General features: G+C 73.8%; 48 protein-coding genes and 1 pseudogene (2 of these 49 running past the window's edge). 12 read left to right on the forward strand and 37 right to left on the reverse strand.

Features of this window, described 5'->3' with window-relative positions:
* The 4 genes in view from CRYAR_RS25500 to CRYAR_RS25515 are tightly spaced (each overlapping or abutting the next) and all read right to left on the reverse strand, a layout consistent with a single transcriptional unit that may run on beyond the window.
* Positions 1–214, reverse strand: the 5' end (the start) of a protein-coding gene (locus CRYAR_RS25500) for an enoyl-CoA hydratase/isomerase family protein (RefSeq protein ID WP_035855670.1). The gene continues 581 nt to the left of window position 1, outside the view; the window shows 214 of its 795 coding nt (coding positions 1–214); the start codon lies at positions 212–214; the stop codon falls past the left edge of the window.
* The gene (locus CRYAR_RS25505; protein ID WP_035855672.1) at positions 211–1,452 is read right to left on the reverse strand and encodes a hotdog family protein; all 1,242 of its coding nucleotides are present in this window, start codon (positions 1,450–1,452) and stop codon (positions 211–213) included. The genes CRYAR_RS25500 and CRYAR_RS25505 overlap by 4 nt, the downstream gene beginning before the upstream one ends.
* Positions 1,449–2,897, reverse strand: coding sequence for a hypothetical protein (locus CRYAR_RS25510; protein WP_035855674.1), 1,449 nt, complete (start codon positions 2,895–2,897; stop codon positions 1,449–1,451). Before CRYAR_RS25510 ends, CRYAR_RS25505 begins: the two co-directional genes overlap by 4 nt.
* Positions 2,890–4,158 (reverse strand): acyl-CoA dehydrogenase family protein, encoded by a 1,269-nt coding sequence (locus CRYAR_RS25515; protein WP_035855676.1) that lies wholly within the window; start codon positions 4,156–4,158, stop codon positions 2,890–2,892. Before CRYAR_RS25515 ends, CRYAR_RS25510 begins: the two co-directional genes overlap by 8 nt.
* 59 nt (positions 4,159–4,217) lie before the next feature.
* Between CRYAR_RS25515 and CRYAR_RS25520 the strand changes: the two genes are divergently transcribed.
* From CRYAR_RS25520 to CRYAR_RS25530, 3 genes are read left to right on the forward strand one after another with little or no spacing between them, the layout of a single operon-like run.
* Positions 4,218–5,249 carry an acyl-CoA dehydrogenase family protein gene (locus tag CRYAR_RS25520; RefSeq protein WP_051570943.1) on the forward strand — a complete coding sequence of 344 codons (1,032 nt, stop codon included), beginning with the start codon at positions 4,218–4,220 and terminating at the stop codon, positions 5,247–5,249.
* Positions 5,239–6,435 (forward strand): CaiB/BaiF CoA transferase family protein, encoded by a 1,197-nt coding sequence (locus CRYAR_RS25525; RefSeq protein WP_211247629.1) that lies wholly within the window; start codon positions 5,239–5,241, stop codon positions 6,433–6,435. Before CRYAR_RS25520 ends, CRYAR_RS25525 begins: the two co-directional genes overlap by 11 nt.
* Complete coding sequence (locus CRYAR_RS25530) at positions 6,435–7,592, forward strand: acyl-CoA dehydrogenase family protein (protein WP_035855679.1); 1,158 nt, start codon at positions 6,435–6,437, stop codon at positions 7,590–7,592. Before CRYAR_RS25525 ends, CRYAR_RS25530 begins: the two co-directional genes overlap by 1 nt.
* Positions 7,593–7,644: 52 nt before the next feature.
* On the opposite strand, the gene CRYAR_RS25535 is transcribed toward CRYAR_RS25530, so the two are convergent.
* The 14 genes from CRYAR_RS25535 to CRYAR_RS25600 are packed head-to-tail and all read right to left on the reverse strand — an operon-like array spanning position 7,645 to position 23,468.
* The gene (locus tag CRYAR_RS25535) at positions 7,645–9,021 is read right to left on the reverse strand and encodes a class I adenylate-forming enzyme family protein (protein WP_035855681.1); all 1,377 of its coding nucleotides are present in this window, start codon (positions 9,019–9,021) and stop codon (positions 7,645–7,647) included.
* Positions 9,021–9,803: a TauD/TfdA dioxygenase family protein gene (locus CRYAR_RS25540; protein WP_035855683.1), complete on the reverse strand. Its 783-nt coding sequence runs from the start codon at positions 9,801–9,803 to the stop codon at positions 9,021–9,023. Before CRYAR_RS25540 ends, CRYAR_RS25535 begins: the two co-directional genes overlap by 1 nt.
* The gene (locus CRYAR_RS25545) at positions 9,800–11,002 is read right to left on the reverse strand and encodes a thiolase family protein (protein WP_035855685.1); all 1,203 of its coding nucleotides are present in this window, start codon (positions 11,000–11,002) and stop codon (positions 9,800–9,802) included. Before CRYAR_RS25545 ends, CRYAR_RS25540 begins: the two co-directional genes overlap by 4 nt.
* Entirely contained in the window at positions 10,999–11,409 is a 411-nt protein-coding gene (locus tag CRYAR_RS25550; protein ID WP_035855686.1) for a Zn-ribbon domain-containing OB-fold protein, read from the reverse strand. Before CRYAR_RS25550 ends, CRYAR_RS25545 begins: the two co-directional genes overlap by 4 nt.
* On the reverse strand, positions 11,406–12,389 hold the full coding sequence (locus CRYAR_RS25555; RefSeq protein ID WP_051570944.1) for an acyl-CoA dehydrogenase family protein: 984 nt from the start codon (positions 12,387–12,389) through the stop codon (positions 11,406–11,408). The genes CRYAR_RS25550 and CRYAR_RS25555 overlap by 4 nt, the downstream gene beginning before the upstream one ends.
* The gene (locus CRYAR_RS25560; protein ID WP_035855687.1) at positions 12,386–13,525 is read right to left on the reverse strand and encodes an acyl-CoA dehydrogenase family protein; all 1,140 of its coding nucleotides are present in this window, start codon (positions 13,523–13,525) and stop codon (positions 12,386–12,388) included. Before CRYAR_RS25560 ends, CRYAR_RS25555 begins: the two co-directional genes overlap by 4 nt.
* The gene (locus CRYAR_RS25565; RefSeq protein WP_051570945.1) at positions 13,525–15,150 is read right to left on the reverse strand and encodes an AMP-binding protein; all 1,626 of its coding nucleotides are present in this window, start codon (positions 15,148–15,150) and stop codon (positions 13,525–13,527) included. Before CRYAR_RS25565 ends, CRYAR_RS25560 begins: the two co-directional genes overlap by 1 nt.
* 8 nt (positions 15,151–15,158) lie before the next feature.
* A complete protein-coding gene (locus CRYAR_RS25570) occupies positions 15,159–16,304 on the reverse strand; it encodes an acyl-CoA dehydrogenase family protein (RefSeq protein WP_035855688.1) in 1,146 nt (381 codons plus the stop codon).
* Complete coding sequence (locus CRYAR_RS25575; RefSeq protein WP_035855689.1) at positions 16,304–17,287, reverse strand: acyl-CoA dehydrogenase family protein; 984 nt, start codon at positions 17,285–17,287, stop codon at positions 16,304–16,306. The genes CRYAR_RS25570 and CRYAR_RS25575 overlap by 1 nt, the downstream gene beginning before the upstream one ends.
* Positions 17,288–17,291: 4 nt before the next feature.
* Entirely contained in the window at positions 17,292–18,101 is an 810-nt protein-coding gene (locus CRYAR_RS25580) for an enoyl-CoA hydratase/isomerase family protein (protein ID WP_035855690.1), read from the reverse strand.
* A 9-nt stretch (positions 18,102–18,110) separates the two neighbouring features.
* On the reverse strand, positions 18,111–19,160 hold the full coding sequence (locus tag CRYAR_RS25585; protein WP_051570946.1) for an Ldh family oxidoreductase: 1,050 nt from the start codon (positions 19,158–19,160) through the stop codon (positions 18,111–18,113).
* Complete coding sequence (locus tag CRYAR_RS25590) at positions 19,157–20,626, reverse strand: aldehyde dehydrogenase family protein (RefSeq protein ID WP_051570947.1); 1,470 nt, start codon at positions 20,624–20,626, stop codon at positions 19,157–19,159. The genes CRYAR_RS25585 and CRYAR_RS25590 overlap by 4 nt, the downstream gene beginning before the upstream one ends.
* Before the next feature lie 22 nt (positions 20,627–20,648).
* Positions 20,649–22,229 carry a thiamine pyrophosphate-binding protein gene (locus tag CRYAR_RS25595; RefSeq protein ID WP_035855692.1) on the reverse strand — a complete coding sequence of 527 codons (1,581 nt, stop codon included), beginning with the start codon at positions 22,227–22,229 and terminating at the stop codon, positions 20,649–20,651.
* A 15-nt stretch (positions 22,230–22,244) separates the two neighbouring features.
* Positions 22,245–23,468 (reverse strand): LLM class flavin-dependent oxidoreductase, encoded by a 1,224-nt coding sequence (locus CRYAR_RS25600; RefSeq protein WP_051570948.1) that lies wholly within the window; start codon positions 23,466–23,468, stop codon positions 22,245–22,247.
* A 3,256-nt stretch (positions 23,469–26,724) separates the two neighbouring features.
* Between CRYAR_RS25600 and CRYAR_RS25605 the strand changes: the two genes are divergently transcribed.
* The 3 genes from CRYAR_RS25605 to CRYAR_RS25615 are packed head-to-tail and all read left to right on the forward strand — an operon-like array spanning position 26,725 to position 29,109.
* Positions 26,725–27,786, forward strand: a complete 1,062-nt coding sequence (locus CRYAR_RS25605) for a WD40 repeat domain-containing protein (RefSeq protein ID WP_157018048.1) — start codon at positions 26,725–26,727, stop codon at positions 27,784–27,786.
* A 17-nt stretch (positions 27,787–27,803) separates the two neighbouring features.
* Positions 27,804–28,853 (forward strand): LD-carboxypeptidase, encoded by a 1,050-nt coding sequence (locus CRYAR_RS25610; RefSeq protein ID WP_084700944.1) that lies wholly within the window; start codon positions 27,804–27,806, stop codon positions 28,851–28,853.
* Positions 28,854–28,875: 22 nt separating this feature from the next.
* Positions 28,876–29,109 carry a hypothetical protein gene (locus tag CRYAR_RS25615; RefSeq protein WP_035855696.1) on the forward strand — a complete coding sequence of 78 codons (234 nt, stop codon included), beginning with the start codon at positions 28,876–28,878 and terminating at the stop codon, positions 29,107–29,109.
* Here the strand turns inward: CRYAR_RS25615 and CRYAR_RS25620 are convergent.
* The 3 genes and pseudogenes from CRYAR_RS25620 to CRYAR_RS25630 all read right to left on the reverse strand — a co-directional run bounded on the left by CRYAR_RS25620 (position 29,089) and on the right by CRYAR_RS25630 (position 33,430).
* Positions 29,089–30,783: an ABC transporter ATP-binding protein gene (locus CRYAR_RS25620; RefSeq protein ID WP_035855699.1), complete on the reverse strand. Its 1,695-nt coding sequence runs from the start codon at positions 30,781–30,783 to the stop codon at positions 29,089–29,091. The genes CRYAR_RS25615 and CRYAR_RS25620 overlap by 21 nt on opposite strands.
* Positions 30,779–32,435, reverse strand: a pseudogene (locus CRYAR_RS25625) (ABC transporter ATP-binding protein); the annotation flags it as partial. The pseudogene CRYAR_RS25625 and the gene CRYAR_RS25620, both read right to left, overlap by 5 nt.
* A complete protein-coding gene (locus tag CRYAR_RS25630; RefSeq protein ID WP_035855702.1) occupies positions 32,432–33,430 on the reverse strand; it encodes an alpha/beta hydrolase in 999 nt (332 codons plus the stop codon). The pseudogene CRYAR_RS25625 and the gene CRYAR_RS25630, both read right to left, overlap by 4 nt.
* A 64-nt stretch (positions 33,431–33,494) precedes the next feature.
* Here CRYAR_RS25630 and CRYAR_RS25635 point away from each other — a divergent pair, with 64 nt between their 5' ends.
* The gene (locus CRYAR_RS25635; protein ID WP_035855705.1) at positions 33,495–34,142 is read left to right on the forward strand and encodes a TetR/AcrR family transcriptional regulator; all 648 of its coding nucleotides are present in this window, start codon (positions 33,495–33,497) and stop codon (positions 34,140–34,142) included.
* Positions 34,143–34,311: 169 nt separating this feature from the next.
* Here CRYAR_RS25635 and CRYAR_RS25640 read toward each other — a convergent pair whose 3' ends face one another.
* Complete coding sequence (locus tag CRYAR_RS25640; RefSeq protein WP_051570949.1) at positions 34,312–34,986, reverse strand: SDR family NAD(P)-dependent oxidoreductase; 675 nt, start codon at positions 34,984–34,986, stop codon at positions 34,312–34,314.
* 99 nt (positions 34,987–35,085) lie between these two features.
* On the opposite strand from CRYAR_RS25640, the gene CRYAR_RS25645 reads away from it, so the two are divergent.
* The 3 genes from CRYAR_RS25645 to CRYAR_RS25655 are packed head-to-tail and all read left to right on the forward strand — an operon-like array spanning position 35,086 to position 36,860.
* Positions 35,086–35,397, forward strand: coding sequence for a winged helix-turn-helix transcriptional regulator (locus CRYAR_RS25645; RefSeq protein WP_051570950.1), 312 nt, complete (start codon positions 35,086–35,088; stop codon positions 35,395–35,397).
* A 25-nt stretch (positions 35,398–35,422) separates the two neighbouring features.
* Positions 35,423–35,986: a winged helix-turn-helix domain-containing protein gene (locus CRYAR_RS25650; protein ID WP_035855707.1), complete on the forward strand. Its 564-nt coding sequence runs from the start codon at positions 35,423–35,425 to the stop codon at positions 35,984–35,986.
* Positions 35,973–36,860 (forward strand): SRPBCC family protein, encoded by an 888-nt coding sequence (locus tag CRYAR_RS25655; RefSeq protein ID WP_035855709.1) that lies wholly within the window; start codon positions 35,973–35,975, stop codon positions 36,858–36,860. The genes CRYAR_RS25650 and CRYAR_RS25655 overlap by 14 nt, the downstream gene beginning before the upstream one ends.
* On the opposite strand, the gene CRYAR_RS25660 is transcribed toward CRYAR_RS25655, so the two are convergent.
* From CRYAR_RS25660 to CRYAR_RS25710, 11 genes are read right to left on the reverse strand one after another with little or no spacing between them, the layout of a single operon-like run.
* Positions 36,847–37,290 carry a cupin domain-containing protein gene (locus CRYAR_RS25660; protein ID WP_035855712.1) on the reverse strand — a complete coding sequence of 148 codons (444 nt, stop codon included), beginning with the start codon at positions 37,288–37,290 and terminating at the stop codon, positions 36,847–36,849. The genes CRYAR_RS25655 and CRYAR_RS25660 overlap by 14 nt on opposite strands.
* A gap of 9 nt (positions 37,291–37,299) precedes the next feature.
* The gene (locus tag CRYAR_RS25665) at positions 37,300–38,088 is read right to left on the reverse strand and encodes an SDR family NAD(P)-dependent oxidoreductase (protein ID WP_035855715.1); all 789 of its coding nucleotides are present in this window, start codon (positions 38,086–38,088) and stop codon (positions 37,300–37,302) included.
* Positions 38,085–38,873 (reverse strand): alpha/beta hydrolase, encoded by a 789-nt coding sequence (locus CRYAR_RS25670; protein WP_035866363.1) that lies wholly within the window; start codon positions 38,871–38,873, stop codon positions 38,085–38,087. The genes CRYAR_RS25665 and CRYAR_RS25670 overlap by 4 nt, the downstream gene beginning before the upstream one ends.
* 56 nt (positions 38,874–38,929) lie before the next feature.
* Positions 38,930–41,629, reverse strand: coding sequence for a helix-turn-helix transcriptional regulator (locus tag CRYAR_RS25675; protein WP_035855718.1), 2,700 nt, complete (start codon positions 41,627–41,629; stop codon positions 38,930–38,932).
* A gap of 40 nt (positions 41,630–41,669) precedes the next feature.
* Positions 41,670–44,522: a helix-turn-helix transcriptional regulator gene (locus CRYAR_RS25680; RefSeq protein WP_035855721.1), complete on the reverse strand. Its 2,853-nt coding sequence runs from the start codon at positions 44,520–44,522 to the stop codon at positions 41,670–41,672.
* Between the two features lie 23 nt (positions 44,523–44,545).
* The gene (locus CRYAR_RS43635) at positions 44,546–45,124 is read right to left on the reverse strand and encodes a TetR/AcrR family transcriptional regulator (RefSeq protein WP_051570951.1); all 579 of its coding nucleotides are present in this window, start codon (positions 45,122–45,124) and stop codon (positions 44,546–44,548) included.
* Positions 45,121–45,708: a TetR/AcrR family transcriptional regulator gene (locus CRYAR_RS43640; RefSeq protein ID WP_084700946.1), complete on the reverse strand. Its 588-nt coding sequence runs from the start codon at positions 45,706–45,708 to the stop codon at positions 45,121–45,123. Before CRYAR_RS43640 ends, CRYAR_RS43635 begins: the two co-directional genes overlap by 4 nt.
* 4 nt (positions 45,709–45,712) lie before the next feature.
* A complete protein-coding gene (locus CRYAR_RS25695; protein ID WP_035855723.1) occupies positions 45,713–45,904 on the reverse strand; it encodes a ferredoxin in 192 nt (63 codons plus the stop codon).
* Entirely contained in the window at positions 45,904–46,764 is an 861-nt protein-coding gene (locus CRYAR_RS25700) for a mycofactocin-coupled SDR family oxidoreductase (protein WP_035855725.1), read from the reverse strand. Before CRYAR_RS25700 ends, CRYAR_RS25695 begins: the two co-directional genes overlap by 1 nt.
* Positions 46,764–48,206, reverse strand: coding sequence for an aldehyde dehydrogenase family protein (locus CRYAR_RS25705; RefSeq protein WP_035855728.1), 1,443 nt, complete (start codon positions 48,204–48,206; stop codon positions 46,764–46,766). Before CRYAR_RS25705 ends, CRYAR_RS25700 begins: the two co-directional genes overlap by 1 nt.
* A complete protein-coding gene (locus tag CRYAR_RS25710; protein ID WP_035855730.1) occupies positions 48,203–49,417 on the reverse strand; it encodes a cytochrome P450 in 1,215 nt (404 codons plus the stop codon). The genes CRYAR_RS25705 and CRYAR_RS25710 overlap by 4 nt, the downstream gene beginning before the upstream one ends.
* 112 nt (positions 49,418–49,529) lie before the next feature.
* Between CRYAR_RS25710 and CRYAR_RS25715 the strand changes: the two genes are divergently transcribed.
* Both CRYAR_RS25715 and CRYAR_RS25720 read left to right on the forward strand, forming a co-directional pair.
* Positions 49,530–50,411, forward strand: a complete 882-nt coding sequence (locus tag CRYAR_RS25715; RefSeq protein WP_051570953.1) for an alpha/beta fold hydrolase — start codon at positions 49,530–49,532, stop codon at positions 50,409–50,411.
* A 30-nt stretch (positions 50,412–50,441) separates the two neighbouring features.
* Complete coding sequence (locus CRYAR_RS25720; RefSeq protein WP_035855732.1) at positions 50,442–52,745, forward strand: hypothetical protein; 2,304 nt, start codon at positions 50,442–50,444, stop codon at positions 52,743–52,745.
* A gap of 2 nt (positions 52,746–52,747) precedes the next feature.
* Here CRYAR_RS25720 and CRYAR_RS25725 read toward each other — a convergent pair whose 3' ends face one another.
* The 4 genes in view from CRYAR_RS25725 to CRYAR_RS25740 are tightly spaced (at most 10 nt apart) and all read right to left on the reverse strand, a layout consistent with a single transcriptional unit that may run on beyond the window.
* A complete protein-coding gene (locus CRYAR_RS25725; RefSeq protein WP_035855734.1) occupies positions 52,748–53,875 on the reverse strand; it encodes an amidohydrolase family protein in 1,128 nt (375 codons plus the stop codon).
* 10 nt (positions 53,876–53,885) lie between these two features.
* On the reverse strand, positions 53,886–54,179 hold the full coding sequence (locus tag CRYAR_RS25730; RefSeq protein WP_035855736.1) for a hypothetical protein: 294 nt from the start codon (positions 54,177–54,179) through the stop codon (positions 53,886–53,888).
* Entirely contained in the window at positions 54,176–55,831 is a 1,656-nt protein-coding gene (locus tag CRYAR_RS25735) for a thiolase C-terminal domain-containing protein (RefSeq protein WP_035855738.1), read from the reverse strand. Before CRYAR_RS25735 ends, CRYAR_RS25730 begins: the two co-directional genes overlap by 4 nt.
* 1 nt (position 55,832) lies before the next feature.
* A protein-coding gene (locus tag CRYAR_RS25740; protein ID WP_035855741.1) for a CaiB/BaiF CoA transferase family protein crosses the window boundary here: on the reverse strand, positions 55,833–56,530 show its 3' portion. 508 nt of this gene lie beyond the right edge of the window; only the last 698 of its 1,206 coding nucleotides appear in the window; its start codon lies off the right edge, out of view; it ends in the stop codon at positions 55,833–55,835.

The raw sequence follows: 56,530 nt of genomic DNA on the forward strand, positions 1-56,530 counted from the left end.
CGGTGTTGCGCGCGACGATGTCCGCGCCGGAGCAGAAGTGCTCGCCCGCCCCGGTCAGCAGGATCGCGCGCACCGACTCGTCCCGCCCGGCCGCGGCCACCAGCGCGATCAGCCCGGCGACCATGGTGTCGTCGAGCGCGTTCCGCTTCTCCGGCCGGTCCAGCGTGATCCGCAGGACCGCGTCCTCGTGCGCGACCGCGAGCCCCGCGGTCATCGGGCGAACCGGTCGACGATCGCCGCCATCGCGCCCGGCAGGTCCGCACCCGGCGGGTCGGGCAGGACGACCGGGCCGTGTTCGCGGCTGGGCAGCAGGATCGTGGCCGTACCGGCCGTCGTCGCGACGCCGCGCTGGTTCACCGTGCGCAGCGCCACGTCGACGGCCGGGCGGCCGTCGGCCCGGTGGTGCCCGGTCACCTCGCCGCGCACCCACTGGGTGTCCCCGACGTAGTTGAACGCCTCGAACCGGCAGTCGAGCTTCCACAGCCACGCGTCGTCGCCCATCCAGTTCGTGCACGCGTGGATCAGCCAGGTCTCGCGCATCCGCCCGTAGTCGAACGTGGTCGGGTTGCCGGACCGCCGGGCGAACTCCGGGTCCCAGTGCACGCGCTGCATGACGTCGGGCACGTTCAGCTCGTCGCGGTGGTAGAACCGCGGGATCCGGCGCCGGTTGGCCACAGCGAGCTCCAACGGCCGGATGTCGTAGAGCCCCATGCCCATGCCGACGTGCCAGCAGACCAGGTCGGTGACCGTCAGCGGTCCCTTCACCAGCGGGTCGATCGGATCCCCGACGGCCACGTCCTCCCAGTAGCGCGGGGTCGCCCCGCGCCGCCGCGAGGCCAGCACCTGCGCTTCGATGTCGTCGATCTCGGCGTCGGTGTAGACGTACGGTTCGATCGCGGCGTACTTCCGGCGTTCGCGCGCCTTCGCCCGCTCGGTGCGGATCATGAGCTTGTACTGGGCCGAGAGCAGGCGGCCCGCCCGGGTGCCGAAGACCTGGCCGGTCCACTCGTGCACGGCCCGGCCCGCGAACTCGCTCGTCTTGTCGTGGACGCCGACGAGCGCGTCGCGGCGGTACACGTGCGCATACGGCTCGAGCGGTGCCCACCACTCGCGGGCGCTGCTGGCGTAGAACGCGTGGACGCCACGCAGGGGGTCGCCCTTCATCAGCGTGCGGTGTTCGAACGGGACCTCGGTGACCGAGTTCTCGCCGATCAGCGTGTCGCCGCCGACGAGCGGAGGGGGTGCGATCGGGCCGCCCCAGCGCGAGGGGTGCTCGCGGTCGCTCCAGAGCGGGTTGTCGTCGCCGTAGGCCTGAGCCACGGTGCGGAACGCGTCGACGCCCGGCTCGCGGTAGTGCGGGGGCGCCGGGTTGGGCACCGGGACGCCGATCCGGCGGCGCAGGCGCGCGACCGCCTCGTCGGTGATGCGGGGTTCGGTGCGGGTGTCGGTCACGGCTGCGTGCTCCTGTCGTTCCGGCCCTGCGGCCAGGCGATCACCGGCCCGGCGACGTCGGTCATCCGCGCCAGCCAGCGGTCGTCGGTGCGGAGCGGCAGACCGGCGCCCGACTCGCCGTGGACCGCATGACGCAGCCGCCGCGCGTGCCCGTCGGCGTCCGGCGCGGGCCCGTCCGGCGTCCAGACCTCCACCGGCACCGGAACCCCGAGCGAACCGGCCAGCTCGGTGAGCGCCGCCACCTGGCTCCCCGCGTCGCCCCGGCCGTCGCCCACCCCGGGCGGCGCGTCGAGGACGGCCAGGACGGGGCGTGCGGGACTCGCCAGGCGGGCGACCAGCGCGGCGGCGATCGCGAAGCCGGGGGCGACGCGGGTGGCGGGCACGACGACGCTGTCGAGCACGGTGGTGCCCACGGTCCGGGCGACCCAGTACCCGGCCGTGCCCGGGTCGGCGGCGACCAGCCCTCCGCGCGCCGCGATCTCGCCGTAGTTCCTGGTCACGCGCGAGGGCGGCAGCGGCGCGGTGTCGAGGGCCCAGCCCCGTTGCGTCGCCTCGGCGAGCCGGTGACGCAGCGGTGGCATCGGCGCCATCCCGGCCGGGCGACGCCAGCGCTCGGCGAGCGCACCGAGCGTGCCGGGCGCCACCACGACGTGCGGCGCGAGTTGCCAGCGCGCGGCCGCGGCCTCGTCCCGATCGACGCCGACCGCGACGATCAGGTCCGCGTCGGCCAGCCCGGCCAGGCGGAAATCGTCGCGCTGCAGGCCGATCGTCGCCCAGTGGTGTGCGCTCGACCAGCCGAAGATGCCCTTCGCGCCCCACGTGTTGAGCACCCCGACCTGCCCGGCGGTCGCGAACGCGTGCAGGCCGGCCACGGCTCCGGCGGTGACGACCCCGGGCCCGGCGAGCACGACCGGCCGCTCGGCGGCTTCCAGCCGGGCGAGCACCCCGTCCGACCCGTCCGGCGCCACCGCGGCCTCCGCCGGGTCGGGCATGCTCGCCGCCCCGACCGGTCGGCCCAGGTCCAGTTCGACGCGGAGCGCCAGCCCCCTGCCCGCGGCCGCCGCCTCGGCCGCGATCCCCACCAGCTCCGCGACCCGCTCGGCCTCGTCGAGCAGTACGAGCCACCCCGCCGCGGGATCGCCGTCCGTGGGGACACGCGCTCCCGGGGCCGCGGGGGGCCGGCCGCCGGCCCGCCCCGGGGCGGGCGTTCCGATCGTGAGGACTCCGTCCACCCAGGACGCGGCCCGCTCGCGGTGCACCCGCTCGTGCGCGGCGACCAGCGTCGGGGCCAGCCCGGCCGGTGCCCGCGCGGTGACCGGCAGCCCGCGCCCCGCGTCGCCGTAGATCGCCCGGACCCCGGACCGGCGGAGCGCGCGCCACAACCGCTGCGCCACGGTCTCGCGCGGCGTGGTCCCGCGGGCCGCCCGCAGCGCGGGCTCACCCACGGGGCACCTCCCGCCAGGGCCGGCCCTCCCAGGGATCGGGTTCCCGGGGTAGCCCGAGCACGCGCTCGGCGATGATGTTCTTGTTCACCTCGCTGGTGCCGCCCTCGATCGTGTTCGCGCGGCTGCGTAACGCGCCGCGCACCTCCGCCGGCATGCCGACGTGGTAGGCGTCCGCGTCCCACTCCGCGACCGGCCAGGTCGTCCGCCCCGGCCCCAGCAGCGACGCCGCCCGCGCCTGGATCCGCTGGTTGAGCTCGGAGCCGTGCACCTTGCCGATCGAGCTCTCCGGCCCCGGCGGCCGCCCGGCCTTCAGCGTGGCCCGCACCCGCGCGTTGGTCCACGCACGGAGCTGCTCCTCGGCCCAGAGCCGGGTGACGTCGGCGCGCACGAGCGGGTCGGCCCAGCCCCCGCGCTCCTTCGCGATCCGCACCAACCGGCTCGCCCCGGCGCCGCCGACGCGGTCCACCCCGCCGGACCCCGACCCGGACACCATCTGCCGCTCGCCCGACAACGTCGCCCGCGCGACGGCCCAGCCGTCGTCCACCGCGCCGACGCGCTGGTCGTCCGGCACCCACGCCCCGGTGAGGAACACCTCGTTGAAGTCGACCTCGCCGCCGAGGTGACGCAACGGCCGGATCTCGACGCCGGGCTGGTGCAGCTCGATCAGGAAGTAGGTCAGCCCGGCGCGTTTGGGCACACCGGGGTCGGTGCGGGCGAGCAGCACGGCGTAGTCGGCGAGGTGCGCCCAGGTCGTCCACACCTTCTGCCCGCTGATGCGCCAGCCGTCGCCGTCGCGGTCCGCGCGGGTCGCGAGCGAGGCCAGGTCGCTACCGGCGCCCGGTTCGCTGAAGAGCTGGCACCAGACCTCCTCGTTGCGCACGATCGGCGGGAGGAAACGCCGCCGCTGGTCCTCGGTGCCGGAGGCGAACAGCGCGGGCGCGGCGAGGTTCAGGCCGAGCGGGTTGAGGCGGGGCAAGTGGTACGGGCGCAGCGCGCGGTCGGCCGCGGCCGCGAGCTCCGGAGCCCAGTCGAGGCCGCCGTACGCGACCGGCCACGCCGGCACCGCCAGCCCGGATCGGGCGAACGTGGGATACCAGTCGCGGTACTCCGCGGCGGTGCGGACTCCGCGGACCGCGGCCGCGCCACCCTCGTCGGCCGCGCGCACCCAGGCCGGCGGCACGTGCTTCCGGACCCAGGCCAGCGCGGCACCGGCGGCCGCGTCCGGAGTGGTGGCAGCCACGAGTCCCGGCGGCGGAGTCATGGGAGGAGGGTAGTCGGATCGCAGATTTTATACAAAGTACTTGATGTAACTTGGACGTCATGGACTCCGACGTCGGTGCGCTCGCGGCGCGGCTGTTCGCCGACTCCTGCCCGCCGGAGCGGGTACGGGAGCTGATGGCGACCCCGGCCGGGTACGACCGGGACGCGTGGCGACGCTGGGCCCGCGACACCGGGCTCGCGGGACTCGGCGTCCCGGCTCGCTACGGCGGGCTCGGATCGCCGCTGCCGGACCTGGCCGAGGTGTTCGAGGCGGCCGGGCGGACGCTCGTGTGCGCGCCGCTGCTCTCGACCGTCGGGCTTGCGGTCCCGCTGCTGCTGGCCGCCGACGACCAGGGCGCGGCCGAACGCTGGCTCCCGGGCCTGGCCGCCGGCACGACGACCGCGACGGCTGCGATCCCGGCACCGGCCGAGCCCCCCGTGACGGTGCGCGGCGGCCGGCTGTCCGGACGGGTCGAGCGCGTGATCGACGGCGCGACGGCCGACCTCGTCCTGGTCGTCGCCGGAGCCGAGGGGTTGTTCGCCGTGGACACCACCGGCCTGACCCGCCGGCCGCTGATGAGCCTCGACCTCACCCGGCGCCAGGCCTCGATCGAGTTCGACGGCACACCGGCCACCCGGATCGGCACCGCGGGCGCCCGGATCGAGCAGGCTCTCGACGTCACCCGCGTCCTGCTCGCGGCCGAGCTCGTCGGCGTCGCCCAGCAGTGTCTGGACAGCACGGTCGCGTACGCGAAGCAGCGGGTCCAGTTCGGCCGCCCGATCGGCTCGTTCCAGGCGGTCAAGCAGCGCGCCGCCGACATGCTCGTCCGGGTCGAGCTCGCCCGCTCCGCCGCGCACCACGCGGCCGCGCACCCCGGCGAGCCCCCGGTCGCCGCGCTGGCCAAGGCCTACTGCGCCGAGGCCGCCACGTCGGTCGCCGCCGACACGATCCAGCTCCACGGGGGCATCGGCTTCACCTGGGAGCACCCGGCGCATCTCTACTACAAACGCGCCCTCACCGACGACGAGATTCTCGGCGCGGCGGCCACGCAGTGGGCCCGGGTGAGCGACCATCTCGATCGTGTCCTCTGAACGCGGCCCCCTCGCGGGCGTCACCGTCGTCGCACTGGAGCAGGCCGTGGCCGCTCCGATGGCCACCCGCACCCTCGGCGACCTCGGCGCCCGCGTCGTGAAGATCGAGAACCCGCGCGGTGGCGACTTCACCCGCACCTACGACCAGGTCGTGAACGGGCAGGCCGCGCACTTCGTCTGGCTCAACCGGGGCAAGGAGTCGGTGGCGCTGAACGTCCGGCACCCGGACGGCCGCGCGGTGCTCGACCGGCTGCTCGCCCGCGCCGACGTGCTGGTCTCCAACCTCGCTCCCGGCGCGACGGCCCGCCTCGGTCTCGCGCCCGACGAGCTCGAACGCGACCATCCGCACCTGACCAGCGTCGAGATGAGCGGGTACGGAACCGGTGGGCCGCTCTCCGGGAAGCGGGCCTACGACCTGCTGGTGCAGGCGGAGACCGGGGTCTGCTCGCTGACCGGGACGCCGGACGCGCCGGCGAAGCCGGGGCCTCCGTTCGCCGACGGCATCACCGGGCTGTACGCCGCGATCTCGGTGCTGGGCGCGCTGGCCGAACGCCGGGTCACCGGGCGCGGGGCCCGCATCGCGGTGAGCATGTTCGACGCGATGGCCGAGTTCATGGGCTACCCGCTGACCTGGACCGCGGCGACCGGCGTCGAGCAGGAGCCGGTCGGGATGGGCTCCCCCGCGGTCGCGCCGTACGGGGCGTTCCCGACCGCGGACGGCCGGACGGTCGTGCTCGGCACCACGAACGACGCCGAGTGGACGCGCCTGGCGGCCCTGCTCGGTGAGCCCGGGCTGGCCGAGCGGTACCCCGACAACCCGTCCCGGGTGGCGCACCGCGCCGACCTCGACGCGATCGTCGGAGCCTGGTGCGCGGCCCGTCCGCTGGCCGAGATCCAGGCGGCGGCCGACGCGGCCGGCATCGGCAACGCGGTGTACCGGACGACGAGCGAGGTGCTCGCCCATCCGCAGCTGGCGTCGCGTGACCGCTGGCGCGCGGTCGACACCCCGGGCGGGCCGGTCGACGCGCTGCTGCCGCCGCCGATCGTCGCGGGGCGCACCGCGCCGATGGGACCGGTGCCCGCTCTCGGCGAACATACCGATGCGGTTCTCGCCGAACTCGGATACACCTCGGAGGACGTCGCCGAGCTGCGCGCCGCGCAGGTGCTGGGACCACTGGAGGACTGATGGACAACGCTGACCTGGCCGAGATCGTCGCCGCGGTGCGGACGTTCGTGCACAACGAGGTGGTTCCGCGCGAGGAGGAGATCGACGCCACGGACGCGGTGCCCGAGTCGCTCGTCGCCGCGTGCAAGGACATGGGGTTGTACGGCTTCACGATCCCCGCGCAGTACGGAGGGCTCGGCCTGACCGTGACCCAGGAGATCGAGCTGGTCTTCGAGCTGGGCTGGACGACGCCGGCGCTGCGCTCGCTGTTCGGGACGAACAACGGCATCGCGGGGCACGTGCTGCTCGAGGGCGCCACCGACGAGCAGAAGAAGGAGTGGCTGCCGCGGCTGGCGTCCGGTGAGGTGACCGCGTCGTTCGCGCTGACCGAGGCCGACGCGGGGTCCGACCCGTCGTCGCTGACGACGAGCGCGCGCCGGGACGGCAACCGGTGGGTGCTGAACGGAGCCAAGCGTTACATCACGAACGCGCCGGTGGCCGACGTCTTCATGGTGTTCGCGCGGACCGACCCGGACGCGCCGGGCAACCGGGGCATCACCGCGTTCCTGGTGCCGTCGGACACGCCCGGGGTGAGCGTGGCGCCGGCCGACCGCAAGATGGGCCAGTTCGGCGCCCACACCGCCGACGTCCACTTCGACGACGTCGTGCTCCCGCGGGACGCCGTGGTGGGCGGCGAGGAGGGCGTCAACGTCGGCTTCCGGACCGCGGCCCAGTGCCTGGCGCACGGGCGCGTCCAGATCGCGGCGCTGTGCGTGGGGATGGCGGGCCGCCTGGTGGCCGAGTCGGTGGAGTTCGCCCGGTCCCGCCGCTCCGGTGGCGCGCCGATCGCACGCTTCCAGCTCGTCCAGGGCCTGGTGGCCGACTCCGTGACCGACCACTACGCGGGCCGCGCGCTGGTGCGCGAGGTCGCGGCCGCGTACGACGCAGGCACCGACAAGATCACCGGCCCGTCGGCGGCCAAGTACTTCTGCTCCGAGATGGTGAACCGGGTGGCCGACCGGGCGGTCCAGATCCACGGCGGAGCGGGTTACATGCGGGGGGTGGCGGTCGAACGGTTCTACCGGGACGCCCGGCTGTTCCGGATCTACGAGGGCACGAGCCAGATCCAGCAGGTGATCATCGCCCGCCAGACCCTGGGCCCCGCCGCCCGCGGCTGACCGGGCGAGACCGCCGCCCTCGACCGCGCCGTTCGGTGGCGAACACCCGGGCTCAGCCCGGCGTCGTGCGTGCCCGGAGCGTCAACTCGGCGCGGCGGAGTTTGCCGACCTCGGTGCGCGGCAGGGCGTCGACCCGATGGAAGGCGACCGGCACCTTGTAGGCGACCAGGTGCTCGCGGCACCAGGCGACCAGGGCCTCGTCGGCGACCTCGTCGCCGACCACGAACGCCACCGGCACCTCGCCGAGGCGCGGGTCCGGAGCACCGACCACGGCGGCGTCGGTCACCGCCGGGTGGAGCCGGAGCACCTCCTCGACCTGCTCCGGGAACACCTTGTGGCCGCCCCGGTTGATCAGGTCACCGGCGCGGCCGGAGATCCAGACGAAGCCCTCGGGGTCGAGAACCGCCAGGTCTCCGGTGTCGACGTACCCGTCGGCGTCGACGCGGTCGTCGAGACGTTCGCCGGTCGCGTACCCCGACGCCCGGCGCGGCGGCTTCACCCAGAGCCGCCCCGCGGGGTCGAGACGCACGGACACGCCCGGCAGCGGACGGCCGGCCGCGCCGACCTTCTCCGGGTGCTCCCGGGCGTCGGCGGCCGTCCAGCCGATCACCTCACCGAGTTCGGCCTGCCCGTAGCTGTTGAGCACGAACGCCCCGAACCGTTCGGTGAAGCGCCGGGCGTGCAGCGGGGAGAGCGGCGCGGTGATGCTGCGGACGTACTTCAGCGGGGACAGGGCCGGGACCTCGGACTCGGTGAGCATCGCGATCGCGGCCGGTGGGAGAACCGTGGACCGGATCCGGAACCGGGCCACCAGCGCCGCGAACTCCGCCGGCCGGAAGCGATCCATGATCACCAGCGCGGCGCCGGCCCGGAGCCCGAACAGTGCGTTGTAGATGCCGCTGTTGAGCGCGAGCGACACCGGGATCAGGTTCGGCGAAGGCGGCCGGCCCGGCGAACCCGGCCCGCGCAGCGGACCCAGCACCCGGTCGAGCAACTCCAGGTAGCCCTCGTGCGTGTGCAGGATCGCCTTCGGGGTGCCGGTGGTGCCCGAGGTCCAGGTCACGAACGCCGTCCCGTCGTCGTAGCGACGTCCGCCGCCGAGCCGGGTGATCCCGGACGCCTCGACCAGGACCTCGGGTCGCGCCGCGGCCAGCGCGTGCTCGACCTCCGCGGCCGGAGCGGCCGCGTTCACCGGTACGAACACCGCGCCCGCCGTCCAGATCGCGGTCATCGCCACCACGGACTCCGGGCTGTTCGGTACGCGGACCGCCACCGCCGTGCCCGGCCGTACGCCCTCCGCACGCAGCCGGTCCGCGAGCTCATGCGCCGCCGTGCGGGCCGCGCCCGCGGTCATCGTGCGGTCCGCGGTGTGCAGCAACGCCTCGTCGTCGGCGAACGGATGCCGGAGCAGCAGGTCGGCGAGCGTCATCACACCGGTCGGTCGCCGAACAGCGTGACCCGGTGCAGCACGCGCTCGGCGCCCCCGGTGTCGCCGACGACCGCGTGCTGCGTGCACCGGTTGTCCCAGATCACCAGGTCACCGACCTGCCACTTGTGCCGGTAGACGTACTCGGCCCGGCCGACCCGCGCGTACAGGTATTCCAGCAGCGGCGCGCTCTCCTCCGGCGACCAGCCGTCGATGTGCGAGGTGTAGTCACCGTTGACGAACAGCGCCTTCCGGCCGGTCACCGGGTGGGTGCGCACCACCGGGTGGGTCTGGGTGACCGCGCGGCGGTCCAGCCCGGCCGACTGCGCGAGCGTCGTGCCCTGGTGGACGGCGCGCAGTGTGCCGAGCGTCGCCCGCAGCCCCGGCGACAGATCGTCGTACGCCTGGGCGGCGTTCGACCACATCGTGTCGCCGCCGACCTCGGGGATCACCCGCGCGAGCAGCATGCTCAACGCCGGGGGCTGCTCGGCGTGGGTGGTGTCGGCGTGCCAGCGCTGGGTCAGCGGCGTCGGCTCGTGGATCTTCATCACGCCGGGGTGGCCCTCGATGCTGGGCACGTACGGGTGCACCGAGACCTCGCCCCAGCGGGCGGCGAACGCCAGCTGGTCGTCGGGCGTCATCGCCTGCTGACCACGGATGCAGATGACCTGATAGGTCAGGAACGCGTCCTGGATCGCGTCGAACGTCTCGTCGTCGACGCCGGCGGCCAGGTCGACGCCGGTGAGGATCGCGCCGAGCGCCGCGGAACACCTGTCGATCCTCATGCCGCCGCCCGCTCGAGAATGTGGACGCCGCACGCGGACCCGAGACCGATCACGTGGGCCAGCCCCACGCGCGCGCCCTCGATCTGCCGCGGGCCGGCCTCGCCACGCAGGTGCGTCGCGACCTCCCAGACGTTCGCGATCCCGGTCGCGGCGATCGGGTGCCCCTTCGACTGCAGGCCGCCGGACACGTTCACCGGCGTCGCCCCGTCACGCCACGGAGCGCCGGAGCGGAAGAAGTCGACCGCGCCGCCTTCCGCGCAGAGCATCAGGTTGTCGTAGTGCACGAGCTCGGCCGTCGCGAAGCAGTCGTGCAGCTCGACCAGGTCCAGATCCTCCGGGCCGACACCGGCCGCCTCGTACGCCTGGCGGGCCGCGGCCCGGGTCAGCGTGTTCACGTCCGGGAGGACCTGGCAGGACTCCTGCCACGGGTCGCTGGTGAGCACCGACGCGCCGATCTTCACCGCGCGGCGCCGCTGCTCCAGCGACAGCGTCTTGAGCTTCGCGCCGCTGACCACGACCGCCGCCGCGGCCCCGTCGGTGTTGGCCGAGCACATCGGGCGCGTGTTGGGGTACGCGATCATGACGTCGTTCATGATCTGCTCGAGGCTCATCTTCTTCTGGTAGGCCGCCAGCGGGTTGAGCGTCGAGTGCGCGTGGTTCTTCTCGCTGATCCGCGCGAACAGCTCGAAGTCGGCGCCGCCGTACTTGTGGCCGTACTCCATGCCGACCTGCGCGAACACCCCCGCCATCGTCTCGGTGCCGATCCGGCCGTCGACCGTCCCGACCGCGCCGAACCGGCCGGTGCGCTCCCACGTGCCGGTGGTCTCCGTCCGCGGGCGTGCGCCCAGCAGCCCGGCGCCGGACAGTTTCTCGACGCCGACCGCGAGCCCGTAGTCGGCCTCGCCGGCCTTGATCGCCATGCACACCGTGCGCAGCGCGGTCGCCCCGGTCGCGCACGCGTTCTGCACGTTGTAGACCGGGATGCCGGTCTGCCCGATCTGTTTCTGCAGCAGCTGGCCGATGCCGCCCACCCCGCCGAGCAGGTTGCCGGCCGCGAGCACCCCGACGTCCGTCATCGTCACCCCGCCGTCGGCGAGCGCACCCAGCGCCGCCTCCGACGCGAGGTCGACGAGGTCCTCGTCGGGGTGCTTGCCGAACTTCGTCATGTGGATCCCGAGGATCCAGAGGTCGTCGGTCACTGCTCGGCCCTCCCGAGAGGCGTGAACGCGTAGTTGACCGCCTCGACGCCCTCGGCGTCGGTGCCGGCCACGTAGGTGGTGAGCGCCACCTTCATTCCCAGGTGGACGGCGTCCGGTGAGGCGTCGACGCCGACCAGGTTGGTGCGGACGCTGGTGCCCTCGCAGTCGACGACCGCGGCCACGAACGGCACCGGCACGCCCGGCGCGGCGAACGTCACGATCGTGAACGAGCGGACCTCGCCGGTCGTCGCGACCGGAGCCGGGTGGAAGTCCCGGCCGCCGCAGTTCGCGCAGGCGTTGCGGCGGTCGAAGTACCGGGCCGCGCAGGACGTGCACTCGGACGCGACGAGGCGCGGTGGCGGGCCGAGTTCCAGGTAGTCCACGAACGGGATCTGTCGGGTCGTCATCCGGATCCTTCCGGTCGGGGGTCGAGGAGCGCGGCCGCGATCGCCGCGCGGTGGGAGCGGGGGGCGCCGAGGACCGGCTCGGCGGCCTTGACCCGGCGGTACCAGAGGTGCAGCGGCTGGTCGGCGTGGATTCCCTCGCCGCCGCCGAGCTGATGGGCCGACGCGGTGACGCGACGGCACCGCTCGGACGCGACGGCCTTGGCCACCGCGGCCGCGCGCCGGATCTCGCCGTCCGGAGCGCCGTCGTCGACCAGCCGGACCGCCCGCTCGACGACGCCGGCGGTCAGCGTGGTGTCGAGCAGCATGTCGGCGCAGCGGTGTCGGACGGCCTGGCGCCGGGCGAGCGGCGGGCGCGCGGTCACCCTCTCGACCGCGTGACGCAACGCCGCCTCGGCCGCCCCCAGCGCATCGGCCGCGAGCGCGATCACCCCACGCGCGAGCGCGGTCTCGAGCGGAGCCGTCCCGAGCGACGTCGCCGGTGCTCCGTCGAGGTGGACCGCGCACGAACGGTCGAGCCCGATCGTGGGGATCGGCTCGAGGCGCACCCCCGGCGCGGCCCGTTCGACCGCGAAGACGCCGGTGCGGGCGACCACCAGCAGGACGTCGGCGCTCGCGGCGTAGGGGACGAAGCACTTCGTGCCGTACAGCCGCCCGCCCTCGGCCCGGGTGGACACGTCGTCGGTGCCGTCGGGCCCGGTGCGGGCGAACGCGTACCGGCGCGCACCGGAGCGCAGCGCGGCCACCTCCTCGTGGGCCCCGAGGGCGGCCAGCACCGCACCGCTCTGCACGAACCCGTTGTGCACCGGTGACGGCACCGCGGCCCCGGCCAACCGGCGGACCGCGTCCACGGTGGCGCCGAACGACCCGGCGAACAGCCCGCCGCGCACCGCGCCCCGCCACCAGCCGGCGTCGTACCCGGGCTCGTCGGCGGCCAGCGCGAGCACCGCCGCCGGATCGAGCGCCGGGATGCCCGGCGTCATCGGGGCAGCCCCAGCGCGGTCCCGGCGATCAAGTCACGCAGCACCTCGTTGGCGCCGGCGCCGATCGTGCCGTGGACGCGTTCGAGGTACTCCCACGCGAACCGGCCGCCCGCGGCCGCGTACGGCGGGGCGGGCGCGTACGGCGGAGCCCAGACCGTGCCGGCGTGACCGGTGATCTCGGTCGCCGCCTGCGCGAGGCGCTGCAGCAGCTCGGTGCCGGCGATCTTGGCCAGCGGCCCCAGCCCGGGCTCGGCCACCGCCCGGGCCGCCAGCACGGTCGCGGCCTCGACCTCGATCTCCAGCCCACCGATCGCGTCACGCACGAGCGCGTCGCCGGTGAGCCCGGGCGTCGCGCGGACGTGCGCCACCAGCAGATCGAGCACGTGCCGGGCGAACCCCAGGTAGAACAGGCCCGACCGCTCGGCCCGCACCGACGCCACGAGCTGCCGCCACGCCCCGCCCGGCGCGCCGAGGACCGCGGACGCCTCCAACCGGACCCGGTCGAACTCCACCTCGTCGAGCGTCCACCCGTTCATCGTCGGACGCCGCCGCACCCGCACCCCCGGCGTTCCCATCTCGACCAGGAACATCGTCATCGTGGTCTCGCCGGTGCGCGCGATCGTCACGCACCAGTCGGCCTTGTGCGCGCCGGTGACGAGCGTCTTCGTGCCGGTGAGCCGGTAGCCGCCGCCGTCGGGCACCGCGGTCGTCGTGATCGCGCGCAGGTCCGTGCCCGCGCCGGCCTCGGTGTAGGCGACGCACATCAGCAGCTCGCCGCTCAGCATCCGGGGCAGGAGCAGGGCCAGCTGGGCCGGGCTGCCGTACTGCAGCACGGGATGGCCCGCGAGGGTCAGCGCGGTGTCGACGAGCGGCGCGTCCGAGGCCGCCGCCACGTAGTCGAACGCGGCCTGGTGGCGCACGCCGCGCCCCGGCCCGCCGTGCTCGGGCCCCACCGCCGACCCCAGCAGCCCCGCCGCACCGGCCCGCCGGGAGAGCGACCGCTCGAACTCCTCGCCGAGCCCGGTGAGGTCCGCCGGGTCCGCGTGCTCGGCGGCCGCGCCGAGCTCACGCTCGAGAAAGGCACGCACCTCGACGCCGAACGCGGCCGCGTCCTCCCCCAGCGCGGTGGGCGGCATCACGCGTCACCCCGGCGGTCCCAGCCGCGCTCCTCGGCGACCAGGGCACGCAGTTCGTCCTTGCGGACGCGCCCGGTGGTGCTGTTGCGCGGGAACTCGTCGAGGACACGCACGTACCGCGGCACCATGAAGGCCGGCAGCCGCCCGTCCAGGAACTCCACGAGCGACGCCGGTGCGAACGCCGGGTCGTTCACCAGCACGGCGGCCAGCAGTTCGTCGTCGCCCAGACCGGACGGGACCCCGACGGCGACGCACTCGACGACGGCGGGGTGTTCCGCGACGGCGCGCTCGACCTCGAACGAGGAGATGTTCTCGCCGCGGCGGCGGATCGCGTCCTTCCGCCGGTCGAAGAACGTGTACCAGCCCTCGGGATCCCGCCGGAACAGGTCACCGGTGTGGAACCAGCCGTTGCGCCAGGCCCGCACGGTCTCGGCCGGGTCGTTGTGGTAGCCGAGGTTCAGCGCCCACGGCTCCGCGCTCCGCACGATCAGCTCACCGACGGCACCGTCGGGCACGGGGTGATCGTGCGCGTCGACGAGCCGGATCTCCGGCCACGGGTACGACGTCCGGTCGCGTCCGGTCGCCTCCCACGGCCCGTGGTCCCAGCCGGACGTGATCGGCGCGCCGACCTCGGTCTGGCCGTAACACGTCGCCACCCGGACCCCGAAGCGCTTCTCGAACGCCTCCATCTCCGGGATCATCGGGCCGAGGATCACGCTGCGCAGCGGGTTGTCGGCGTCGCGCGGGGTCGCGTCCGCGCCCCACAGCAGCGCGGTCATCGGGCCGACCAGTGCCGCCACCCGCGCGTCGGTCGCCCGCACGTCGTCCCAGAACGACGTCGCGCTGAACTTGTCGCGGAACACGAACCGGCCGCCGCGCCGCATCGCGTAGGCGAACCCGGAGCGCCCCGAGTTGTGGAACATCGGCAGCGGGTTGAACAGGCCCTCGCCCGGCGCGAGCGTGTCGTCGGGCACCCAGGACCACATCTGGACCGCCAGTCCCCAGGGTGTGATCACGGCCTTCGACGGGCCCGTCGTCCCCGAGGTGAACAGCAGGCTCGCGACGTCCCACACGTCGGGCCCGGCGAACTCCCCCGGCCCGGCCGCGGCCGCGAACTCGTCCGCCGGGACCAGCCGCAGCTCACCCAACGGCCGCACCTCCTCGCCGGCGAGGTCACCACCGGGCCAGCTCGTCCCGGGGGCACGGCTCGCGTCGGAGTCGTCGACGAAGACGACCGTGCGCAGAGCGGGGAGGCCGGGGACGAGCGGGCTGACCCGCTCCCAGAACGCATGGGTCGTGAGCAGGTGGGACGCGTCGGAGAGCGTGAGCGCGTGACGCAGCATCGCGCCGACGTACGCGGTGTTCAGCGGCACCTCGACCGCGCGCAGCCAGCCCAGCGCGAGCAGCGCCCGGTGCCCGGAGAACCCCGGCGGCAGCAGCGTCGCCACGTGCGTGCCCGCGGTCACGCCGAAACGGCTCAACGCCCCGGCCCAGGCCGTCGCCTCCGCGTGCAGTGCCGCGTACGTCAGCGACCGGCCGTCCACGTGCGCCGACGCCACCGCGTCGGGCGTCAGCGCGGCCCAGCGCGCGACGGCGTGCGGCGGTAACCCGTTCCGGTCGAGCATCGACTCTCCTAGGTCGCGGGACGGCTTCGGGGCAGCCCCAGCCGACCCGCGGCGACGATCTCGCGCATGATCTCGCTGGTGCCGCCGTAGATCGTGTCGACGAGGCTGTTGCGGAACGCGAACTCGACCTCACCGGCCACCGGCGCGTCCGGCGCGCGCTGGTCGAGCACCCCCTCGGGCCCGAGCAGGTCGAGCAGCGCGGAGTGCTGCCGCTGGGCCGCCTCGCTGGTGTAGAGCTTGGCCATCGAACCCTCGACGCCGGGCAGGCCGCCGTTCCGGGTGATCCACTCGGCCCGCGCGGTCAGCAGCCGCGCGACCTCCTCGTCGATCCGGAGCCGCGCGAGCGTCCCGGCGGCGCCCGGGTCGCTCAGCAGGTCCGGGCGGTCGGCGACGACGCGGTCGAGCAGGCCCGGCCGGTGGTTGCCGTTGCGCGTCCCGCGCTCGAAGACCATCGCGATCCGGACGACGTCCCAGCCGCCGTCGACGTCGCCGACGCGGGCGCCGTCCGGCACCCGGACCCCGGAGTAGAACGTCGCGTTCGTGCGCTGGCCGCCGACCGTGTGCACGGGCTGGATCTCCACGCCCGGCGCGTCCAGCGGCACCAGGAAGAACGTCAGCCCGCGGTGCTTGGGCGCGGACGTGCGGGTGAGCAGGAAGACGTGGGTGGCGCGGTCGGCGGTGCTGGTGAACATCTTCGCGCCGTCGATCAGCCAGCCGTCGCCCGCCCGGACGGCGCGGGTGCGTGCGGCGGCCAGGTCCGAGCCGCAGCCCGGCTCGGTGTAGCCGAGCGCGATGATCACCTCGCCACGCAGCGCGGCCGGGATCACCGCACGTTTCTGCTCCTCGGTGCCGACCCGCTGGAGGGTCTTGAGCACCATCCAAGTGGTGATCCAGCCGTCGGACGCGAGGCCGTAGTCGTGGATCTCGTCGAAGACGGCGTCGGCGAAGCGCTCGTCGACGGCCGAACCGCCGTGTTCGGGCGGCCAGCCCGCGGCCAGCAGGCCCTGGTCGGCGAGGAGCCGGTGCAGCTCGGCGTGGTGGTGGTCGCCGCGGAGACGTTCGTCGGCGACCCACTCCGGGCGGAGGTGCTCCGCGCCCCAGCGACGGGCGGCGTCCCGGTGCGCGGCGAGGTCGTCGTGCGGGGTGAAGTCCATCAGAAGACCTCCCGGGCCAGCGCGCGGTAGAGGTCGCGGGGCGCACCGAGGGCCAGCGGCCAGGCGGTGGCGCGGCGCCGGTACAGCTGGATGTCGTACTCGAGCGTGTAGCCGTACCCGCCGTGGAACTGGAGCCCGGCCCCGGCGGTCTCCGCGGCGACGTCCGCCGCGTGCAGAAAGGCCATCAGCGCGAGCGCGTGCCCGTTCCCGGGCGCCGCGTGCTCGCGGTCGAGGGCCCAGGCGGCCTCGTGGACGAGGAGTTCCGCGCCGTCGCCGGCGGTGGCGGCGTCGGCCAGGCGGTGGGCCACGGTCTGGAACCAGCCGATCGGGACGCCGAAAGCCTGCCGTGACGTCACGTACTCCACGCTGATCCGCAGGGCCTCGGCGCGCAGTCCGTCCAGGAGCGCGGCGGTGAGCAGGGTCCACTCGGTCACCGCGGTGCGGTACGCGTCCCGGGCGCCGGTCGCGAGCACGGTGGCTCCGGCCAGTGGCACGTCCGCGAGCGGCTGGCACCCCAGGTTCGGCGGTGCTCCGCCGGGCGGTGCGTCCCGCCGGACGACGCACAGGTCCTCTCCCACCAGCACGAGCACCCGCTCCGCCACCGCACCCGCCGGCACCAACCGCGCCAGCGGTGACCCCGCCGGCAGGGGGCGCAGGGCCAACGTCGGAACGGAGGAGCCGGTGGTGAGCGCGGATCCGGTGCCCGGGTAGCGGGCCAGCAGGCGGGTCGCGGCCCACACCTCGGCCAGCGGCACCGGCGCGAGCCGCCGCCCGGCCTCGCGCGCCACCACGACCAGGTCGGCGAGCGACGCGCCGCTCACCCCCATCAACGGCACCTCGGCCGCGACGAGCGTGCGCCACAGCTCGGCGTCGAACCCGAGCGGCTCGGCCGCACGCACCCGCGCGGAGGGCGACTCCTTCGCGAACAGGTCGGCGAAGACCTCGCGCAGCGTCTCCTGGTCCGCGGTGAGCGTCAGGTCCATCTCCTCACGCCCCGAACGACGGCGGACGCTTGTCGAGGAACGCCCGGACCGCCTCCCGGTGGTCGGCGGTCGCGAACGTCAGCGCCTCCATCGCCAGCGACGCGTCGAGCACGCGGTTGACGCGGTCCACCAGCTCGGCGTTGGCGAGCCGCTTGTTGAACTGGATCGCGACCGCGGGCCCGGCCGCGATCCGCTCCGCGAGCTTCGTCGCCTCGGCCGTCAGTTCCGGCGCCGGGTACACGTGGTTGACCAGCCCGAACGTCAACGCCTCCTCCGAGGAGAGCAGGTCGCCGGTGAACAGGTACTCCTTGCCCCGGTTGAGCCCCAGCAGCAGCGGCCAGAGCACCGTGCCACCGTCGCCGGCGACCAGCCCGGCCTTCACGTGCGGGTCCCCGATCCGCGCGCCGTCGGCCATCAGCGTGATGTCGCAGAACAACGCCATCGTGGCGCCGAGTCCCAGCGCGTCGCCGTTGACGACGGCGATCATCGGCTGCGGGACGCCGAGCTGCCCGCGCACGACGGCGGCGGAGCCGTGCAGCAGCTCGGGATGGCCGTCGGCGTAGCCGGCGCCGTCCAGGTTCGCCTGCATCCCGCTGAAGTCCGCGCCCACGCAGAACGCCTTGTCGCCGGCCCCGGTGAGCACCACGACCCGGACCTCGCGGTCGGCGGCGATCCGGGCGAAGAGCGGCGCGATCTCGTCGTGCATCTCCGGGGTGATCGCGTTGCGCCGCTCGGGCCGGTCGAACGTCACCCAGAGGACGCCGGGCGGCCGTAGCTCGGTCCGGAAGAACTGGAACGCGTAACGGTCGGACATGAGGACCCCTCAGACGGAAGCGGCCAGGCCGGGGACGCCGACCTCGGAGGCGTAGCGGTCGAGTTCGGCGACGAGAGCGTCCGGCAGCGGTATGCCGTCCCGGCGCCGTTGCGCGGCCCGCGCGTGCTCGAGCTCGCCGGGCACCAGTACGCGTGGCACCCCGGCGGCGGGCCTCGACGCGTGCACGTCACGGATCAACGCGTCGACCCGGTTGCGGAAGTCGGGCAGGAACCGTCCCGGGTCGATCGCCACGAACACGAAGCCCTTGGCGACGCGCTCCGCGCCGTGCGCCGGCGAGCGGGTCCGTTCGGTGCGGCCGAAACTGCTCCCGGTGAGGACGCCCGCGAGCACCTCGACGAGCATCGCCAGCCCGTATCCCTTGTGCCCGCCGAACCACTGCAGGTGTCGCACCGAGGCCGCCGCGGTGTCGGTGGTCGGGACCCCGTCCGCGTCGGTCGCCCAGCCCTCCGGGATCGACGGGTCGCCGCGCTTCTGGGCCAGCAGCAGCTTGTTGCCGGCGACGGTCGTCGTCGCGACGTCGAACACGATCGTCGGCTCTTCGTCCGTGGGGACCGCATAGGAGAGCGGGTTGGTGGAGAACAGCTGGTCGATCCCGCCGAACGGCGGCACGAACGCGGGGCCGTTCTGGAAGCACAGGCAGATGCGGCCGGCGCGGGCGACGCGTTCGGTGTAGGCGGCGAGCGCGCCGAGGTGCGTCCCCTCGCGCACCCCGACGACCGCGACGCCGTGTTCGGCCGACAGCTCGATCGCGTGGTGGACGGCGGCCAGCCCGGCGATCTGCCCGAAGCCGAGGCCGGCGTCGAGCAGCAGCGTCGAGCCGTCCTCGTGCACGATCCGCGGTTTCGCCGCCGGGTCGATGTGTCCGCTGCGGACCCGCTGGGCGTAGAGGGAGATCAGGTGCGCGCCGTGCGAGTCGACGCCACGCAGGTCGGCCTCGACCAGCAGGTCCGCGACCGTGTCGGCGTACTCGCGGTTCGCTCCCAGCCCTTCCAGGACGTCGGAGAGCAGCGTGTGGAGCCGTTCGGCGGTGACGATCATCGGAGCTCCAGCGGCAGGTAGACGTTCTTCGTACGCACGAACTCGGCCAGCCCGTCGCGGCCGCCCTCCTTGCCGTAACCGCTGCGCCCGAAGCCGCCGAACGGGGCTCCGGCGGGCAGCGCGGCGAACCCGTTGAGCGAGACGTACCCGGCGTCGAGAGCGGCCGCGACCCGGTGCGCGCGGCTCAGGTCGGTCGTGTGGACGTACCCGGCCAGCCCGTAGCGCACCGAGTTGGCCAGCGCGACCGCCTCGTCCTCGTCGTCGAAGGTGAGGACCGTGAGCACCGGGCCGAACACCTCCTCCTGCGCCAGCGGCGCATCGGGCGGGATCCGGTCGACGACGGTCGGCGCGACGTAGGAGCCGGGAGCGTCGAGCCGGTGACCGCCGGTCAGGAGCTCGCCGGGGGTGCCGGTGAGCATCCCGAGGATCCTCTCGGCGTGCCGTTCGGACACCACCGGGCCGAACGCGGTCGCCGGGTCGAGCGGGTCGCCGATCGGCATCGCCGCGATCGCGTCGAGGGCCTTGCCGACGATCACGTCGTGGATCGACGAGTGCACGATCAGCCGGGTCGGCATCACGCAGCCCTGGCCGGAGTTGCGCATGCAGGCCACGCCCGCGAACGCGCCGGCGGCGTCCAGGTCGGCGTCGGGGAACACGATGTTCCCGGACTTGCCGCCGAGCTCGCACACCACCGGCGTGATGTGCTGCGCGGCCGCGACCAGGATCTGCCGGGCGGCGTCGAGCCCGCCGGTGAAACTGATCTTGTCGACGCCCGCGTGCGCGACGAGGGCCCGCCCGGCGTCCACCCCGCCCGGCAGGACGTTGAGCACGCCCGGCGGGAGGCCGGCCTCGAGCGCCAGCTCGCCGAAGAGCACGGCGCTGAACGGCGCGAGCTCCATGGCCTTGACGACGACCGTGTTGCCCGCCGCGAGCGCCGCCCCGGCCTTCCTGGCGAGCGCGGAGATGCCGCCGTTCCAGGTCGCGACGACCGCGACGACCCCGTACGGCTCGGGCAGCGTGTAGTCGAACGCCTGCTCCGGGAAGATCGGGACGACCCGGCCCTCGATCTTGTCGGCGAGCCCGGCGTAGTACTCGAGGTAGTCGGCGGCCCGGGACGGCAACGCGGTGGCCCCGAGGATCGGCGAGCCGCACTCGAGCGTGAGCACCTGGCCGATGAGCTCGGCCCGGCCCCGGATCAGCGCCGCGAACCGGAGGAGGAGGTCGCGCCGCTGGTCGGGGCGGGTGGCGCGCCAGGACTTCCGGGCGGCCCGCGCGGTGGCGACGGCCGCGTCGACCTCGGCCGCACCGGCCAGCGGGACCACCGCCTGCGTACGCCCGGTGGCCGCGTCGACGTGGGCGAACTCGCCGCCGGTGCCGTGGCCGAGCCGCTCGTCGCCGATCAGCAGCCGCACCGGTGGCAGGACGGTGCGCGCCACCCGCTCGTGCCGGTCGGCGTCGACGAACATCAGCGCTCCCTTCGGGTGCGGATCAGAACGGGGAGGGCAGCCGGTCCATCGGCACCGCGATGACCGTGGAGTTCGGGGTGGCCAGCGCCTCGGTGAGCGCGCCGGGCAGCTTGGCGACGTCGTCGACGACCATGCCGTCGGCGCCGAACGCCCGGGCCAGCGCGACCCAGTCGGGGTTGCGCAGCACGGTGCCGTACTCACGGCCGCCGAAGCGGTCACGCTGGTCGCGGTTGGAGTTGCCGTAGGCGGAGTCGTCGAACACGACGGTCACCGTGTGAATCCCGTGCTGCACGGCCGTCGCCAGCTCGTTCGACGCGAACAGGAAGCCGCCGTCGCCGGTGACCGTGACGACCGGGGTGTCCGGCGCCGCGACCTTCGCCCCGAGGCCGGCCGGGTAGCCGAAGCCGAGCGTGCCCATGTAGGACGTGGACAGGTAGGTGCGTGGCGCGTACACCGGGTAGCCCATGTGGCACATGTAGGCCACGCTCGTCGTGTCGCAGACGAGAATCCCGTTCTCGGGGACACCCGCACGCAGCGCCCGCACCATCTCCCACTGCGGGCCGACGGCGGCCAGCGCCTTCTCCGCGGCCGCGCGCATCGCCCTGGCCTCGGCGGTGCGGCCGGGACGTTGCGGGAGGTGCTCGGCGAGCGCTTCGAGGGTGCGGGCCGCGTCACCGGCGAGCGCGACCGTCGCCGGGTGGTGCCGGCCGATCTGCTCGGCGTCGATGTCGAGGTGGAGCAGTCGCTGGTCGTCGCGCAGGCCGAGGCCGGCGCCGCGGGTGCCGACCGCGAGCACGACGTCGGCGGCGGCGAGGACCGGGCGCATGCGCGGGTTGACCCAGGCGGTGCCGACGGAGAGGGCGTGCCGGTCGTCGATCGCGCCTTTGCCCTCCCGGGTGGTGACGACCGGGGCCTGGAGCAGCTCGGCGACGCGGGTGAGGGCGGCGGAGGCGTCGCCCAGCACGGCGCCGCCGCCCGCGACGACGAGCGGGTTCGCCGCCGCGCGCAGGAGCGCGGCGGCCTCGGCGACGGGCGGCGGTGTCTTTTCGGCGCCGACCGGCGGGATGACGTGGGTGAGGGCCTTCTCGGCCAGAGTCTCGGGTGGGATCTCGATCTCGACCGGGCGGGGGCGGCCGGTCGTCATCCGCGCGAACGCCTCCCGGACGGCGCCGGTGACGTCCTGCGGTTCCAGCACCCGCCGGGCCCACTTCGTGATCGGGCGGACGATCTCGAGCTGGTCGTGCACGTCGTGCAGGAGCCCGAGGTCCTTGCCGATCCCGGCGCGGTTGACCTGACCGGCCAGCAGCAGCACCGGCGAGGAGCACGCATACGCGGTGGCGAGACCGGTGGCGGCGTTGTACACGCCCACCCCCGGGACCACCATCGCGACGCCGGGACGCCCGGACGTGCGGGCGTACCCGTCGGCCAGGTAGGTCGTAGCCTGCTCGTGCCGGGTGACGACGTAGCGCAGCTCGGGGGTTCGGGAGAAGGCGTCGAGCGCGGTCATGAGCTGGTCGCCGGGTAAGCCGAAAACGACCTCGACCCCTTCGGCGACGAGCTGCCGCGCCAGCGCTTGTCCACCGGTGAGCTGCTCGCGTTGCATAGAATATACATTACATCATAGACGGTGAGCGGGGTCGGGGTTCGGTGCCGTCGCGGTGGTGTCGGGTGTCGTGGCGGGTGTCGTGGCGGGTGTCGCTTCGGCGCCGTCGGTGTGTGGTGTCGCGGCGCCGCGGGGCGTTGTGGCAGCTACGTCGGTGTGCGTTGTCGCGGCGCCGTCGGGCGCCGCCGCTACGCCGGTGGGCGTCGCCCCGGCGAGGGTGGTGCGCACCGCCGCAGCGAAGGTGGTGCGCGCCGCCTCGGCGAAGGTCGTTAGTTCGTCGGGGATGTCGGGGCCGGCCGCGGTGAAGATGACCTCGCCGATCCCGGCCGCGGCCGTGTCCCGGAGGCGGGCGCGGATCGCGTCGGCGTCCCCGGTCCAGCCGCCGGTCAGGACACCCTCCCCGGCAGCGGCGACGGCCGCGCGGTCCCGCTCGGTGAGCACCATGCCGTGGCCTTCGTGCACGGCCAGGTGCCGCTCGGCCTCGGGCCGGGCGGCGAGCATCGCGTCCCGCCAGGCCGCGCCGCCGGGCACGCCGTCGAGCGCGTCCGGGAAGAGCTCCCAGATGCCGTGGTAGACGGTCGCGTACCAGGGCCCGGCGGCCTCGATCAGGCGCGGGCTCGTGTGGTCCTCGCCGGGCCGCACGACGGTCCCGCTGACCAGCAGCGCGACCTCCGGAAACCCGCTGACGTCCTCCCCCGGCGGCATCATCAGCACGACCCCGTCGACGCCGAGCTCCCGCGCGACGGCGAACCCTTTCGGGCCGCCGGGCGCCACCCAGAGCGGTGTCCGGATCGGACGCCCGGGCGCCCAGCCGGGCGGCTGGAGCAGCTGGGCGGCGCGCCCGTCGATCTCGGCGACGCCGCCGTCGAGCAGGGTGCGCACCTGGCCGACGTAGGTCGCGAGATCGGCCCACCGCATCGCCTTCTGCCCGAGCGTCCGGCGCGCGGTGAAACCCGTACCGAACGCGACCGCCAGCCGGCCCGGCGCCAATTCCTCGACGGTCGCGACAGCCGCCGCGGTCACCATCGGGTGCCGCAGGCTCGGCACCGCGACGCCCGCCGCGACCCCGATTCTCTCGGTCCCCTCGGCGATCCGGGCGAGCGCGATCCAGAGGTCGCCGTAGAGCGCCGGCGAGTCGAACACCCAGACCCGGTGGTAGCCCAGCCGCTCAGCGGTGCGGGCGTACTCGACGATGTTCGCGCTCGGGGGCAGCCCCACCGAGATCCGCGGTTCGGCCATGGCCCACCTCTGTCGTGGCTACGTCGCCGTCGCGGCGAGCGTAGCCACGTAGTTCGGGCGGTGTCCGCCAAAGAAAGAAGAATCCGGTACCAGTTTTCGCTGCGCCCGATGGCATCGGCGTGATCACCGCGCACCGGGCCGGTGTGATCGCCGCGCGCGTCGGGGCGCCGATGCGGTCGCCGCGCATCGCAGCCGGTTGGTCGCCACGCGCATCGACGGGGTTTCGCCGCCAAGAGCACCCGAGCCGACCTGGCCACCGCGAGCACCCGAGCCGACCTGGCCACCGCCAGTTTGGGGGCCGGCCATATCGCCGCGCGCCGATGCCGGTTGGTGATCACCGCGCGTCGCGGCCAGTGTGGTTGCCGCGTAAATCATGGCCAGTTGATCGACGCACATTGACGCGGCTCTGTCGCCGCGAGTGTCCAAGCCCTCTTATCGCCGCAAGTCTCCGCGGCCGGTCTCATTGCCACGCGCGCCGGGACCGACCTTGTCGCCACACGTATCGGAGCCGGTTCTACCGCCACGCGTATCGGGGCGGTCTTACCGCCGCGCGTGCCAGGACCGGCATTGTCGCGGCGCCCACCGGGGGCCGGTCTGTCGCGGCGCGTGTCGGGACCGACCTTGTCGCGGCGCGTGTCGGGACCAACCTTGTCGCGGCGCGTGTCGGGACCAACCTTGTCGCGGCGCGTGTCGGGACCAACCTTGTCGCGGCACCCGCCGGGGGCCGGTCTTGTCGCGGCGCCCGCCGGGGGCCGGTCTTGTCAGGGCGCCCGCCGGGGCCGGTCTTGTTACGGCGAGTCTCCGGGGCGGGACTTGTCGCGGCGAGCCTCCGGGGCGGGTCTGTGGCGGCGCGTGTCGGGGCCGGTGTCTGTCGCCGCGGGTGCTGGGACCGCTTTGGTTGCCGGGTGTGTCGGGGCGGGTGTGCGGTCCGGAGTGGCGGTGTGGCTGCCGCCCCCCTCCGCGCGGCAGCCACACCAGGCCCGTGCGTTTGTCATACCGGGACGAACGGCCACGATTTCCCGGCGGCGGTCTATTGCGCTCGGCGGCGGTTTATTCGGACGCTGGTGTGATGGCCCGGTCCGAGCGCACGGTCGATCCCGCCAACGGACCGCTGCATGTCTTCGCGGCGGAACTACGCAAGCTTCGCGACGACGCCGGGAAGCCCACATTCGCCGCGATGGCCCGAGCGACGGGCCGGTCGAGCACCGCGTTGTCGGAAGCATCCGGCGGCGACAAGCTACCCCAATGGGACACGGTCGACGCGTACGTACGCGCCTGCCGCGGCGAGCCGAACAAATGGCGCGTGCGCTGGGAACAGGTCGCCGACGCAGTGGGCGCCGCGCGGGCAAGCGCCACCGGAGCCCAGGCGACACCTTTCACTCCAGAATCGCCGGCCACGACCAGGGTCGCAAAACCGCCGGACACAAACAGGGCCGCAGACTCGCTCACTGCAGCTGGGGCTGCGGAAGCCCCCGACACAGCCAGGTCTGCGCATACCCCCGATGCAGCTGGGGCTGCGGAGCCCTTTGATGCATCGGGAACTGCAGGTGCCCCTGGTACAGGTAGGAGTGCGCACACTCCCCCTACCGCCCGGGCTGCGCATACCTCCGATGCAGCCGGGACTGCGAGTACCACTGATACAGCCGGAGCTGCGGATACTCCCGATACCGCCGGGACTGCGGATACCGCTGATACAACCGGGACCGCGGACACCGCTGATACAACCGGGACCGCGGACACCGCTGATACAACCGGGACCGCGGACACCGCTGATACAACCGGGACCGCGGACACCGCTGATACAACCGGGACCGCGGACACCGCTGATACAACCGGGACCGCGGACACCGCTGATACAACCGGGACCGCGAGCACCGCTGATACAACCGGGACCGCGGACACCGCTGATACACCTGGGACTCCGGATACTCCCGATACGGCCGGGGCTGTAGATGCTCCGGAGACAGCTCGGGCCGCGCAGGAGCCCGACGCCACTGGGGCCGCGGGGTTGCGGACCATGGGCGGGGCCCCGGAGGCTCCGGACACGGCCGCGGGGTCGGCGGAGTCGGACCGGATCGCAGCGCCACCGGGCGCGCCCAGCTCGATAGGGCTGACGAGCTCGATAGGACTGACGAGCTCGACCGGCACGGTAGTGCCCGCCGGCGCGGATGGCACCGGCGGCACCGACGGGCCGGACGATGCGGCTGTCGCTGGGAGACCGCACGCGGCTACTGCGACAGGCCCGCCCGCCACGGCCAACACGATGACATCACGCGACACAGCCAAAGCCGTGGCACCACCCGACACAGCCAGCGCCATGGCACCACCCGACACAGCCAACGTCACGGCACCACCCGACACAGCCAACGTCACGGCACCACCCGGAACAACCAACTTCGTGGCACCCAACTCAGCCAACTCCGTGGCACCACCTGATTCAGCCAATGCGATGGCACCCCGCGACGCGGGTAGCTCGGTGAGGTCGCCCGACACGACCAGCGCGGTGGGGACGGCGAATACGGTCGGCGCGATAGCACCACGCGAGACAACCAGTGCGGTGACATCACTCGACACGGCTAGCGCTGTGACGCCACCCGACACGGCTAGCGCTGTGACACCACCCGACACGGCTAGCGCTGTGACACCACCCGACACGGCTAGCGCTGGGGGACCGGCCGACACGGTTAGCGCTGTGCGACCGGCTGACACTGCCAGCGCGATGGGGACGGCGGTTGCGGGGGCGGGTGCTTCGCCGTCGGGGTCGGCCCGGAGCGCCGAGGCTCCAGGGGTAGCCGACACCCCGGAGACATCAGGGGCGGCCGGAGCCAGAAGAGCGTCAGGCTCGGACGGGTTTCCAAGCGTGCCCAGCGCGAGCGGAGCCGCAGGCGCACCGAGTGTGAACGGGCTTTCGGAGGCGCCGAGCGCGGACGGGGCCGCCAACGCATCCAGCACAGACGAGCCCACAAGCGCGTCCAGCCCGGGCAGCGCCGTAGACGCATCCAGCGCAGCGGGGGCCACGGGCGCATCCGGCCCAGACGGAGCCTCGGCCTGGCCGGCCACGACCGGCCTCCCGCCCACAACCGGCCTCCCGCCCACAACCGGCCTCCCGCCCACAACCCACCTCCCGCCCACAACCGGCCTCCTGCCCACAACCGGCCTCCTGCCCACAACCGGCCTCCCGCCCGCTACCGGGATCGCTTCGGGGCCGGGAACATCCAGGACCACAGAAACGCCCGCGGCTACCGGAGCCGCGCGGGTGGCGGGCCGTGTATCCCGGCCGGATTCGGCCGACACCCAGCGCCCGGATGACCCCGCACCCCGGAAACCTCGCGGGAGACACCCCTGGCGCTGGGTCGTCGCCGGGATCGCGATCGTCGTGCTCGTCCTCGCCGTGGTCTGGCGCTGGCCCGAACACGAGAAACCCGGCATCCCCACCCTCGCCGGCGAACCGGGCAGCGTCACCACGGTGAGCTTCGCCCGGCTCGTTCCCGACATGCTCCTCGCCGCCGGTCCGCACACCGTGCGGATCTGGGACACGACCGCGCGGCGGGTGCTGCGCGCGTTCCCCTTCGACCACACCACGGTGACGGCCGCGGCGCTCGATCCGCTCAACCGGAACGTCGTCGCGGTGGGGCAGAGTGACGGCCGGGTGTCGATCCGCGACGTGGAGACCGGCCGGTCGACGATGAACGTCGGCGACCCCTCGCACGGGCGCGTCACCGCGCTCGCGTTCGATCCGCACACGCGTTATCTGCTGGCCGTCGCCGACTCGACGGGCGGCGTCACGCTGTGGAACACCGGGACCGGCGCGCGGGTCCGCTCGATCGCGCCGCGCCCGGCGTCGACGACCGCGGTGGCTTTTGACGGGTCGACCCGGAACACGCTCGCGACGAGCAGCGGAACCGGTCAGGTGACGCTCTGGGACACCAGCAACGGACAGCGGGTGCGGACGCTGGCCGGTCCGGACGTCCGCGTGGTGGCGTTCGGATTCGACCCGCTCACCCCGAAGACGCTCGTCACCGGTCATCCCGGCGGCGCGATGCGGGTCTGGGACTCCAGCAACGGCACGCTGGTGCGCGAGTTCGGCGGCGACAGCCTGACCGCGCTGGCGTTCAACCACCTCATCCGCAACAGCATCGCGTCCGGCGACGACGCCGGCGACGTCACGATCCGCGACACCAGCACGGGGCGGGCGGTGCACGTCGTCGCGGGGACGTCGCCGGTGACCTCGCTGTCGTACTCGCTCGACGGGCGGGTGCTGGCGGTCGCGTCGGAAGACGGGAACATTCTGCTCCAACCGGTCTCCGACTGGCAGTAGCCTGGTTGGATCGGAGGATGCCGCGCGTGCTGATCCGACCTCCGAAGGCCCGACCGGGCGACCGCATCGCGGTGCTCTCCCCCTCGTTCGCGGCCGCGGGTGCGTACCCCGCCGTGCACGAGCAGGCGATGCGCAGGCTCGCCGGGCTCACCGGGCTGGTGCCAGTCGAGTTCCCGACGACCCGGCAGGTCGGCGCGACCGCGGAGGCGCGCGCGGCCGACGTCAACGCGGCGTTCGCGGATCCGGGCATCCGGGCGATCCTCACCGTGCTCGGCGGGGACGACCAGATCACGGTCGTGCCGCACCTCGACGCGGACCTCGCGCGGGCCGACCCGAAGCCGTTCCTCGGCACCAGCGACAACACCAACCTCCACCACTGGCTCTGGGGCGCGGGGATCGCAAGCTTCTACGGCGGCTCGTCCCAGGTGCACCTGGGCCCTGGCCCCCGGGTCGACGACGTGCACGCGCGGTCGTTGTGCGCAGCGCTGGTGGGCGGGGAGCAGCTGGAGATCACCGACCCGGGTGAGTCGGAGGACGTCGGAGTCGACTGGGGTGATCCGCGCGCGCTGGAGAGCTTCGGCGAGCGCGAGCCGACCGAGCCGTGGAGCTGGTACGGGCCGGGCCGGTCGGTGACCGGGCCGACCTGGGGTGGGTGTCTCGAGGTGATCGAGTGGATCCTGACCGCGGGTCGGGGCCCCACGTCGCCGGACGCGCTGGCCGGTGGGGTGCTGCTGCTGGAGACGTCGGAGGAGCTGCTGCCGGCACGCAACGTCGGGTGGATCGTGCGGGCGCTGGGAGAGCGCGGGATCCTGGGCGCCGTCGACGCGGTGCTGGTCGGGCGTCCACCGGTCTCCGACCACGGACGGCGGCCCCCGGCCGAGGAGCGGCGCCGGCGACGCACCGAGCAGCGTGACGTCGTCGCCGGCCTGATCGAGCGGTACAACCCGGACGCCGTGGTGTGCGTGGGGGTGCCGTTCGGCCACACGAAGCCGCAGTGGATCCTGCCTCACGGCGGCATCGTCACGGTCGACGGCGCCGGCCACCGCGTCCGCGCCGACTACACGTGACACGATCCGGGATAATTGGAACGTGTTCGTCATCTTCGGCTTTCGCACCACAGTGTTTCCGCTCGGCTGGGTCACGATGGCCTGCCACGTCTGCGGGCAGGGCCGCATGGCGCTGCTCCGCGAGGTCACCAAGTTCAGCCTGTTCTTCGTGCCGCTGTTCCCGGTGCGCACCAAGTACGTCGCCGAGTGCGGCAACCCGATGTGCCGCACCCGCCGCCCCGCGAGCAAGAGCGACTCACGGCTGATCACGCACTAGAACGGAGTTCCAGAACCCCGCGTACCGTCCGCCGCGTTCGACCAGGCTCGCGTGGCTGCCTTCCTCCACGACGCAGCCGTTCTCCAGGAACACGATGTGGTCGGCGGTGCGCGCGGTCTCCAGGTGGTGCGTCACCACGACGACGGTGCGCCCGGCCATGAGCCGCTCGACGCCCTCGTGCACGGCCGCCGCGTTGGCCGGGTCCAGCGCGGAGGTCACCTCGTCGAGCAGGACGACCGGCGCGTCCTTGAGCAGCGCCCGCGCGATCGACACCCGCTGGCGCTCCCCGCCCGACAGCAGCGCGCCGCCCTCCCCCACCGGGCTCGCCCAGCCCTCGGGGAGCCGCGCGATCACCTCGTCGAGCTGCGCCGCGGTCGCCGCCGCGCGGAGGTCCGCGTCGGTGGCGCCGGGGCGGCCGAGCCGCACGTTCTCCTCGATCGTGCCGTCGAACAGGTAGACGTCCTGGAAGACGATCGCGATCCGGTCCAGGAGCGCGTCCGTGCCGATCGCGCGGACGTCCACCCCACCGATCCGGACCGCGCCGGCGTCCACGTCGTGGAAGCGGGCGAGCAGCTGCAGCACCGTGGTCTTGCCGGCGCCGGACGGGCCGACGATCGCCAGCCGCTGCCCCGGCGCGGCGGTGAACGACACCCGCGCGTGCCGGAAGACGACGCCGTCGAACTCCAGGCCGTACCCCCGCGGTTCCTCGGGGTGGGCCGGTTCGGGCAGCGGCGCCGTCTGCAGCAGGGCGTCCAGGCGGTCCAGCTCGGACCGGGCGGCGCGCAGCGCGCCGGACAGGTCCGACAGCGCGAGCAACGGGTCCGCGCACCGCGCCGCGAGCACCAGGGCCGCGAGCAGCTCGGCCGCGCCGACGTCCCCGTTCAGCGCCAGGTACGCGCCGAGCACGAGGAGCGCGGTGAACGTCGCCTGCACGCTGAGCGCGGCGCCGACGATGCCGGGCAGCGCGGCCCGGGTGGAGCGGCGGGAGGCACGCTCGATCCCGGTCAGCGCGTCGTCGAGCCGGGCGAAGCGTTCGGCGGTCCGCCCTCCGGTACGCAGCACCGGCTGGGCCTGCAGGTACTCGACCACCTGGTCGGTCGCGTCCCGGTCGCGCTCCGCGCGGTCGGCGTCGGTGCCCGCCGCGGCCCGTGCGGCCCAGACCTGTGCCGACGCCACGAGCGGCGCCGCGAGCAGCGCGGCCGACCCCAACCGCCAGTCGAAGGCCAGCAGGACGACGACGATCGTCAGCGGCGTGACGCAGGCCGACAGGAACGGGCCGAGGAGGTGCGCGATCACGCTCATCGCGCGGAACACACCCCGGCCGGCCATCGTGGACACCTCGCCGACGCGCCCGGCGCCGTACCAGCCGAGGGGCAGCCGCGCGAGGTGGTCACCGAGCCGGTGGTAGACACCCCGGAGCAGCGTGGTGCCGACACGGAAGCCGGCCCGGTCACTGCGGTAGCGCAGGATCGCGTAGGCGCCGACGGCGGCACCGAACGCGACGAGCGCGGGCCGGGCGGTGGCGGGCTCGGGGCCGAGCAGGGCGCGCAGGACCGGCACGAGGAGGGCGTAGGAGAGGCCCTCGGCGACAGCGGTCACGGTCATCAGCGCGATCGTGCGGCGTACCGGCCGTGCGTACACCGGCCCCAGCACCCGCAGCAGGGTCGCGATCACCGGGCCTCCCCCGCTCGGACGGTGCCGTTCTCCAGGACGACGACGGTGTCTGCGGCGGCGACGGTCTCCGGGCGGTGGGCGATGACGAGCGTCGTGCGATCGGGGCGCGCTACCCGCAACGCGCGGCGGACCGCCAGCTCGGACTCCGGGTCGGCGAACGCGGTCGCCTCGTCGAGCACCAGCACCGCGGGGTCGGCCAGCAGCGCGCGGGCGATCGCGATCCGCTGGGCCTCACCCCCCGACAGCGTCACCTCGGCCCCGACCACGGTGTCGTACCCCCTCGGCAGGGTCAGGATCCGGTCGTGCACGTTCGCCGACCGCGCGGCGCGCTCGACGTCGTCGGCCGAAGCATGCGGAACCGCCAGCGCGATGTTCTCCGCGACCGACGCGCGCAGCAGCCGGACGTCCTGGAAGACGAACGCGACGGTCCGGTGGAGCACCGCGCTGTCGATGTCGCGCAGGTCGACCCCGCCCAGCGTGACCGCGCCGCGCCCCGGGTCGAAGAAGCGCGGCAGCAGCCGCACCAACGTGGACTTCCCGCTCCCGGACGCCCCGACGACCGCGGTCACGGTGCCCGGCTCGAGCACCAGATCGACTCCCCGCAGCACCTCCGGCCCGGCGTCGTAGGCGAACCGCACGCCGCGGAACTCGACCCGGTGACCGTCCGGCGCCACCGGTCGCGCCGGTGCGGGCAGCGGTGGCACGGCGAGCACGTCCTGGATCCGCCCCACCGCCCGGCGGGCCGCCAGCAGGTCGTCGAACCCGTGGCCGAGAGCCGCGACCGGGGCGGTCAGCCCGAGCCCGAGCAGCAGGAACGGCAGCAGGTCGGCCGGAGCGAGCGTGCCGGCGGTGATCGTCACCGCGCCACCGACGAGCACGACGAGCAGCACGAACGGCGGCGACAACGCCAGCTGCATCCCGGCGGCGATCCCGGAGAGCCCTCGCGCCCACGCCGCGAACGTGCCGGCGAACTCGTCCGCGGCGGCCAGGAACGCCCGGTGGGCCCGCGCGCCGCCGCCGAATGCCTTGACCACCGCGATGCCCTGCACGAACTCGACCGCGGTGGACGCGATGCGGCCCATCGCGGCGTCGAACTCGTGCTGTTCGCGGGTGCGGCGCGGGGTCATCATCAGCGGCACCAGCGCGACGGCGAGCAGGACCGGGATCACCGTGATCAGCGTGAGCCGCCAATCGACCGCGAACAGATATATCAATGTGACGAGCGGTACGACGAACGCCGCGGTCAGTTCGCCCGGCGCGTGGGCGATCAACGGGTGCACGGCGCTGACGTCCTCGCCGACGACCTTCGCCAGCTCTCCGGTGCGGCGGCGGGAGAACCAGCCGATCGGCACCCGGCCGAGCCCGGCGGCCAGCTGCCGCCGCAACGCCAGCTGTACCCGCCCGTCGACGACGTGTCCGAGGCCGGCCGACGCGGCGGTGAAGACCAGGCGCACGAACAGCCCGGCCACCCCCACCGCCACCGCGACACGCACGGACCCGGAATCCACCGGCCCTGGCGCGAGCAGCACCCGGCCCAGCTCGACGACCGCCAGCAGCGGCGCCAGCCCGGCCACCGCCCCGACCACCTGCAGCCCCACCACCAGCCCGAAGCTCACCGCATGCGCCCGCACCACCCCGGTGGCGCCGCTCATCGCAGTGCTCCACGCAGGAACGTCAGCACCTCGTCGCGGGCGGGGCGGGCCGACGGGATCAGACCCGGCATGCTCAGGAACCCGTGAATCGCCCGGGGGAAGCGCGCGACGCGGGCGTTGACCCCCTCGGCACGCAGCCGCTCGGCGTAGGCCGACCCGTGGTCACCGGCGGGGTCGAGCGTGCCGGTGACGACGAGCGTCGGCGGCGAGGCGGACACGTCCGGCGCCTTCACCGGCGAGACGTCACGCGGATCCAGCGCGCGCGGCACCGCGAGCCGGCGGGCGGCGAGCCACTCGGACACCGACAGCCCGGGCTGCCCGGTGTTCGCCGCGACCGACGGGTAGTCGGCCATCTTCTCGGTCCAGTCGACGCTCGGATAGGCCAGCACCTGCGCCCGCAGCGCCGGCCGGCCCGCACGCAACGCGACGAGCGCGGCCAGCGTGCCCCCGGCGCTCTCGCCGAACGTCGCGACCGCGCCCGGATCGATCCCCCACCGGTCGGCGTCCGCCACGAGACCGACGAGCGTGTCGTACCCGTCGTCCACCGCGGCCGGGAGCGGGTGCTCGGGGGCGAGCCGGTACGCGACCGACACCACCACCGCCGGGAGACGGGCCGCGAGGTAGCTGTTCAGCCAGTCGTTCTGGGCCGGGGTCCCGAGGATGAACCCGCCACCGTGGAACGACAGGACCAGCGGCAGACGCCCGCCGGAGCCGCGGTGCAGCGGCAGGCGCCCGCCGGAGCTGCGGTGCAGCGGCAGACGCCCGCCGGAGCCGCGGTGCACCCGCAGCCGCAGCCGGCGTCCCGGTAAGTCGATCGTCTCGTCCGCCGTCCATGCCCCGCGGTCGGGCCGCCCGGTGACCACCCGCGCCACCCGGGACGCCCGCAGCCGGTTGATCTTCCCGCGGGCCGCGATCACCTGCGCGTCGGTGAGCGCGTCCCACTCGACGGTGTCCCGCAGGACCAATCGGGCACGCAGCGGAGCCTTGTCACTCATGACGTCCTCCCGGCCTCAATTACGCTACTGGCGGTAGCGTAAGTGCGGACGGTAGCGTTGTCGAGTGACGATCTCCGCCGGGCGCCCCCGCGCCGAGCTGCACGCCACCGTCTTCGCCGCGACGCTGCGGACGGTGCACGAGCTGGGCTACGCGGGCGCGACGATGGACCGCATCGCGGTGGCGTCGTCCACCGCCAAGACCACGCTCTACCGGCGCTGGCCGTCCAAGGGCGCGCTCGTCGTCGACTGCCTGCTCGACGCGTTCGGCCCGGTACCCCTCCCGGACACGACCGGAGACAAAACAAGCCAGGCCCCCCGGCCCGACGCGACCCGCGACAAGACCGACCCGCTCCAAGGCCCCACCCCCGCCAAAGCCGACCCGCTCCAGGGCGTCGCCCGCGACGAGGTCGTGGCGTCGGCGATCCGCTGGATCGCCGGCAAGATCGGCGAACCCGGCGTCGGCGCGGCGTTCGCGGGTGTGTTCAGTGACGCGATCACCGACCCCGCCCTGCGCGAGATCCTGTCGACCCGCTTCCAGGACCCGTACCGGATCGCCCTGCAGGACGCGCTCGGCGAGCCCGAGCACCGCGTGCTGCTGCTCATCGACGTCGTCACCGGCACCCTGCTGCACCGCATGGGGATGACCGGCCGGCCGATGGCCGGCGACGACGTCGAAGCCCTGGTCGCAATGGTGCTGCGCACCGTCGGCTGACCCACCCGGCGGCTGACCCACCCAGCGGCTGACCCACCCGGCGGCTGACCCACCCAGCGGTTAACCCACCAGGCGGCGGACCCACCAGGCGGTTGACCCACCCGGCGGCGGACCCACCAAGCGGCTAACCGAGGCGGCTGACCCACGAGGCGGCTAACCCACCAGGCGGCTAACCCACCAGGCGGCGGACCTCGTCGAGATCGCCGACCACCTCTTCGGCCCGCTCGGGCGCCCGGGCCAGCGCCAGGAACCGCGACGCGACGGCGTCCGGATCGCCCACCGGGTGGCCGGCCGCGAGCAGCGTCGCGATCGTGACGGTCGCGACGTGCACGCCCCGCCCGGCGACGGCCGCGCGCAGGCCCAGCGCCCAGTTGCGCAGCCCCGCCATCGCGATACCGACGTCGCCCAGCACGGGGACCGGCACCACCGACGACGCCCCGGTCGTGATCAGCACCGTGCCCGCACCCCGGGCCAGCATGCCCGGCAGGACGTGACCCACCGCCGTCACCGCGCCCCCCACGTGCAGCGCGACCTGCGCGAACGCCCGCTCGGACGTGACTTCGCCTGCGGGTGTGATCGGCGCCGAACCCGGCCCGATCGCCCAGATCAGCACGCCGACCGGCCCGGCGGTGTCCAGCGCCGCACGCAGCCCGGCCTCGTCGCGGACGTCGGCCGGGCAGGCGGTGGCACGTATCCCCGCTGCCCGCAGCGTCGCCGCGTCCGACTCCAGACGCGCGCCGTCGCGGGCGATCAGCCCGACCGGGTGCCCCTCCGCACCGAACCGCCGCGCCAACGCCAGCCCGAGCCCGGGCCCGGCTCCTACGACCACCACTGTGTTCGTCACCCTTCGCACAATGGTGGTCGGGAAGCGACGCCTCAAGTACGCACTTTTTTGTACCTAGGGCAATCGAAAGAAGACCGAGAGAAGACCTAGAGAGGACCGATGCTCAGCGAAACGCCGGACGAGGACGCCTGTGCGCAGGTTCTCGGGGTGATCTCCCGGATCGGTAACAAGTGGACGATGCTGGTGCTCGGCCGGCTCCGCACCGGGCCACGACATTTCGGCGAGCTCCGGCGGTCGGTCACCGGCATCTCGCACCGCATGCTCACCCTGACCCTCCGCGACCTGGAAGCCGACGGGTTCGTCACGCGGAGAGCCGACCCGCCGCACGTCAAGTACGCGCTCACCGAGCGGGGCGTCCGGATGCTCGACTCCGTGCTCGCGCTCGCCGCGATCGCCATTGACAAAAAATAGTTTTACGTAAAAACTCGTCCTCGCCATGAGAGACGTCCTGTACCTCGACCGCGTGACGCAGGCCGAGACCCTGCTCAAGCCGCAGCGCATCGAGGTGCTGCGGCGCCTCGCCGAACCCCGCTCGTGCACCGAGGTCGCCGCCGAGCTCGACCAGACGCCGCAGCGCGTCTACTACCACGTCAAACGGATGCTCGACGCCGACCTCGTGCGCCAGGTCGCCGAGCGCCGGGTGCGCGGCATCTCCGAGGGCATCTACCAGGCGGCGGCCCGCTCGTACTGGTTGTCGCCCGGCCTGGTGGGGCGGATCGGGCCGGGCCGCACCCGCGACCGGCTCAGCCTGGGCCACCTGATCGACCTGATGGAGGACGTCCAGCGGGACGTCGCCGCGCTCGACCTCACCCGGCCCGACCTGCCGTCGATCGGCGTCTCCGGAGAGATCCGGGTCCGTCCGGAGGACCGCGCGGCCTTCCTCGGCGAGCTGCAGCGGACCCTGCAGGACCTCTTCACCCGGTACGGCGGCGCCGAGGGGGACGCGTTCCGCCTTGCCGTCGCCTGCTACCCCACGGGAGACCCCGATGACCGAGTTTGACCTGCGCCTGACCGCGATCGTGGCGGCCCCGCCGGACGCCGTCCACCGCGCGCTCACCGATCCGGCCGCGCTGCGCGTCTGGCTGGCCGAGCACGCCGAGGTCGACCTGCCCGGCCGCTACGCGTTCTGGGGCCGCTTCACCCCCGACGGCGCCGAGCCGCACCAGCGCCTGCTCCACGCCGACGAGCGCACCCTGCGCTTCGCCTGGACCGTCGACGGGGTCGAGACCACCACCCAGTTCGAGCTGGCCGAGGACCCCGAGGGCACGCTCGTGACGCTGAGCCAGAGCGATCTGCCGAGCTTCGAGGACGTGATCGCCGACCGGGCCGGGCCCCGCGGCGCCCTGCAGACGTTCTGGACGCTCTCGATCGCGAACCTCGCCGACCACCTCTCCGGCCGTGAGCTGACCCCCAAGTGCGACTTCACCTCGACCGAGTTCCGCGCCGAGATGCTCATCGACGCGCCGCCGGACGAGGTGTTCGCCTCGATGACCGAGCCGGAGCAGTTCAGCCGGTGGTCCGGCGCCACCGTGGGCATCGAGCCCCACGTCGGCGGCCGCTTCGCGATGGGCGGGTTCGACACCGACCCGGGTGGGGCGAGGTTCGTCGAGTTCGAGCCGGGCCGCAAGGTCACGCTGCGCTTCGCCGACGGCATGCTCGACTCCTGGGAGCTGGCCGGCTCGGACGGCAAGACGCGGCTCACCGTGGTGCAGAGCGGCTTCGACCCCACGAACCCGCCGCACCCGGGCTGGGCCGGCTGGCTGGGTGGCCTCGCCGCTCTGCGTCGCTACCACGAACTGCCCGACCGGCGTCCGATCTGGCGCGGGATGGAGATCGCCGGGCTGCCCGAGGGTCTGCTCGCTACGGAGCAGTAGGGGGCGGGCCCGCGACACGCAGGTGGAAGGCCTCCGCCGCGGCGACGATCGACCCGATGTCGAACGGCGCGGGAACGTCGTCGCCGGCCAGCACCGGGGAGCTGTTGCCGGAGAACCACTTCTCCAGCCCCGCGGGCGCGAAGCTGACGGCGAGGCGCGCGACCGGCGAACGGACCAGGTAGGAGTGCGGCACGCCCTTGGGCCCGAGCGCCACCTCCCCCGGCGTGAGGGTGAAACGCTCGTCGCCGACGAACACCGTGATCTCGCCGTCCAGCACCGTCCACACCTCGTCCTCGTGGTCGTGGACGTGGATCGGCGGGGCGTGCTTCTCCGTGTCGGTGAACTCCATCACGCTGATCGCCCCGCCGGTGGATTCGCCGGGGATCAGGATCCTGGCCTTGCCGCCGAGGAACCAGAACTGGTCGGTCATTCCAACCTCCTACACACTCGTGGTCAGACCGCCGTCGATGACGAAGTCGGCGCCGGTGACGTTCTCGGCCCGGTCGCCGGCCAGCAGCAGCACCAGCGCGGCGACCTCGGCCGGGGTGCTGAACCGGCCGGTGACCGCGTCGGCCGCGGCGGCCGCGGCGATCTCCTCCGGTGACCGGGAGTTGGCCCGGCTCACCGTGGCGGCGACCCCGTTGTCGCCCAGCCAGAGCTCGGTGCTCACCGGGCCCGGGCTGACCGTGTTGACCCGGATCCCGCGCGGGCCGACCTCCTTGGACAGTGCCTTGGAGAAGTTGACGAGCGCGCCCTTGGCCGCGCTGTAGTCGATCACCAGCGGATCGGGCAGCGACGCGTTCACCGACGCGATCGTCACGATCGAACCCGCGCCGCGCTCGAGCATCGACGGCAGCGCGGCCCGCACGGTGCGCACCGCGACCAGGAGGTTCACGGTCAGCGTCGCGGTCCAGTCGGCGTCGCTCACCGACAGGAACCCGCCGGTGCGCGGGTGCACCGCGCCGACGTTGTTGACCAGCACGTCCACGCCGCCGTACGTCTCGACCGCCGCCTCGATCAACGTCCGCGGCCCGTCCGGATCGGTGAGGTCCACCGCGACCGGGTGCACCGACGCGTGCGCGGCCAGGTCCTTGAGCTCGGGTGTGATCTGACGCGACCCGGTGACGACGCCGGCCCCCTCGCCGACCAGCGCCTGCGCGATCGCCAGCCCGATGCCTTTGCTCGCGCCGGTCACCACCGCGGTCTTGCCGTACAGGTGCAGGTTCACAGCCCCTGCTTCGTCAGCCATTCGAGACACGCGTCGGCGACCTCGCGCCAGCCGTGGTCGATGGTCAGGGAGTGACCGCGGTCGGGCCAGTCGAGCAGGTCGGTGACCGCGTCCGAGTGCCGGTACTGCTTCAGCGTGGCCCGGGTGACCGACTCGGGCACGGTGTGGTCCTTGCCGCCGGTCATCAGCAGCAGCGGGCCGCGCAGCTCGTTGTGGGTGTCCACGGCCGCCGGGGAGTGCGGGTTGAAGTTCGCGGTCGCCGCCTCGAACAGCGGCTTGCCCGGCGCGGGGATCGTCCACTTGTCGAACAGCTCCTGCGACTCCTCCGCCGGGATCGCGTTGCCGAACGCGAAGCGGAACTGCTCGGCGGTGAGCGACACCGCCCGGTGGAGGTTCGCGGGGTTCTTGAACACCGGCAGCGTGGCCCGCAGCGCGGAGAGCGGCACCGGGAGCACGCCCTTGATCTGGGCGGCGTCGATCGCGATCGCCGCCACCGCGAGGTCCTGGCCCAGCAGCTTCTGGGCGATCATGCCGCCGAACGAGTGCCCGATCAGGATCGGCTTCTCCGGCAGCGTGCCGATGAGCGCGGCGAAGTGCGCCACCACGTCGTCGATGCCGTGGTCGGCGATCGCGTCGGGGTTCGCCCGCGCCTGCGCCACCGTGTCCGGGTCGCCGGGCCAGCCGGGCGCCGAGGCGTCGTAGCCGGCCGATCGGAACCGGTCGATCCAGGGAGCCCACGACTCGGCGTGCAGCCACAGTCCGTGGAGGAAGAGTACGGGTGCCATGGCGACCAGCCCACCACCGGTGACCCCGGGCTCGCGCCGGGGAAACACCCCAGTCCCTACGGGTCGAGCACCCCAGCCAGCTGCCGCCGGGAGGTGATGTTCAGCTTCCGGAACGTCTTGTTCAGGTGGTACTCGACCGTGGACGCGGTCACGAACAACCGGGTCGCGATCTCCGCGTTCGTGGCTCCCCGGCTCGCGAGGCGCGCCACCTGCAGCTCCTGCGCGGTCAGGCTGACGTCGGCCGCGGGCGTGCGTTTGCGTACCGACGCTCCGGTCGCGCGCAGTTCGTGCTCGGCGCGGGTCGCGAACGCGGCCGCGCCCATCGCGGTGAACCGCTCGTGGGCGACGCGCAGCTGGTCGCGGGCGTCGGCCCGGCGGCCCTGTCGGCGCAGCCACTCGCCGTAGAGCAGGTGCGTGCGGGCGAGATCGGTCCGCACCGACGTGCGGTCCAGCTGCTCGATCGACTCCTTGTAGAGCGCCTCGGCGTCACCGGGATCGGCCAGCAGCGCCCGGCACCGGGCCAGCAGGCCGAGCGCCCACGGCGTCCCGCTCACCGGTGCCCGCGAGGCCAGCCGGTCGAACGCGAACCGCGCCGCCGCCCGGTCACCGGCCCGGACGGCCGCCTCCACCGCGTCGGCCAGAACGCGGTTGCCCTCACCGGGCGGATCGTCGGCGAGCAGACGCTCGGCGGCGTCCAGCGCCTCGCGGTAGCGCCCGAGCCCGAGCTCCAGGACGACGAGCGCGTACCGGGCGTGCGCCTCCAGCACCCCGTAGCGCAGCTGGGCTCCCCACACCCGCAGGGCCAGGTCGGCCGCGGCCCGCGTCTGGTCCTCCCGGCCCTGCCAGGCGAACAGTTCGACGCGGTGCGCGTCGCCGCGCGGCGGCAGCCCCATCGCCGCGCACAGCTCGGTGGCCTCGTCGTGGTGCGCCTCGGCCTCGGCGAACCGGCCGATCGCGACCTTCCACAGCGCCACCGTGGACAACGTGCTGTTCAGACCCTGCAGCGCGCCCTGCGCCCGCTGGAACTCCTCCATCCGGGTGAGGACGGCACCGAGCCCGTCGTCGTCCCAGAGGTCGATCGCGGCCCACGAACCTACCGACGCCTCCGCGCCCGCGCCGTCCGCGAAGTCCTCGGTACGCATCGTCGCGACCGCGGTACGCAGCAGCGGCGCGGCCCGCGCGTAGTCGCCGGCGATCCGGGCCGCGAACGCGTCGAGCGCGCGGTCGGCCACGGTCGGCCGGTCGCTCGGGGGCAGGCGCGCCGCGGCCCGGGCGACGTCGAGCAGCGTGACCCCCTCGGTGTAGCGCCCGGCGAGCAGACCGGCGGTCATCGCCTCCCACAGCATCGCCCGGGCCGTGGGGCCGTCCAGCGGACCGAACGTGCTCAGCGCGTCGAGCAGGATCGCCGGGGCCCGCGCCGCGACGCCGCTGCCGTACCACTCCACGCTCGCCCGCACGCGCTGGGCCGCGGCCCGCGCGGCCGGCCGGGTGAGCCACGGCGTCGCCCGGTCGAGCCGGCTCGCGGCCGCGGCCGTGTCGCCGATGACGACGAACGTGCGTGCCGCCGCGAGGAAGCGCTCCGCGCGCCGCGGGGCGTCCGACGTCAGCTCGGCGGCGCGGGACCAGAACGCCGCCCGCGCCGCGCCGCCCCGGGCGCCCGACGCGGCGTTCTCCAGTTCGTCGGCGACCGTGTCGTCCAGCCCGGCCACCGACTCGGCGCGGTGCCAGGCGCGGCGGTCGGCGCGCACGGTGACGTGGCCGAGCGCCGCGTGCACCGCGCGCCGGTCCGCCGGGGAGGCGTCCGCGTAGACCGCGGAGCGGATGAGCGGGTGCCGGATCGTGTGCCCGCGGACGACCCCGGCCGAGATCGCCGGGTCGAGCGCCGCGGGCTCCACGCCGAGCCGGGCGGCGGCCCGCCAGAGCAGCGCCTCGTCGTCGCCGGGGGCAGCGGCGAGCAGGAGCACCAGCCGCCGCGTGTCCGGCGGCAACACCCGTACCCGGCGGACGAAGTGCGCCTCCAGCCGTTCGCCGATCGGCAGGTGCTCCGGCAGCACCGAAGCGCCGGCGAGCTGTTCGGTGGTGAGCGCGCCGGTCACCTCCAGCAGCGCGAGCGGGTTGCCGCCGGTCTCGGCGACGATGCGGTCCGCGACGTGCGGATCGAGCCGGCTCGGGGCGGTGTCCGCGACCAGCCGCCGGGCGTCGTCGGCGGTGAGCCCGGCCACCGGGTGGGACGGCAGGCCGCGCAGCACGGCGAGCGCGGCCGGGTCGTCGCGGACACCGATCAGCAGGCCGATGCCGTCGGCGTCCAGCCGCCGCCCGACGAACGCCAGCACGGCCAGCGACTCCGGGTCCAGCCACTGCGCGTCGTCGACCAGGCAGACCACCGGTGCGTCGGCGGCGACGTCGGCCAGCAGCGTCAGCGTCGCCAGCCCGACCAGGAACAGGTCGGGAGCGGGCCCGCCGACGCGGCCGAACACGGTGGCCAGCGCGGTGCGCTGGGGATCGGGAAGGTGATCGGAGCGGTCCAGGAACGGGCGGAGCAGCCGGTGGAGCCCGGCGTAGCCCAGATGCGTCTCCGCCTCCGCGCCGCCGGTGCGCGCGCACCGCACCCCGTCGGCGGCCCCGGCGACGCCGTCGAGCAGGCGGGTCTTGCCGATACCCGCCTCGCCGACGAGGACGAGCGTCGCGCTCGACCCGCCCCGGACCCGTTCGACGAACGAATCCAGGAGCTGACGCTCCTCCAGCCGCCCCTGCATGGCTCCGAGCGTAAGGACGGGCCGGTCTCCCTCGCGTACGTCACCTGACGGTGCCGTCCAGGGCGGCGGAGAGCGCTCCCCGGGAGGTGACGCCGAGCTTGGGGTAGATCCGGTGCAGATGCGTGCTGATCGTCCGGTGCGAGAGGTACAGCTTCTGTCCGATCTCGCGGTTGGTGAGGCCCTCCGCCGCCATCTGCGCGATCTGCAGCTCCTGCGGGGTGAGCAGCTCGCTCGCCCTGGCCACCCGCCCACGGCTCGTCTCCCCCGAGGCGCGCAGCTCCGAGCGCGCCCGGTCACCCCAGGCGACCACGCCCAGCGCGTCGAACGCCTCCCGGGCCGCGCGCAGGTGGGCCCGTGCCTCGGCCGGGCGGCGCTGGCGGCGCAGCCACTCGCCGTAGGCCAGCAGCAGGCGGGCCCGGGCGAACGGCCAGCGCGCGAGGTCGGCGCGCAGCGCGATGAGGAACGGTTCCTCCTCGGCCGCCATCAACGCCCGGGCGTAGCGCAGGTTGATGTGCAGCGCCGGTGACGGGGTGCGCGACCCGACCTGCTCCAGGTCGACGAGCAGCGCGCGGGCCTCGTCGTTGCGTCCGCTGCGCACCGCGGCCTCGACGACGTCGCCGACCGAGAAGCAGCGGGTGAGGTGGTGGTAGGCGGGGTCGGCCGGGTCGTGGACGCGGCGCAGGTGCTCGAACGCGTCCGAGTACCGTCCGACGCCGAGGGCCGACGCGCCCCGGGCCAGCTGCACCATCGTCAGCACCGGGCGGACACCGGCCGGCAGGGCACGGCGTTCGACCTCCCCGGCGATCTGCTCGCACTCGTCGTGGTCACCGCGCATCGCGGCGATGAGCGATTCGCGCGAGCGGGCCAGCAGCGCGATGGTCGGCTGCGCGGTCTCGGTGGAGAGCCGGACGGCCTCCTGAGCGCTGGTGATCGCCACCCCCAGGTCCATCACCTGCAGCGCGCACCAGGCCTGAATGCTCGTCGCGCGGGCCAGCAGGGCCAGCCGTCCCTGCGCCCGCAGCCCGGCGATCGCCGTCGTCTGCATCGCCAGCCCGACGTCGAACGCGCCGAGCGCGATCGCGGCGTTCCCGACCAGGCGGGCCACGGCCGGGTCGCCGGCCGCGCGGTCGGCCGCCCGGGCCAGGTGGTCGTGGATCGCCCGGCCGCGCTCGATCGGGGCGACGTGGCCGAGGATCGCCAGCAGCCGCCCGTCGGCGGGGTCGGGGCTGAGGCTCTCGGCGGTCGCGGCGAGGCGCTCGCGGACGGCGTCGCCGGGTTCGGCGAAGAAGCACCGGATCGCGGCCCGGTAGAGGATCTTCATCGCCAGGTCGACGTTCCCGGCGGCGGCGACGCGTTCGGCGAAGTCGGCCTGTCTGCGCACGTCGGCGACCAGGTCGTGGATGCCGTCGTCGTCGGCGTCGGAGATCCAGGCGGCCAGCGTGCGCTGGGCGTCGGAGAGTTCGAGCGACTCGGCCTGACCGAGCAGGCGGGCGACGTCCTCGCGCCGGCCCAGTTCGGTCGCCAGGTCGGCGGCGCGCAGCAGCCGGTCCGCGCGCCGGGCCGGGGTGGCGCTCAGCCGGGCGGCGCGCTCGTAGGCCTGCACCGCGGTCTCGACCCCGCCGCGGCGCAGCGCCCGCTCGCCGGCGGCGTCCAGCTCGGCGGCGACGTCCTCGTCCGGGCCGACGACCGACGCGCCGCGGTGCCAGGCGCGCCGCTCGATGTCGTCGTCGAGTACCCGGGCCAGCGCCGCGTGGGCCTCGTGGCGTTGCCCGGCGGTGGCGCGCTGCACGACCGCGGAGCGGACGAGCGGGTGCCGGAAGCGCAGCCGGCCGTCGCCGAACTCGATGAGTCCGACCCGGACGGCCGGCAGCAGATCGTCGACGGTGCGCCCGGGGCCGCCGGCGGCGAGCACCTCGGCGAGCGAGTCGCTGGCGTTGAGCGCGGCCAGCAGCAGCAGGTTCAGCGTGTCCGGCGCCAGCCCCGCGGTGCGGGCGCCGAAGGCCCGCTCGAGCCGCTCGGGCAGCCGCAACCAGTTGGTCGCGTCCATCGCCGCCGGTCCCGCCGCGACCGGCCCCGACCCGACCGGCCCCGACCCGACCGGCCCCGACCCGACCGGCCCGGCCGGAGCCACCGCGGGCGGGCCGGACGTGGGAGGGCCGGACGTGGGCGGGCGAAAGCGGAGGCGGGCCGGGCCGACCGGGAGCTGGGTCAGGGCGACCGGCAGCTCGACGAGCGCCAGCGGGTTACCGGCCGCCTCGTCCAGCACGCGCCGGCGCGCCACCGGCGACAGCGCCGGGAACCGCGCGTCCAGCAGCACGGCCGCGTCCGCGCCGGAGAGCGGCGGGAGCTCCAGCGCACGCACGTCGTCGAACGGCCCCGGATACCCGTCGCGGACCGCGGCCAGCAGCACTATCGATTCGAGCTCCACCCGCCGGGCGAGGAACGCGAGCACGTCCGCGCTCTCCGAGTCCAGCCACTGCGCGTCCTCGACGATCACGACCGCCGGGGCGGCGTCCGCCACCAGGTTCAGCGTCGCCAGCGCGACCAGGAACAACTCGGGCACCGGCGCGTCGATCCGCCCGAGCGCGGAGTGCACCGCCGACCGCTCCGGCGGGGCCAGCGCGTCGATCCGGTCGCGCAGCGGGCGCAGCAGCTGCTCCAGCCCGCCGAACGCCACCGGCGCCGCCGACTCGACGCCGGTCGTCCGCAGCACCCGGGCGCCCGCGGCCCCGGCCAGCCGCACCGCCTCGGCCAGCAACGTCGATTTGCCCAGCCCCGGCTCACCCCGGACCACGAGCGCGCCGCCCTCGCCCGGGAGCCGGTCGACCAGCTCGGCGACGACCCGCCGCTCCGTGCCCCGCCCGACCAGCTCCGGATCGTGCGGTGCCCCCATGCGGTGGAATCTACTCGGCGCCGTCACGCCCCGAAGGCGGCGGCGAGGATCTCGCGGAACTCCGGGGCCGGGAGACCCTCGCGGTCACGCAGGTAGGCGGTCATCAGGCTCGACGCCACCTCGGCGAGCGCCGCCGGATCGCCCGGCCGCACCTCCCCCGCGGCCTGCCCGTCGCGGAGGATGTCGGCGAACAACGCCATCGCGCCGGAGAAGCCCTCACCGGACGGGCTGAGCTCGCGCGGGGTGTCCTCCCCCGGCGAGGCCAGCCGGATCGTGAGCCGCCCGTAGGAGGGGTAGCGATCGAAGAACGCACCGATCGCGTCGACCACCGCGACCAGACCACCGACGCCGGGTGCGACGGCGGCGCGCATGTCGGCGAACAGCGCCGGACCGCGGCGGTACATGACCGCCTGCAGCAGCTCCTCCTTGCTGCGGAAGAACTGGTACAGCGCGCCGACCGAGAACTCGCAGCGCTCGGCCACGCGCTGCAGGCTCGTCGCCCGGTACCCGTGGTCGCCGAACAGCTCCTCGGCGGTGTCCAGGATCTGCTCCCGGCTGGTCGCCACCCGGCGGCGGCGCCGCAGCTCCCGCGGACCGGTCATGCCGCGAACGCCCGGGCGACGATCTGCCGGAAGTCCGCCTCGGCGAGCGTCGGGCCCGCGCCGGCCAGCGCCGGGTCGACGCGGTGGTAGGCGCTCACCATGCTCGACAGCAGCCGGGCCAGCGCCTGCGGGTTGCCGGCGCGGACGGTGCCGGCCCGCTGCCCCGCGGTGATGACGGCCGCGTAGAGGTCCATCGCGACCCGGTAGTTCGCCTCGAACACGTGGTACCCGGCCGGGGCGTCGGAACCGGCGGAGTAGACGCGCGCCGACAACCGGCCGAAAGCCGGGTACCGGCGGTGGAACGCCACGATCGTGTCGACGAGCCCCAGCAGGTCACCGGCGGCGCGCATCTCGGCGAGCTGCACCAGCCCGCGCCGCTCCATCACCGCGCGCAGCAGCTCCTCCTTGTTGCGGAAGAACTGGTACAGCGCCCCCACCGAGAACTCGCAGCGCTCGGCCACCTGCTGGAGGCTCGTCGCGCGGTACCCCTGGTCGCCGAACAGCTCCTCGGCGGTGTCCAGGATCTGCTCCCGGCTCGTCGCCACGCGGTGCTGCCGCCGGAGTTCTCGTGGGCTGAGAGGCACGGTTTCAGTCTGCCACTACCGATATCGCCCGCTCGGGGCACGCCGCGGCGCCCTCCTCGGCGTCGCGTTGCCGGGCGGCCGGGATCGGCCCCGGCGGCACCACGTGGCCCAGCTCGTCGAGGTCGTAGACGTCCGGCGCGACGAAGTGGCACAGCGCGTGGCCCATGCACGCCCGCGCGTCGACCGCGGCGCGCATCAGACGTGCCAGTCGTAGAGCTTGAGGTACGCCCCGGCGTCGACACGCATCTGCATGCCGGTGACGTAACGCGACTCGTCGGACGCGAGGAACACGACCATCGCCGAGATGTCGCCCGGCTCGACGTAGGGCACGGCGAAGCCCTGCATCGTCGGGAAGATCTCCTCGGCCTGCTCCCGGGTGGGGTTCTCCAGGTCGGGACGGAACGCCCGGTACATCGGACGGCTGTGCAGCATGTCCGTGTTGCAGTTGGTCGGGTGCACCGCGTTGACCCGGATGTTGCGCGGGATCACGGTGCGGCCGAGTTCGTGGACGTAGCTCGCGAGCGTCCGCTTGGCCCACATGTAGCCGGTGCCACCGGGATCACCGCCGGGGTTGCCGGACGTCTCGTTCGAGATCATCGCGGCGATCGAGCCGGTCGCGATGATCGAGGCGCCCGCGCCGAGGTGCGGCAACGCGGCCTGCATCGTGTTGATCGACCCGATCAGGTTCACGTCGATCACGTCCGACCAGGCCTGCAGCTTCGGCCGGCCGGACATCGGTGCGATCCCGGCGTTGGCGACGACGACGTCCAGGTGGCCCAGCTCGGCGACGCCCTCGGCCAGCACCGCGCGTAACGCGGCCGGATCCCGGGTGTCGGCCGCGCGCGCCACGATCCGGCGGTCGAGGGCCTCGACCTGACGCACGGTCTCGGCGAGGTCCTCGGGGGTGGCGAGCGGGTAGTCGACCGTGCCGATGTCCCGGCAGAGGTCCACCGCGACGATGTCCGCGCCCTCCTCGGCCAGCCGCACCGCATGGCTGCGGCCCTGCCCCCGGGCCGCCCCGGTCACGAACGCGACCTTGCCGTCCAGACGTCCCATCATCGACCTCCCGGACGAGCGATCGTCTTGATCTCGAGGAAGTCCTCGAGGCCCTCGGTGCCCCACTCGCGGCCGACGCCGCTCTGCTTGTAGCCGCCGAACGGCGACTCCGGGTCGAACCACTGCGCGCCGTTGACGCCGACCGTGCCGGTACGCAGCCGGCGGGCCACCGCCATCGCGCGCTCCTCGTCGGCGCCGAACACCCCGGCGGACAGGCCGTACGGGGTGCCGTCGGCGATCGCGACGGCCTCGTCGACCGACGAATACGGAATGATCGCGACGACCGGCCCGAACACCTCCTCCTGCGCCAGCCGGGAGTTCGGGTCCACGTCGCTGAAGAGCGTCGGCTCGACGAAGTAGCCGGGCCGGTCCGGGGCGCCTCCCCCGGCGAGCAGCCGGGAGTCCTCGCGCCCGAGCGCGTAGTAGGAGAGCACCCGTTCCTTCTGACGCGCGCTGATCAGCGGCCCCATGATGTTCGACGGGTCCTGCGGGTCGCCCCACGGGATCCCGGCGAGCGTCGCGACCGCGATCTCCTCCGCCTCGGCCAGACGGGAGCGCGGCACCAGCAGCCGGGTCAGCAGCACGCAGCCCTGACCGGCGTGCACGCACACCCCGAAGACGACGCTTCCGACGGCCGCGGCCAGGTCGGCGTCGGGCAGCACGACCGCGGCGGACTTGCCGCCCAGCTCGAGCGTCACCCGCTTCACCGTCGGGGCCGCGTTCGCCATCACCCGCCGCCCGGTCACGGTCGATCCGGTGAACGTCACGTGGTCCACGGCGGGATGGGTGGTGAGCAGCGTGGCCACGTCCACCGACGCCGTCGTCAGCACGTTGAACACGCCCGGCGGGACGTCGGTCCGCTCGGCGACGATCCGGCCCAGCTCGGTCGCGCTCCACGGCGTCTCGGGCGCGGGCTTGAGCACCACCGTGCAGCCGGCCGCGAGCGCGGCGGAGGCCTTCGCGAGGTTCAGGTACACCGGGAAGTTCCACGGGGTGATCGCCGCGACCACGCCGGCCGCCTCACGCCGGACCGTCCGCCGGGTGGGGCTGCCGAAGATGTCCTTGACCGGGAGTTCCCGCTCGAACGGGTAGTCGCCGAGCAGTCCGATGTAGTGCGACAGGTAGTCGATCGGGCCGTCGAGCTGCGTGATGTGCGTGGTGAAGCGCGGCGTCCCGGACTCCGCGATCACGGTCTCGCGCAGGGCGTCGGCTTCGGTGCGCAGTGCGTCCTGCAGCTGGATCAGGCACCGGCGCCGGAAGGCGGGATCGGTGGCCCAGGTGGTGGTGTCGAAGGCCCTCCGCGCCGCCGAGATCGCGTTCTCGGCGTCGGTGGGCGTGGCGTCGGGGGCGACCCCGATGACCTCTTCGGTCGCCGGGTTCACGTTCTCGAACTCGGCGCCGTCGGAGGCGCCGACGAGCGCGCCGTCGATCAACAGGCTCACGACACACGCTCCCCGGGGGTGAACCGCACCGGCAGCTCCTTCACCGCGTACACCGCGGACGCGTCGCCGAAGCGGACCGCTTCCCCGGCCGGCGCGAAGTCGGGCAGCCGGGTCAGGATCTGCTCGATCATCACGCGGAACATCACCCGCGCGTGGTTGGACCCGAGGCACCGGTGCTGGCCGACGCCGAACGCCATGTGCCGGTTGGGCCAGCGCTCCAGGTCGATCTCGGCCGGCTCCGCGAATGCCTTCGGGTCACGGTTGGCCGCGGCCCAGAGCAGCAGCGCCCGGTCGCCCTCGGCCAGCCGGACGCCGTGCCAGTCCGCGTCGCGGCTCACCGTGCGGGCCAGGCCCTGGGTGGGGCTGCCGTGGCGCAGGAACTCCTCGGTGGCCAGACGCATGGTCTCGGGGTGCTCGATCAGCCGCTGCTTGAGCTCGGGGCGCTCGATCAGGCGCAGCAGCGAGTTGCCGGTGAGACCGCTCGTGGTGTCCATGCCGCCGAACAACAGCAGCAGCAGATACCCGAACTGCTCCTCGACGCCGAGCGGGCGCCCGTCCACGGTGCCGTTCAGGATGCTGCCGACGAGATCGTCGGTCACGGCCTCGTCGCGCCGCCCGAGCTCGGCGAAGATCAGGTTCGTGACCTGTTCGGTCGCCTCGTCGCGCGTCATCCCGTACTCGTCGCCGTGGATGAACGTGTGGATCACCCGCACCCAGTCGGGCCAGGGCTTCTCGTCCCAGCCCAGCAGGCGCAGGATCACCCGGGCCGGCAGCGGCGTGGTGAGCTGCGCGACGAGGTCGGCCTCACCGGACTCGACGAACTCGTCGATCAGCTCGTCGGCGATCGCGCGGATCTCGGGGATCATCGCCTCGGCCCGGGCCGGCGACAGGAACCGCGCGGTGAGCGACCGCATCGCGCCGGTCAGCGGCGGGTCGGTGTGGATCGGCGGCAGGATCGCGGCCAGGCCCGCGCCGCTCTCCCCGGCGTGGAACGGGATGTTGACGCCCGGCGTCGAGGTGAACAGGTCGTCGTCGCGGGTGGCGTCGAACACCGACTCGTAGTCGGTCAGGGCCCAGAACCCGCCGTTCTCGGTCGACCAGGCGACCGGGCACCGGCCGCGCAGCTCGTCGTAGGTCGTGTAGACCGTGTCCCGGAACTCGACGCCGTGGACGTCGAGCGTGATCTCCGGACGCGGATCGGTCGTCGTCATCGAAGCGGTTCCTTCCCCGATTCCCGGATGCCGACCAGTGGGACAGCAGTACTCTGAATCTGCGTTCACCATACTGACGCAGCATTCAGAGTGAGACCGTTCGGAGGAATTCATGTCGCCGTCGGCCGTGGTCGTCGACCGTCGGGAGTTCACCGTCCACGTCGGAGACGTGCCGCTGTCCGGCCTGATGGCGATCGCACCGGAGGCCCGTTCGACGATCGTGGCCGTGCACGGTGCGGTAGCACGCGGCACCTACTTCGACGGACGCGCTCCCGGTCAGTCCCTGGTCGAGACGGCCGTGGCCCTGGGGCACACCGTGCTCGCGCTGGACCGCCCGGGGTACGGGGCTTCCGGTGAGTTCGTCCGCGGCTCGTCGCGTTCCGAACGCGCGGCCCTGTACTGCGCCGCGGTCCGGGAAGCGCTGGCCCGGCACGGCGCGACGGGTCCGCGGCTGGTCGTCTCGCACTCGGCCGGCGCCGCGCAGGCCGCCGTGCTGGTGACCGGAGGGCTCGAGGGCGTCGTCGGCTGGGAGCTGTGCGGGAGCGGGTTGCGTCACGCTCCGGTGGACTTCTCCTCCGGGCCGGCACCACGGCACGCGCACACCGGAGACTCCATCCGGGACCTGATCTGGGGTGCGGAGGAGCTGTACCCGCCCGGTGGAATGAACACCGGATTCCGGCGCGGCGACTCGATCCGCGCGGAGCCGGGCGACGCCGAGGCGTGGCAACGGGAGCTCCCGTCGGTGGCCGCCCGGGTCCGCGTCCCGGTCCGGCTGACCTTCGGGGAGCTCGACCGGATCTGGGATCACACGCCGGAGGCGACGACGGAGCTCGCCGCCACGTTCACCCGCGCGCCCCGGGTGGTGACGAACCTGCAGCCGGGCGCGCCCCACAACATGAGCCTGGCCCACGCCGCGCGGGCGTACCACCTGGGCGTGCTGGCGTTCGCCGAGCAGTGCCTCCTCGGGGCCGAAAGCCGCGATCGCCTGGGCTAACATTCGCGGACCCCCGCTCCCGGAGGCCGGATGACCGACTGGCTCACCACCACGATCGACCGACAGCTCGCGGACGAACAGGTGCTGCGCGACCCGCGCCGTCTGCGCAAACTCCTTCGCGCGGCGCGCGCCGACGCCACTCGCCCGGGCGGAGGCGACCCCACCCACCGCTGGTCGAACCGGTGGAAGGCGTGCTGGGCCTACTGGGATCTGACGTCGGACGCCGGACCGCTCCGGAAGTGCCTCGAAGCCACCGACGCCGCCGTCGACCGTGCGCGCACGCCGGAGGGCGCCGGCGCCCTGCGTCAGGTTCTCGCGCACAATCTGCTCCGGCACCACGAGACGCTCGGCGACGACACGGCGCTGGACGAGGCGCTCGAGATCCTCGTCGCGCTCACACCGCACTCCGGGAACACCGCGACGGCCGGTTACCTCATGCTGGCGGACCGGGCCCTGGTGAGCTCGGCGGCCCGTCCTTCGTCCCGCCGCGACGTGATCGCCGAACGCTTCGTGGACCTGCTGACCGACGTCGCGAGCGGTCTCGCCGAGGCGTACTTCGCTTTTCAAGCCACTCACCACGACCTGGACGCCGTGACGCGAGCGCTCGGCCTGCTCGACCGGTTCGCCCCGCGGCCCGGGCCGGGCGAGGCGGTGACCGGGCCGGCTGACGCGCGGAGCCGCTGCGGCCATGCGCTCGCCGGAGGGCTCGGGCTCGTCGCCCGGGCCGAAGCGGCCAGCCTCGCCGCGGATCTGGACGAGGGCATCCGTCGGCTGGAACTGGCGCTCTCGCTGGGCACCTCCCCGGACTGCCGGCCGGCGCGCATCCGCCGCTATCTGGCGGGCGCTCACGCCCTTCGTTTCCAGCGCGACGGCCGTCCCGCCGACCTCACCGCGGCGATCGAGACGCTGACCCACGACACGATGACCGCCGACGGGACGAGCGCTGACCGGCTTCTCCTGATGCGACTGTGGTGGCATCGCTACGAGGCGACCGCCGAACTCGACGACCTCGATCGAACCATCGCCGCCGGACAGGATCTGCGGCGCGCGCAAGACCTGGAACCGGAGACCCGCACGAGCCTGCTGGGCGAGCTGCGTCGCATTCTTTTCGCTCGTCGCCTGTACCGGGACACCCCGGAGATCAGGGCGGCGATCGACGAACTGGCCTCGGAGAGTCAGCTCTTCGATCCGCCGCCGGAGTGGGTCGACCGGCTCGCGTGGATACGGACGTACGACGACGAACCTGATGCGGGAGGTCCACTTCCGACGGCGCCCGGCGCTCGTCGCGTGCTGTATCTGCGCACGTTCCGTGACACCGCCGCGGACGTTCACGTCCTCCGTCATCTCGCGGCGGCGCTGAAGCCGGAAGACCGGATCATCATCGTCGGGAACGAGCACGAGGACGAGATCATGTCGGCCGCCGCCGACCGCATCCGGCGGGCCCCGTCGACCGAGTCCGACTGGATCCGAAAGGTCCATCAGCACATGGCGACGGCCGACGCTGTCGTCGTTCACCTCGCGCCGAAAGCGGAGCTCTTGCCCCGGGTGCCCCGTCCCCGGCCGGTAGCCCGCCGCCCGGAGACCGCGGAGGCGTTTCTCGCCGCGATCCAGCGGCACGAGGCGTCGCCCGCCGGTGCCATTCCGACCGGCGCTGGCCTGCTCCGCGAACTCGGATACCTCGAACGGCTCGGCCGGCTCGACCGGACGACGGTCGTCGCGGACAACCGGCACTACCCTCTGCTCGGCGAGCGGGTGATGAACGCCTACCTGAACAGCGGCGGCCATCTCTACCGCCGGAGCGACGGACTGCCCAGCGCCCCGCGGGTCTCGGGGTTGGAACGGCAACTCGCACCGCTGCTGCAGAACGCACGCGGCGTGACGTTCACCCCGGGGGCGGACGGGCCGCTGTCGCCGGCCTTCGTTCGCGCGCTGGCCCGCAGCGTGGTCGACAGCATCGGTGCTCGACGGCCGACGACGAGGGCGACCCGGCGAGCCGCGCTCGGCGAACTGCCGCTGGGGGTCTCGCCCCGCCCCCGGCGCCTCCACCCCGACCACGAGCCGAAGACGATTCGGTACACACCGATCGAGAAGCTGCTCTTCATCCCGGCGGGGGCGCTGGTCGAGGTAGACCCGGCCGTGGTGCGCCGGTACTGCGACGACGACGTCGTCGCCGACGGGTGCCCACGCTGCGGCGGGCCGTTCGAGGACATCTTCTTCTTCACGCGCCATCTCCACGATCCACGCGCCACCGATCCCGCTTCGCGCTACGTGAAAGGCCGATGCCAGCACTGCAACCGAACCAGCGACTTACGCGCCCCGGACAACTTCGACTGACCTCACCCCGGGAACCGGTAGAGCGTGCGCGCGTTGGTCTCGACGATCTTGCGGGCCTCGTCGTCGGGTACGTCGGCGAGCGCGTCCTCCAGCAGTTTGCGGGTGTGCGGCCAGTTGCTGTCGGAGTGCGGGTAGTCGCTCTCGAACATGATGTTGTCGACGCCGATCGAGTGGCGCAGTGCGAGCCCGGCCTCGTCGGCGATGAAGCAGCCATAGATGTGCTCGCGGAACAGTTCCGACGGCCGCTTGTCGGGGTTCACGCCGGTCCAGTACTTGTGCCGGCCCCACGAGTAGTCGGTGCGCTCCAGGATGTACGGGATCCAGCCGATGCCGCCCTCGGAGAGCGCCACCTTGAGGCCCGGGAACTTGTAGAACACCTCGGAGATCAGCAGGTCGACCGTCGCCATCATCGAGTTGATGCCGAACAGCGCGATGCCGATGAAGAAGTCGCCGTCCTTGGCCAGGCCCTTCGGCATGCCGCCCGAGCCGAAGTGCAGCGACAGCGGGAGGGACGCCTCCTCGCAGACGGCGAAGATCCGGTCCCAGTGGTCGGTGTGGTAGCTCGGCAGCCCCACCTTGTGCGGTGCCTCCAGGAACGTCACCGACCGGGCGCCCTTCGCCGCGGTGCGCTCGATCTCCCGCACCGAGGCCTCGACGTCCCAGAACGGCACCATCACCAGCGGGATCTGCCGGTCGGGCGCGTAGGCGCACCACTCGTCGAGGATGAAGTCGTTGTAGGCGACGATGCAGGCCTCGGCCAGCTCCTTGTCCTTGGCGATCTGGAACGTGCTGCCGGCGAACCCGCCGAAGTTCGGGAAGCACAGCTGCGCCCAGACACCCTCGACGTCCATGTCCTTGATGCGCTGCGCGATGTCGTAACAGCCCGGCAACATGTCGTCGTAGCTGCGCGGGTCCATCCCGAACTCGCGCGGGTGCTTGCCGGCCACCGCGTTGAGCGCGAAGTTGCCCGACTGCCTGCCCTCGTAGATCCAGGTGTCGTTGCCGTCGGGCAGCTTCACGATGCGCGGGGCCTCGTCCTGCCACTTCGCCGGCAGCCGGTCGAGGAACACCCGCGGGTGCTCGATGACGTGGTCGTCGACCGAGATGATCTTCGCGTCCTTGGGAAGCATCGGAACTCTCCTAGTCCGAGGCGGGTAATGGCTTGGCGTCCTGGCGGGTCACCGGGCGGCCGTCGACCTCGACCGGGCCCGGACCGCCGCGCGTGCAGAGCAGTTGCAGACCGCTCTCGGCGTCGGTGTAGCGCTTGCCGAGCAGCAGCGGGTCGGCCCCGGGAGCGGCGCCCTCGGTGGCGACCGACCCGGCCGGCACCATCGGTGCCCCGCCGCAGAACACCGCCACCGCCTGCTTCGGCGGGCGGACCACCAGCACCTCGGTCGAACCGGTCACGCTGGTCCATCGGCTTCCGGCCTTCATGAGCGCTCCTTCACCAACAACAGGCAGCTGGACGGCGTGAGCCCGCCGCTGGAGACCACGGCGACCTCCGCGCCGGGCACCTGCCGGTCGCCGCCGTGCCCGCGCAGCTGGGTGACGGCCTCGTGCAGCAGGCCGAACCCGTGGGTACGCCCGTGGGAGAGCTGGCCGCCGTGGGTGTTGAGCGGCAGCTCGCCGTCGAGCGCGATCCGCTTGCCGCCCTCGAGGAAACCGGCGGCCTCACCGATGCCGCAGAAGCCGAGCCCCTCCAGCCAGGACAGGCAGTTGAACGTGAACCCGTCGTAGAGCTCGGCCACGTCGACGTCGGCCGGCGTGAGGTCGGTGCGGCTCCACAGGTGCGCCGCGGAGCCCAGCACCTGCGGCTCGTGGGTCAGCGTGCTCTGGTCCCAGCTCACCCGCTCGGTGATCTGGGTGCCGGCCGCGGCGAAGCGCACCGGCGGCTGACGCAGGTCCTTCGCGACGTCGGCCCGGGAGATCACAAGCGCGACCGACGCGTCGCACGGCACGTCGCAGTCGTAGAGCCCGAACGGCGTCGTGATCGTGCGGGCCGAGAGGTAGTCGTCCATCGTCAGCGGCGTGCGGTAGATCGCGGTGGGGTTGCGTGCGGCGTTGGCGCGGGCGTTGAGCGCGATCCAGCCGAGCGTCTCCCGCTCCACGCCGTAGCGGTGCAGGTAGTGCGACGCGGTGATCGCGAGGGGGTGCGCGGCCGACGGCGCGCCGACCGGCAGGTGGAAGTCCATCGGCGGCCCGACGCGGCCCCCTCCGCTGTAGCGCAGGCGCCCGGAACGCAGCAACTCGGTGTGGGTGGCCTGCCAGACCGTACGGTAGACGAGCACGTGCCGGCAGAGCCCGGCGGCGACCGCGAGCATCGCCGCGACCACCGAGCCGCCCGGCCCGGGCACCTCGGCGCCGCCGTTGTACCAGACCGGCCGGAGCCGCAGCGTCTCCTCGAGCAGCGTGAGCCCGCCCTCGGAGAACCCGCCCGGCACCGCTCCGCCCGGGTAGGTGGCCAGCCCGTCGATGTCGTCGAACGTCAGCCCGGCGTCGTCGACGGCGGCGCGGCAGGCCTCGACGGTCAGCGCGAGCGGGTCGGCCATCAGGCGCCGCCCGATCCGGCTGGTGCCGATGCCGGTGACCGCGGACCTCTCCTCGTAGCGGTCCGCCGACACCGGTGGCCGGGCCGTCCGGCGCACCACCGCGGGGTCGTCCTCCAGCGGCGGCAACGGCCGCGGCGCGCCGTCGACCCGGAACTCCGGGATCCACACGTCCTTGGCCCGGACGAACTCCACCGCGACCGGTGCACCGATCACCGCGCCGTCGCCGACGACGTTCTCCGCTCCGCGGACGCGGCCGGTGACGCGCACCCGGTGGTCCTCGTCCAACGCCACCGCGGCGAGCGTGTACGGCTCGGTCGGCTCCGGACCCCACTGCTGATGGTTGACGGTGACGCCGACGATCTGGCCGCGGCCGGAGAGCTCCACGACGTCGAGGTCGGTGCTCCGGCAGCGGTGGCAGGCCGGCCGCGGCGGATGGATCACCGCGTCGCAGGCGGTGCAGTGCCGCATCCGGAGCACACCGTCCGCACCGGCCGTCCAGTAGAACTCGTTCTCGGGGGTGACGAGGGGCAGCGGCACGTCACACCGCCCCGCGCTCGGCGAGGCCGGCGATCTCGTCCCAGGAGTACCCGAGTTCGAGCAGGACCTCCTCGGTGTGCTGCCCGACCTCGGGCGCCGGGGTCAGCGGCGGGGCCGCGCCGTCGAACTGCACCGGGTTGCTGATCAGCGGGAACTCCAGGTCACCCTTGCGGACGGTCTGCGCGTACGCGTTGGCGGCCGCCTGCGGGTCCTCGGCGACCTCGTACGGCGTCTGGACGACGGCCCAGGCGCCCTCCAGCCCGGCCAGCACCGACCGCCACTCGGCCAGGTCGCGGGCCGCGAACTCGTCGTCGAGCAACCCGACCAGCTCGCGGCGCCGCAGGTAGCGGGCGGTCGCGTCGGGGAAGTCGGCCACCCACTCCGGCCGGCCGACCGTGTGGCAGAAGTCCGGCCAGTACCGGTCGGACTGCAGCATCATCAGCTGCACGAACCGCCCGTCGCGGGTGCGGTAGTTGGCCACCAGGGGGTTCGGCGTCTTGCCCCGGGCGTTGCGCGGCACCGGCGTCGTGATGCCGTAGGAGCGCGCGCTGATGATCTCCGCCGACATCAGCCACATGCCCAGGCCCAGCAGCGACACGTCCACGACCGACGTCTCGCCGGTGCGCTCGCGGCGCAGCAGCGCCGCGGCGATGCCCCCCGCGATGGTCTGCCCACCGGCCAGGTCGTTGTAGGCCGCGG

This window comes from Cryptosporangium arvum DSM 44712 (assembly GCF_000585375.1).
GTDB lineage: Bacteria > Actinomycetota > Actinomycetes > Mycobacteriales > Cryptosporangiaceae > Cryptosporangium > Cryptosporangium arvum.

What these genes read in the sequence shown, in the direction of transcription:
- CRYAR_RS25515 (WP_035855676.1), bottom strand. Translation starts at nt 4,158, where the DNA reads ATGACTCCGCCGCCGGGACTCGTGGCTGCCACCACTCCGGACGCGGCC.
- CRYAR_RS25520 (WP_051570943.1), top strand. Translation starts at nt 4,218, where the DNA reads ATGGACTCCGACGTCGGTGCGCTCGCGGCGCGGCTGTTCGCCGACTCC.
- CRYAR_RS25530 (WP_035855679.1), top strand. Translation starts at nt 6,435, where the DNA reads ATGGACAACGCTGACCTGGCCGAGATCGTCGCCGCGGTGCGGACGTTC.
- CRYAR_RS25535 (WP_035855681.1), bottom strand. Translation starts at nt 9,021, where the DNA reads ATGACGCTCGCCGACCTGCTGCTCCGGCATCCGTTCGCCGACGACGAG.
- CRYAR_RS25540 (WP_035855683.1), bottom strand. Translation starts at nt 9,803, where the DNA reads ATGAGGATCGACAGGTGTTCCGCGGCGCTCGGCGCGATCCTCACCGGC.
- CRYAR_RS25550 (WP_035855686.1), bottom strand. Translation starts at nt 11,409, where the DNA reads ATGACGACCCGACAGATCCCGTTCGTGGACTACCTGGAACTCGGCCCG.
- CRYAR_RS25555 (WP_051570944.1), bottom strand. Translation starts at nt 12,389, where the DNA reads ATGACGCCGGGCATCCCGGCGCTCGATCCGGCGGCGGTGCTCGCGCTG.
- CRYAR_RS25560 (WP_035855687.1), bottom strand. Translation starts at nt 13,525, where the DNA reads ATGCCGCCCACCGCGCTGGGGGAGGACGCGGCCGCGTTCGGCGTCGAG.
- CRYAR_RS25565 (WP_051570945.1), bottom strand. Translation starts at nt 15,150, where the DNA reads ATGCTCGACCGGAACGGGTTACCGCCGCACGCCGTCGCGCGCTGGGCC.
- CRYAR_RS25570 (WP_035855688.1), bottom strand. Translation starts at nt 16,304, where the DNA reads ATGGACTTCACCCCGCACGACGACCTCGCCGCGCACCGGGACGCCGCC.
- CRYAR_RS25575 (WP_035855689.1), bottom strand. Translation starts at nt 17,287, where the DNA reads ATGGACCTGACGCTCACCGCGGACCAGGAGACGCTGCGCGAGGTCTTC.
- CRYAR_RS25580 (WP_035855690.1), bottom strand. Translation starts at nt 18,101, where the DNA reads ATGTCCGACCGTTACGCGTTCCAGTTCTTCCGGACCGAGCTACGGCCG.
- CRYAR_RS25585 (WP_051570946.1), bottom strand. Translation starts at nt 19,160, where the DNA reads ATGATCGTCACCGCCGAACGGCTCCACACGCTGCTCTCCGACGTCCTG.
- CRYAR_RS25590 (WP_051570947.1), bottom strand. Translation starts at nt 20,626, where the DNA reads ATGTTCGTCGACGCCGACCGGCACGAGCGGGTGGCGCGCACCGTCCTG.
- CRYAR_RS25595 (WP_035855692.1), bottom strand. Translation starts at nt 22,229, where the DNA reads ATGCAACGCGAGCAGCTCACCGGTGGACAAGCGCTGGCGCGGCAGCTC.
- CRYAR_RS25600 (WP_051570948.1), bottom strand. Translation starts at nt 23,468, where the DNA reads ATGGCCGAACCGCGGATCTCGGTGGGGCTGCCCCCGAGCGCGAACATC.
- CRYAR_RS25610 (WP_084700944.1), top strand. Translation starts at nt 27,804, where the DNA reads ATGCCGCGCGTGCTGATCCGACCTCCGAAGGCCCGACCGGGCGACCGC.
- CRYAR_RS25630 (WP_035855702.1), bottom strand. Translation starts at nt 33,430, where the DNA reads ATGAGTGACAAGGCTCCGCTGCGTGCCCGATTGGTCCTGCGGGACACC.
- CRYAR_RS25645 (WP_051570950.1), top strand. Translation starts at nt 35,086, where the DNA reads ATGCTCAGCGAAACGCCGGACGAGGACGCCTGTGCGCAGGTTCTCGGG.
- CRYAR_RS25650 (WP_035855707.1), top strand. Translation starts at nt 35,423, where the DNA reads ATGAGAGACGTCCTGTACCTCGACCGCGTGACGCAGGCCGAGACCCTG.
- CRYAR_RS25655 (WP_035855709.1), top strand. Translation starts at nt 35,973, where the DNA reads ATGACCGAGTTTGACCTGCGCCTGACCGCGATCGTGGCGGCCCCGCCG.
- CRYAR_RS25660 (WP_035855712.1), bottom strand. Translation starts at nt 37,290, where the DNA reads ATGACCGACCAGTTCTGGTTCCTCGGCGGCAAGGCCAGGATCCTGATC.
- CRYAR_RS25670 (WP_035866363.1), bottom strand. Translation starts at nt 38,873, where the DNA reads ATGGCACCCGTACTCTTCCTCCACGGACTGTGGCTGCACGCCGAGTCG.
- CRYAR_RS25675 (WP_035855718.1), bottom strand. Translation starts at nt 41,629, where the DNA reads ATGCAGGGGCGGCTGGAGGAGCGTCAGCTCCTGGATTCGTTCGTCGAA.
- CRYAR_RS25680 (WP_035855721.1), bottom strand. Translation starts at nt 44,522, where the DNA reads ATGGGGGCACCGCACGATCCGGAGCTGGTCGGGCGGGGCACGGAGCGG.
- CRYAR_RS43635 (WP_051570951.1), bottom strand. Translation starts at nt 45,124, where the DNA reads ATGACCGGTCCGCGGGAGCTGCGGCGCCGCCGCCGGGTGGCGACCAGC.
- CRYAR_RS25695 (WP_035855723.1), bottom strand. Translation starts at nt 45,904, where the DNA reads ATGCGCGCCGCGGTCGACGCGCGGGCGTGCATGGGCCACGCGCTGTGC.
- CRYAR_RS25700 (WP_035855725.1), bottom strand. Translation starts at nt 46,764, where the DNA reads ATGGGACGTCTGGACGGCAAGGTCGCGTTCGTGACCGGGGCGGCCCGG.
- CRYAR_RS25710 (WP_035855730.1), bottom strand. Translation starts at nt 49,417, where the DNA reads ATGACGACGACCGATCCGCGTCCGGAGATCACGCTCGACGTCCACGGC.
- CRYAR_RS25715 (WP_051570953.1), top strand. Translation starts at nt 49,530, where the DNA reads ATGTCGCCGTCGGCCGTGGTCGTCGACCGTCGGGAGTTCACCGTCCAC.
- CRYAR_RS25720 (WP_035855732.1), top strand. Translation starts at nt 50,442, where the DNA reads ATGACCGACTGGCTCACCACCACGATCGACCGACAGCTCGCGGACGAA.
- CRYAR_RS25725 (WP_035855734.1), bottom strand. Translation starts at nt 53,875, where the DNA reads ATGCTTCCCAAGGACGCGAAGATCATCTCGGTCGACGACCACGTCATC.
- CRYAR_RS25730 (WP_035855736.1), bottom strand. Translation starts at nt 54,179, where the DNA reads ATGAAGGCCGGAAGCCGATGGACCAGCGTGACCGGTTCGACCGAGGTG.